At 41.6% G+C, this 53864-nt stretch carries 48 protein-coding genes and 1 pseudogene; 28 read left to right on the top strand and 21 right to left on the bottom strand.

Features of this window, described 5'->3' with window-relative positions; all coding sequences use genetic code 11:
* On the top strand, positions 1 to 238 hold a 238-nt coding region (locus K8F54_RS05520; protein WP_290788193.1), incomplete at its 5' end, for a hypothetical protein.
* A 67-nt stretch (positions 239 to 305) separates the two neighbouring features.
* On the opposite strand, the gene K8F54_RS05515 is transcribed toward K8F54_RS05520, so the two are convergent.
* Positions 306 to 920, bottom strand: coding sequence for a deoxynucleoside kinase (locus tag K8F54_RS05515; protein ID WP_290788189.1), 615 nt, complete (start codon positions 918 to 920; stop codon positions 306 to 308).
* Between the two features lie 5 nt (positions 921 to 925).
* Positions 926 to 1702 (bottom strand): hypothetical protein, encoded by a 777-nt coding sequence (locus K8F54_RS05510; protein WP_290788186.1) that lies wholly within the window; start codon positions 1700 to 1702, stop codon positions 926 to 928.
* A gap of 103 nt (positions 1703 to 1805) precedes the next feature.
* Between K8F54_RS05510 and K8F54_RS05505 the strand changes: the two genes are divergently transcribed.
* From K8F54_RS05505 to K8F54_RS05490, 4 genes are all read left to right on the top strand, one after another.
* On the top strand, positions 1806 to 2648 hold the full coding sequence (locus K8F54_RS05505; protein WP_290788183.1) for a GLPGLI family protein: 843 nt from the start codon (positions 1806 to 1808) through the stop codon (positions 2646 to 2648).
* Between the two features lie 99 nt (positions 2649 to 2747).
* A complete protein-coding gene (locus K8F54_RS05500; protein ID WP_290788180.1) occupies positions 2748 to 3626 on the top strand; it encodes a GLPGLI family protein in 879 nt (292 codons plus the stop codon).
* A 21-nt stretch (positions 3627 to 3647) separates the two neighbouring features.
* Complete coding sequence (locus K8F54_RS05495; RefSeq protein WP_290788177.1) at positions 3648 to 6386, top strand: carboxypeptidase regulatory-like domain-containing protein; 2739 nt, start codon at positions 3648 to 3650, stop codon at positions 6384 to 6386.
* A gap of 31 nt (positions 6387 to 6417) precedes the next feature.
* The gene (locus K8F54_RS05490; RefSeq protein WP_290788174.1) at positions 6418 to 7032 is read left to right on the top strand and encodes a DUF4230 domain-containing protein; all 615 of its coding nucleotides are present in this window, start codon (positions 6418 to 6420) and stop codon (positions 7030 to 7032) included.
* On the opposite strand, the gene K8F54_RS05485 is transcribed toward K8F54_RS05490, so the two are convergent.
* The gene (locus K8F54_RS05485; protein ID WP_290788172.1) at positions 7027 to 7332 is read right to left on the bottom strand and encodes a rhodanese-like domain-containing protein; all 306 of its coding nucleotides are present in this window, start codon (positions 7330 to 7332) and stop codon (positions 7027 to 7029) included. The genes K8F54_RS05490 and K8F54_RS05485 overlap by 6 nt on opposite strands.
* Before the next feature lie 2 nt (positions 7333 to 7334).
* Complete coding sequence (locus tag K8F54_RS05480) at positions 7335 to 9104, bottom strand: aromatic amino acid hydroxylase (RefSeq protein ID WP_290788169.1); 1770 nt, start codon at positions 9102 to 9104, stop codon at positions 7335 to 7337.
* 144 nt (positions 9105 to 9248) lie between these two features.
* Here K8F54_RS05480 and K8F54_RS05475 point away from each other — a divergent pair, with 144 nt between their 5' ends.
* From K8F54_RS05475 to K8F54_RS05390, 18 genes are all read left to right on the top strand, one after another.
* Entirely contained in the window at positions 9249 to 9827 is a 579-nt protein-coding gene (locus K8F54_RS05475) for a TetR/AcrR family transcriptional regulator (RefSeq protein ID WP_290788167.1), read from the top strand.
* A 53-nt stretch (positions 9828 to 9880) separates the two neighbouring features.
* A complete protein-coding gene (locus K8F54_RS05470; RefSeq protein WP_290788164.1) occupies positions 9881 to 10954 on the top strand; it encodes a 2Fe-2S iron-sulfur cluster-binding protein in 1074 nt (357 codons plus the stop codon).
* Positions 10955 to 10966: 12 nt separating this feature from the next.
* Positions 10967 to 11923: a 1,2-phenylacetyl-CoA epoxidase subunit PaaA gene (gene paaA, locus K8F54_RS05465; RefSeq protein ID WP_290788161.1), complete on the top strand. Its 957-nt coding sequence runs from the start codon at positions 10967 to 10969 to the stop codon at positions 11921 to 11923.
* Positions 11924 to 11933: 10 nt separating this feature from the next.
* Positions 11934 to 12218: a 1,2-phenylacetyl-CoA epoxidase subunit PaaB gene (gene paaB, locus K8F54_RS05460; RefSeq protein WP_290788158.1), complete on the top strand. Its 285-nt coding sequence runs from the start codon at positions 11934 to 11936 to the stop codon at positions 12216 to 12218.
* A gap of 1 nt (position 12219) precedes the next feature.
* The gene (gene paaC, locus K8F54_RS05455) at positions 12220 to 12975 is read left to right on the top strand and encodes a 1,2-phenylacetyl-CoA epoxidase subunit PaaC (protein WP_290788156.1); all 756 of its coding nucleotides are present in this window, start codon (positions 12220 to 12222) and stop codon (positions 12973 to 12975) included.
* Between the two features lies 1 nt (position 12976).
* A complete protein-coding gene (gene paaD, locus K8F54_RS05450) occupies positions 12977 to 13480 on the top strand; it encodes a 1,2-phenylacetyl-CoA epoxidase subunit PaaD (RefSeq protein WP_290788154.1) in 504 nt (167 codons plus the stop codon).
* The gene (locus K8F54_RS05445) at positions 13477 to 13842 is read left to right on the top strand and encodes a VOC family protein (RefSeq protein WP_290788151.1); all 366 of its coding nucleotides are present in this window, start codon (positions 13477 to 13479) and stop codon (positions 13840 to 13842) included. The genes paaD and K8F54_RS05445 overlap by 4 nt, the downstream gene beginning before the upstream one ends.
* A gap of 57 nt (positions 13843 to 13899) precedes the next feature.
* The gene (locus K8F54_RS05440; protein WP_290788148.1) at positions 13900 to 14685 is read left to right on the top strand and encodes an enoyl-CoA hydratase-related protein; all 786 of its coding nucleotides are present in this window, start codon (positions 13900 to 13902) and stop codon (positions 14683 to 14685) included.
* Positions 14686 to 15849, top strand: a complete 1164-nt coding sequence (locus tag K8F54_RS05435) for a 3-hydroxyacyl-CoA dehydrogenase NAD-binding domain-containing protein (protein WP_290788146.1) — start codon at positions 14686 to 14688, stop codon at positions 15847 to 15849.
* A gap of 40 nt (positions 15850 to 15889) precedes the next feature.
* Complete coding sequence (locus tag K8F54_RS05430) at positions 15890 to 16297, top strand: hotdog fold thioesterase (protein ID WP_290788144.1); 408 nt, start codon at positions 15890 to 15892, stop codon at positions 16295 to 16297.
* Between the two features lie 69 nt (positions 16298 to 16366).
* Positions 16367 to 17578, top strand: a complete 1212-nt coding sequence (pcaF, locus tag K8F54_RS05425) for a 3-oxoadipyl-CoA thiolase (RefSeq protein ID WP_290788142.1) — start codon at positions 16367 to 16369, stop codon at positions 17576 to 17578.
* Between the two features lie 2 nt (positions 17579 to 17580).
* Positions 17581 to 18183 (top strand): short chain dehydrogenase, encoded by a 603-nt coding sequence (locus K8F54_RS05420; RefSeq protein WP_290788139.1) that lies wholly within the window; start codon positions 17581 to 17583, stop codon positions 18181 to 18183.
* A gap of 2 nt (positions 18184 to 18185) precedes the next feature.
* On the top strand, positions 18186 to 20696 hold the full coding sequence (gene paaZ / locus K8F54_RS05415; protein ID WP_290788137.1) for a phenylacetic acid degradation bifunctional protein PaaZ: 2511 nt from the start codon (positions 18186 to 18188) through the stop codon (positions 20694 to 20696).
* A 10-nt stretch (positions 20697 to 20706) separates the two neighbouring features.
* A complete protein-coding gene (locus K8F54_RS05410) occupies positions 20707 to 21459 on the top strand; it encodes an enoyl-CoA hydratase/isomerase family protein (protein ID WP_290788136.1) in 753 nt (250 codons plus the stop codon).
* Complete coding sequence (locus tag K8F54_RS05405; protein ID WP_290788134.1) at positions 21459 to 22055, top strand: transferase hexapeptide repeat family protein; 597 nt, start codon at positions 21459 to 21461, stop codon at positions 22053 to 22055. Before K8F54_RS05410 ends, K8F54_RS05405 begins: the two co-directional genes overlap by 1 nt.
* 2 nt (positions 22056 to 22057) lie before the next feature.
* Positions 22058 to 23332, top strand: coding sequence for a dihydrolipoamide acetyltransferase family protein (locus K8F54_RS05400; protein WP_290788131.1), 1275 nt, complete (start codon positions 22058 to 22060; stop codon positions 23330 to 23332).
* A 1-nt stretch (position 23333) separates the two neighbouring features.
* Entirely contained in the window at positions 23334 to 25391 is a 2058-nt protein-coding gene (locus K8F54_RS05395; protein ID WP_290788128.1) for an alpha-ketoacid dehydrogenase subunit alpha/beta, read from the top strand.
* Positions 25392 to 25430: 39 nt separating this feature from the next.
* Entirely contained in the window at positions 25431 to 27041 is a 1611-nt protein-coding gene (locus tag K8F54_RS05390; RefSeq protein ID WP_290788125.1) for a T9SS type A sorting domain-containing protein, read from the top strand.
* A gap of 76 nt (positions 27042 to 27117) precedes the next feature.
* Here the strand turns inward: K8F54_RS05390 and K8F54_RS05385 are convergent, their stop codons facing one another.
* From K8F54_RS05385 to K8F54_RS05370, 4 genes are all read right to left on the bottom strand, one after another.
* Positions 27118 to 28185, bottom strand: coding sequence for a T9SS type A sorting domain-containing protein (locus K8F54_RS05385; protein WP_290788122.1), 1068 nt, complete (start codon positions 28183 to 28185; stop codon positions 27118 to 27120).
* 281 nt (positions 28186 to 28466) lie between these two features.
* A complete protein-coding gene (locus K8F54_RS05380; protein WP_290788119.1) occupies positions 28467 to 29003 on the bottom strand; it encodes a DUF4136 domain-containing protein in 537 nt (178 codons plus the stop codon).
* Positions 29004 to 29013: 10 nt separating this feature from the next.
* Positions 29014 to 30993 (bottom strand): urocanate hydratase, encoded by a 1980-nt coding sequence (locus K8F54_RS05375; protein ID WP_290788117.1) that lies wholly within the window; start codon positions 30991 to 30993, stop codon positions 29014 to 29016.
* Between the two features lie 73 nt (positions 30994 to 31066).
* A complete protein-coding gene (locus K8F54_RS05370; protein ID WP_290788115.1) occupies positions 31067 to 31240 on the bottom strand; it encodes a DUF5522 domain-containing protein in 174 nt (57 codons plus the stop codon).
* A 33-nt stretch (positions 31241 to 31273) separates the two neighbouring features.
* Between K8F54_RS05370 and K8F54_RS05365 the strand changes: the two genes are divergently transcribed.
* Complete coding sequence (locus K8F54_RS05365; RefSeq protein WP_290788112.1) at positions 31274 to 31600, top strand: hypothetical protein; 327 nt, start codon at positions 31274 to 31276, stop codon at positions 31598 to 31600.
* A 33-nt stretch (positions 31601 to 31633) separates the two neighbouring features.
* Here K8F54_RS05365 and K8F54_RS05360 read toward each other — a convergent pair whose 3' ends face one another.
* The 6 genes from K8F54_RS05360 to K8F54_RS05335 form a co-directional block, all read right to left on the bottom strand.
* Positions 31634 to 33610 (bottom strand): hypothetical protein, encoded by a 1977-nt coding sequence (locus K8F54_RS05360; protein ID WP_290788108.1) that lies wholly within the window; start codon positions 33608 to 33610, stop codon positions 31634 to 31636.
* A gap of 213 nt (positions 33611 to 33823) precedes the next feature.
* Positions 33824 to 37030 (bottom strand): choice-of-anchor B family protein, encoded by a 3207-nt coding sequence (locus tag K8F54_RS05355; RefSeq protein ID WP_290788105.1) that lies wholly within the window; start codon positions 37028 to 37030, stop codon positions 33824 to 33826.
* 33 nt (positions 37031 to 37063) lie between these two features.
* On the bottom strand, positions 37064 to 37951 hold the full coding sequence (locus K8F54_RS05350) for a hypothetical protein (protein ID WP_290788103.1): 888 nt from the start codon (positions 37949 to 37951) through the stop codon (positions 37064 to 37066).
* Positions 37952 to 37974: 23 nt separating this feature from the next.
* The gene (locus K8F54_RS05345) at positions 37975 to 38829 is read right to left on the bottom strand and encodes a hypothetical protein (RefSeq protein ID WP_290788101.1); all 855 of its coding nucleotides are present in this window, start codon (positions 38827 to 38829) and stop codon (positions 37975 to 37977) included.
* 14 nt (positions 38830 to 38843) lie between these two features.
* Positions 38844 to 39677 (bottom strand): hypothetical protein, encoded by an 834-nt coding sequence (locus K8F54_RS05340; protein ID WP_290788098.1) that lies wholly within the window; start codon positions 39675 to 39677, stop codon positions 38844 to 38846.
* Positions 39678 to 39850: 173 nt separating this feature from the next.
* Positions 39851 to 42016 (bottom strand): hypothetical protein, encoded by a 2166-nt coding sequence (locus K8F54_RS05335; RefSeq protein ID WP_290788096.1) that lies wholly within the window; start codon positions 42014 to 42016, stop codon positions 39851 to 39853.
* Between the two features lie 366 nt (positions 42017 to 42382).
* Between K8F54_RS05335 and K8F54_RS05330 the strand changes: the two genes are divergently transcribed.
* The 3 genes from K8F54_RS05330 to hemL are packed head-to-tail and all read left to right on the top strand — an operon-like array spanning position 42383 to position 45365.
* Positions 42383 to 43225, top strand: coding sequence for a pyridoxal-phosphate dependent enzyme (locus tag K8F54_RS05330; RefSeq protein ID WP_290788196.1), 843 nt, complete (start codon positions 42383 to 42385; stop codon positions 43223 to 43225).
* Position 43226: 1 nt separating this feature from the next.
* Positions 43227 to 44066: a glucosaminidase domain-containing protein gene (locus K8F54_RS05325; protein WP_290788093.1), complete on the top strand. Its 840-nt coding sequence runs from the start codon at positions 43227 to 43229 to the stop codon at positions 44064 to 44066.
* A 9-nt stretch (positions 44067 to 44075) separates the two neighbouring features.
* Complete coding sequence (gene hemL, locus K8F54_RS05320; RefSeq protein WP_290788090.1) at positions 44076 to 45365, top strand: glutamate-1-semialdehyde 2,1-aminomutase; 1290 nt, start codon at positions 44076 to 44078, stop codon at positions 45363 to 45365.
* 51 nt (positions 45366 to 45416) lie between these two features.
* On the opposite strand, the gene K8F54_RS05315 is transcribed toward hemL, so the two are convergent.
* From K8F54_RS05315 to K8F54_RS05305, 3 genes are all read right to left on the bottom strand, one after another.
* On the bottom strand, positions 45417 to 45770 hold the full coding sequence (locus tag K8F54_RS05315) for a hypothetical protein (protein WP_290788087.1): 354 nt from the start codon (positions 45768 to 45770) through the stop codon (positions 45417 to 45419).
* Positions 45771 to 45852: 82 nt separating this feature from the next.
* Positions 45853 to 46305 (bottom strand): hypothetical protein, encoded by a 453-nt coding sequence (locus tag K8F54_RS05310; RefSeq protein WP_290788084.1) that lies wholly within the window; start codon positions 46303 to 46305, stop codon positions 45853 to 45855.
* A gap of 140 nt (positions 46306 to 46445) precedes the next feature.
* Entirely contained in the window at positions 46446 to 47711 is a 1266-nt protein-coding gene (locus K8F54_RS05305; protein WP_290788081.1) for a fibronectin type III domain-containing protein, read from the bottom strand.
* A gap of 265 nt (positions 47712 to 47976) precedes the next feature.
* Between K8F54_RS05305 and K8F54_RS05300 the strand changes: the two genes are divergently transcribed.
* Positions 47977 to 49281: a hypothetical protein gene (locus tag K8F54_RS05300; protein WP_290788078.1), complete on the top strand. Its 1305-nt coding sequence runs from the start codon at positions 47977 to 47979 to the stop codon at positions 49279 to 49281.
* 96 nt (positions 49282 to 49377) lie between these two features.
* Here the strand turns inward: K8F54_RS05300 and K8F54_RS05295 are convergent, their stop codons facing one another.
* The 4 genes and pseudogenes from K8F54_RS05295 to K8F54_RS05280 all read right to left on the bottom strand — a co-directional run.
* Positions 49378 to 50712 carry a S41 family peptidase gene (locus tag K8F54_RS05295; RefSeq protein ID WP_290788076.1) on the bottom strand — a complete coding sequence of 445 codons (1335 nt, stop codon included), beginning with the start codon at positions 50710 to 50712 and terminating at the stop codon, positions 49378 to 49380.
* A gap of 7 nt (positions 50713 to 50719) precedes the next feature.
* Positions 50720 to 51157: a MarR family transcriptional regulator gene (locus K8F54_RS05290; RefSeq protein ID WP_290788073.1), complete on the bottom strand. Its 438-nt coding sequence runs from the start codon at positions 51155 to 51157 to the stop codon at positions 50720 to 50722.
* 114 nt (positions 51158 to 51271) lie between these two features.
* The gene (locus tag K8F54_RS05285; RefSeq protein ID WP_290788070.1) at positions 51272 to 53437 is read right to left on the bottom strand and encodes a T9SS type A sorting domain-containing protein; all 2166 of its coding nucleotides are present in this window, start codon (positions 53435 to 53437) and stop codon (positions 51272 to 51274) included.
* Between the two features lie 139 nt (positions 53438 to 53576).
* Positions 53577 to 53864 (bottom strand): annotated as a pseudogene (locus K8F54_RS05280) (lysine--tRNA ligase); the annotation flags it as partial.

The raw sequence follows: 53864 nt of genomic DNA, 5'->3' as shown, positions 1-53864 counted from the left end.
TGCTGCTGAAGTGTCAAAAGAAGTAAAGGTGGAAATGTCGGTGGATGGAGATGTCACGACCGCCCATGTTATCATTGCTACTACTAAAGATGGTGAGACCACCACCGAAACAAAGACCTTAACGGGTACCGAAGCTGAAGTTCAGGCCCAATTGGATGCCTTGAAGGAGGCCGGCGTCACCATAAAGGGTAAAAAAGTGATTAAAGAAGTGGTAGAGGAAGTGGAGAAGAAAAACTAAACCACATAGTTAAATATTAAAAAGCCCGGACGATTGTTCGGGCTTTTGTTTTGTCATTATTTTGATTTTAGAACAACCCGTGCAGTTCGGCATCGATCTTTGTGATCACCTGACCCAAATGTTCGGGCTCGTCTACAAAGTTGAGGTTGTCCACATCGAGGATAATTAAATTCCCTTTATCGTATTCATGAATCCAGGCTTCGTAGCGTTCGTTGAGTCTGCTTAGGTAATCAATACTGATAGAATTTTCATATTCACGACCCCGTTTGTGAATTTGATTCACCAAATTGGGAATGGAACTCCGCAAGTATATCAATAAATCGGGGCCTTCGGTCACACTTTCCATAAGATCGAAGAGCGAACGATAATTTTCAAAGTCGCGATTGGTCATCAGACCCATTGCATGTAGGTTGGGTGCAAAAATATAGGCGTCCTCATAAATAGTGCGATCCTGAATAATATCCTTTCCGCTTTCGCGTATATCCAGTATTTGTCTAAAACGACTGTTTAAGAAATACACCTGAAGATTAAAAGACCAACGCTCCATCTGATTGTAAAAATCGTCCAAATAGGGGTTGTCTTCCACATCTTCAAAATGTGCTTTCCATTTATAGTGTTTTGACAGTAAACGAGTTAAAGTGGTTTTTCCGGATCCAATGTTTCCTGCAATCGCAACGTGCATAAATCTTACTGCTTAGGTTGTGTTAGTCTATATGTGAGAATATTAATCCCGTCATAAATATACAGTAAATCTTGCGTAAGCTGCAAGTCTTTTGGTGTGTTTTCGGAGATCGGAATTTTTATGGGTTTAAAGGAATTTTCAGAAAAATAAAATAATTCATTTGCTTTTAAGGCGATCACATTTTCATTCTGCTGAACTATTTTTTCGAAACCCATTGCATCGACTTCAGCAAGTAAACTTCCGTAGACATTGAAAGTTCGCAATTTTCGTTCGGTAAGAACAAAACAGTAATTGAAATTACTTGCCTGCGACACTAATTTTCCGGCAAAGGGTTGAGAAACGGTGGTTCGACGTTGACTTCGGTAATCGTATAATTCCAACTGATTTGTATCGACATTAAAGATCCAAAGCTTGTTATTGCCGGCATTGGTAGCCGTACTTATATTTACAAAATCGGGTAAATTGTTAAAGTTGATGCGTTCAATTTCGGTTAGTTTGTTATCAACAAAAACAACAGTGTTCACATCTTCGTAAAACAATACAATTTTTAGCGGATTAATAATATCAACCGATGAGATCCTGCCCAATTGATAGTCGTTAAACACAAAGCTCCCTTCAGAACCTTGTTTGTGCAGCACATTGGTTTTTATAAAGTATTTATTGTTATAACTGTCCACACCAATAAACACATCGGCCTTCAACGGTATCGATTCGACAGGTTTCAGATCCTGTCCGAAGGATGTTTGCGCAATACAGAAAAATAAAAAATAAAAGGCCCTCATACGAAGTACAAGGTACGAAATGACTTCAAATAAATAGAAGTTTGTATTTTGTAATACACAAACAATTTTGTCGTCTTTTTACAAAATCAAAATTATATTAGGTATGAAACGAAAATACTTCCTTCCCTTCCTATTATCTTCCTTTTTTATTTTTCAGAGTCAAGCTCAGGAAGTTAAAGGAATAGCCACCTACAAATCACAACGTAAGGTGGACATTGAATTGGACAGTACCCAGATGAACGACGAGATGCGTGCTCAAGTACTCGCTATGCTGAAAAAAAATTTCGAAAAAGAATATACACTCGATTTTACTAAAGATGAATCCATTTACAAAGAAGTTGAAAATTTGGACAAACCAAGTGTTTCAACCGGAGGAATGGAGTTTGTAGTGGCAACAGCCGGTGGAAGCGATATCTTATATAAAAACACCAAGGAAAACAAGTTTGTAAATCAAAATGATCTCTTCGGAAAGCAATTCTTAATCGAAGATGCTTTGGAAAACTTAGATTGGCAATTGGAAAAAGAAACAAAAAATATAGGCGAATACACCTGTTTTAAAGCAATTGCTAAGCGAATGGTACCTGTGATGAGAGTGATAGAAAGTTCAGGGGATGAAGAGGGGGTATTAGAAGAGCCTCAAGAGGAAGAAATCACCCTAACCGCATGGTACACCCCACAAATTCCGGTGAAACACGGTCCAAGTGAATACGGAGGACTTCCGGGTCTCATTCTGGAAGTGAGTGATGGAAGAGAAACGATCCTGTGTAGTAAAATAGTACTCAACCCAAAAAATGATGTAAATGTTACCGCTCCTTCCAAGGGCAAGAAAGTGAGTCAAGCCGAGTTCGATGAAATCATGGAAAAAAAGATGAAGGAGATGGATGAGCGTTTCAAGAATAATCGTAGAGGGGATGGCAATAATGTGGAAATACGAATTGGGGGATAAATAACTCGACAATCGGTTAAACCATCTTTCTTGAGAATAGTCAAAAGATATTGTAACAAAACACTTATTTTGTGACTTACTATACCTAAAACAATCCTAATGAAACGTATAAGCCTACTATTATTTACCATTATTCCATTTCTAACTTTTGCACAAAACTTTAGCGGACAAGCATTTTATGAATCGAAGACCACGGTAGATATGGATAACTTCGGAAATCGTGAAATGAGCGAGGACATGAAGAAGCAGATCGCCGAACGAATGAAGAGTATGCTCGAGAAGACGTATATACTTACTTTTAATAAGAACGAGTCTATTTACAAGGAAGATGAAAAGCTTGAGACGGGAGCAGGAGCAGGAGGATTTCGAATGATGATGGGAAGTTTTACCGCAGGGCCGCAGTATAAGAATATAGCACAGAACCTGCTGTTGGAAGAGCGTGAATTCTTCGGAAAACAATTTCTTATTAATGATACGCTTACCAAATTAGATTGGAAACTCGAAAAAGAATCCAAACAAATTGGTCAGTATGTGGCTTTCAGAGCCACAGCGATCAAAACCATTGATCCCAACGATATGAGCATGGCGCGTCGAAGAAATAGAGATCGCGACACCGAAAAGAAGGAAGCTGAAACAGTAAAAGATACTGCGAAAACCGATGATCCTTTCGATGAGATTGAAGTGCCAAAGGAGGTGCTAGTGACCGCATGGTTTACACCTCAAATTCCGGTATCGAACGGGCCGGGTGAATATGCCGGACTACCGGGTTTAATCCTTGAATTAAACGTAGATCGTACTACGATCCTTTGTTCTAAAATAGTGATGAATCCGAAGGAGGCGGAAGCGATTCAACCTTTGAAAAAAGGAAAAGAAGTAACTCGCGAAGAATTCAATAAGATAGTAAAGGATAAAACCGATGAAATGCGCGAGAATTTTAGAGGTGGAGGAAGAAGAGGAGGCATGCGTTTCGGCGGATAAATTATTTCAGAAAAACCAACTATGACAAAATTGATTTGGGCAGTCCTGCTGCTTTTTACCGTATCCGTTTCTGCACAGAGCGTGAAAGTACGGGGATTTATAAAAGACAGTATCGGCCAACCCTTAGAATTTGCCAATGTGATTGCAACGGTTCAGTCCAGCGGTGAAATCGAATCCTACGGTATTACCAATTCTGAAGGCCGCTACCAATTAGACCTTCCTTTTAATGCCACCTATCTCTTAAAAGCTAGTTTTTTAGGCTACGATACCAAAGAACAAACCGTTGCTGTTGCTGAGAATTCAGAAAATATCCAACTTGACTTTATACTGAACGAACTAGCCAATCAATTGGACGGTGTTGAACTTGTTTATGAAATGCCCGTTACCGTCAAAGGCGATACCATTGTGTATAATGCCGATTCGTTTACCACCGGCGATGAACGAAAATTAGGGGATGTTATGAAAAAACTCCCGGGGGTTGAAGTGAACGACGAAGGTGAGATCGAGGTGGAAGGCAAGGCAGTAAGCAAGGTCATGGTTGAAGGAAAGGACTTTTTTGATGGCGATTCGAAATTGGCTACCAAAAATATTCCCGCCGATGCGGTGGACAAGGTAGAAGTACTTCGAAATTACAATGAAGTAGATCAGATGCGCGGTTTGGGGAACGATCAGGACAACATAGCCATTAATATAAAACTTAAAGAGGGAAAAAAGAACTTTTGGTTTGGAGAGGTGACTGCCGGTGCCGGAATTGCAGACGATGAAGGCAAATATCTGGTCCATCCCAAACTCTTCTATTACAGTCCGAAGTACAGTATAAATCTAATCACCGATTTCAACAATATTGGCGAAGTGCCATTTACCTTCCGGGATTATTTTAATTTTACCGGTGGATTCCGAAACTTCAATCGGGGAGGCGGTACCAATTTTAATATAAGTGAAAGTGATCTGGGCTTTGCCGTAGCGCAAAACAATCGCGCCAACGAAATAGATACAAAATTTTTGGCCGGCAACTTTAGCTGGGCCGCAACTTCTAAATTGGACCTCAGCGGATTTGCAATTCTCTCGGACAACACCACCAATATGGTGACCAATTCAATTCGCCAGTATATTGTTTCGGGAGCTACTGAAAACACCAATACCATAAACGATCAGCGAAGCAAATTAGGTATGTTAAAATTGAGCAGCACCTATAAGCCCAATTCCAGCTTTCAATTAGACTACGATGCCCTTTTAAAAACCTCGGACCAATCAGAAGATGATAGTACGATATCCATTGTTGAAGACAAATCCAACAATATTTCCGAAACCATAGAAAACAAACCCTATTCTATCAATCAGAACGCCAATATTTACTTTACCCTAAACGACAATAACATCTTTGCCGCTCAAGTGCAACATTTGTATCAGGACGAGGACCCGTTTTACCGAGCCATTCAGGATTCGATACCGTTTCGTGGGATCTTTACACAATTTGATCCGCAAAACCCCGGATCTGAAATCTTTGACCCATTGACGGAAGCATCTAGATATAACATAAATCAGGATAAAAACGTAAGGACCGGCAAACTGGATGCCAAGGTGGATTATTATTACGTCATCAATAATAAAAGCAATATAAATCTCACCTTGGGAAGTACCTTAAGCAGTCAGAAATTTAAATCGGGCATCTTTCAAATTCTCGACAACGGAAGCGAGAATATTTTTTCGGAAACCGATTTCAATAACGATGTGGAATTCAATTTTACCGATGTATTTTTTGGCTTGCATTACAAGGCGAAGGTTGGGAAATTCATTTTTACCCCAGGACTTAGCTTGCACAATTATAATGTAAAGAATGATCAGTTGGGATTGTCTAGTTCTCAGAATGATTGGATGCTGCTGCCCGATCTCAATGTTATTTTGGAATTGAAGAAAAGTGAAAACCTTCGGTTTAACTATGCTATTTCTTCAGAATACACCGATGTTAATGATTATGCCCAATCGTATGTGTTTAATAATTACAACAATCTCTTCCGTGGAAATCGCTTTTTAGAGAATGCACTTTCGCATACCTATAATTTGACCTATTTCAGCTTTAATATGTTCAACTATACCAATATAAGTGGCTCGTTGAATTACTCGCGTCGATTGAACGGTTTCAAAAGGAATACGGCCATTCAGGGGATTAGTCAGGTGAGCTCGCTGTTCAATAGCGACAGCAATTTTCCCGATGAGACCTTTTCGGCCTTTGCCCGCTTCAGCAAAACGATCAAAAAGCTTCAGTTTGGTCTAAATGCAAATGTAAGTTTGAATAAATCGAACAATATTGTCAACGATGAAATTCGCGAAAGTCAGAGCCTAACCCAGGCATATCGAGGCAGTGTGCGAAGTAATTTCAGAAAATGGCCCAATTTTGAAGTCGGCTATCGTTTAAGTTTGAACGACTATGACAACGGTGGGTTGCAACAAACATTTTTTACGCACAGACCCTATGCGAATTTGGATATGCGATTTCTAAAGGATTTCAACCTCACGGCCGAGTGGGATTATTACGTATATAATGACGAAGCCAAGACGGTTGAAAACAAATATTCCTTTGTAAATGCGAATCTGTATTATCAAAAAGGAGATAGCCCTTGGGAATTTCAAATACAAGCTTCCAATATCCTAGATACCGGTTTTATCGATACCGATAGCTTTAATGAACAATACAACACAACCAGCCAATATCTGGTGTTACCGCGAATCGTCATGTTTATAGTAAAATACGATTTGTAGTTTTTTAGTATCTTTCTGAAAACTTCACCCTATGCGTAATATAGTCTTCGGAATAGTGATCGCGGTTTTTATCGTCTTCGGATTGCGCTATTGTGAGCACAATAAAGAGGAACGTGAAAGATTGCAGGCAAATACCGCGTTAATTCAAAAACAGCTTGAAAATGTTGGAAAACTAATCGTTACCGAAGGTAATTACGCCAAAGTCTTTACCTATGAAGATTCCAAATCGCTATATGCGGGCTTGTTCTCTTCCAATAAGAAGGCCTTGATCGTTGTAAACGCCAAGGCAAGTATTTCGTACGATCTAAGCGAGATTAAAACGACGGTCGACGAGGCGAACAAAACAGTTACAATTACACATATACCAGAACCCGAATTGTCCATCAATCCGAATATACAGTACTACGATATTCAACAGGACTATTTTAACCCGTTCGAAGCTTCCGATTACAACAAAATAAAAACCCAAATCGACACCAAACTCAAGGCAGAGATTGAAGCATCGGAGCTAGTGTCAAATGCACAGAACAGGCTTATTTCCGAATTGCAAAAAATCTATATACTTACCAATTCCATGGGCTGGATCTTGCAGTATCATGAGGAGGTCATTTCGGCAGAAGACGATTTGAAAAATATCGAGTTATAACTTCTTACTCAGGCTAAACCAGCCCCCTCCATTCATTGCCTCAATACCATTGCGCTTTAAAATTCCCGAGGCACTTCCGCTTCGAATACCACTGGCACAACACAGTATCACCGGCTTGTCCCATTTTTTAATTTCCGAAATTTTCGAGGAGATTGAAGGCAGTGGAATATTCTTTGAACCCGGAATAGCACCCCCATTGTATTCGCCTTTTGAGCGTACATCTACAATGATGGCACCTCTGGATACCATGTCTGTAATTTTCTTGTTTTTATTTCCGAAGAGTGCACTGAATATTCCCATAATTACCGTGTTTGAAATTTAACCTGTTTCTCTATTAAAGCCAATCCGTCGTCAATCAAATGTGAAACTTTCGGCCTTTGTATTTTTAAATTTGTAAGATGCTGTAAAATTGCTTCTGAAGTTGTCAATTCGTATATCTCCAAAGCCAATAGCCAATCCTCAGCGTGGTTAAGTCGCAGCGTATTTGCGATTTCTTCTAATTGATCACGCTCTTTGTTAGTGCGTTCAAGCGTGGGATTTCCTGCGCGTATTTCTCTCACCTTTTGATACATCGAATTCAATGCCGATTCCTTTGCTGAAAGTGCTTTGCGAATGGTTTCCGTACTGCGTATATGAGGTGCCAGATCAAAAGAAAGATAATCGGCCGCTCCTGCAAAGGCCGAAACGATCTCCTTTCCAACCGCCATATCAAAATCGCCCATCTCCCGACTAAAAAGCAGCTCATCCTTATATCGAACCGTACAATCGGTGAATTGGATTAACATCAATTTGCCACCCAAATTCCGCATCCCGGTTACGTTCAATCCTTCAACAGTAATACCACTTTCAAATTCGAATGCAATGGGTTTGCCGTCATAGAAATTATAGGCCTGTAGATCGCGTGGCCCCATGTTCTCGATCGCTAAATTAATGCCTTTTAATTTTCCCAAGGGCGATCGGAAACCATTGGAATGTCTGCTAACACCATGCCCAATCACCTCCTTTTCACGATAGGACAGCGCGGTTTCACCTTCGGTTTCAAAATAAACCACTTCGTTGTCCTCATTCTGTATCATTCGTGTGAACTGGCCACTCACTTGCAAACCGGTACTCAATTCGATAGTGCCTAATTGTTTTGATTCGATCAATTTTTTTAAACCACGCCAGCCGCCTTTCCGAACGGCCATCGTATTGGCAAATTCCTCCAACACCTCCTGTAAATAGGCAAAGTCGGGTGTAACATAGAGCTGAGGTTGCGGCTTGGTAATGTCAAAATCCCGATAGGCAGCCTCAATGGAATAGGGGATTTTTTTTACCGCATCTTTCATACACCAGGCGCTTTCACCAATGGAAGAAAGTAATCCGGCACCGTATATTTTTGGATTGGCTAATGTACCTACCATCCCATATTCCACGGTCCACCAATGCAAATTTCGTATCAATGATATTTCTGAAGGTGCCACTTTCTTTTTCTGGAGCTCCAATACACGTGCCTCAGCTGCGTCTATCAAAGCTTGGGAGATGCCCTCAGCTTCCTTCAATATAGACAATTCTCTCACCGCCTCATACATTTCGATATCGTGCGCACTAGAGATGGCTTTAGCACCTATTTCCCCAAAACGACGTAAGTATTCGGCATAATCCGGGCTAGCGATAATAGGAGCATGCCCCGCACCTTCGTGAATGATATCGGGTGCCGGGGTGTACTCTATATTTTCTAACTGCCGGATATCACTCGCAATGACCAATACTTTGTAAGCTTGAAACTCCATAAAGGCATTCGGCGGAATAAAGCCGTCCACGGCAACGGCCGCCCAGCCAATTTCCTTCAGTATGCGATTCATACCATACATAGAAGGAATGGTATCTATGGAGATACCCGTCTTCCGAAGTCCTTCCACATAACTTTCATGCGCCACCTTGCTCAAATAATCCACATTCTTTCGCATCACATAGCGCCACACCGCCTGATTGACAGGTGTGTACTGCTCGTAATTCTGTGGTTTTATGTATTGCTGTAAATGCGGCGGTAACCTATCCAGCAATTCATTGGTTTCAATCTGCAATTCCATAAGAGTTCAAAAATAATCAATTTTTGGGCGTTCCCCACCGTTTTTGTTTCTGACAAAAACAGTGGGTCGGGCTTTTCGCACTACGCGGTAGTTCGCTACAATCCCTAACGCAGAATCTGAACAGAATGATTATCTTGCAGTAGCATGAAAGCACTTTCCCGAAAAGAAGAAATTATCAGTACGGCATCACACCTTTTTAAGGAAAAGGGGTACAATGCCGTGACCATGCGCGACATAGCTGAAGCCATGGGGATGAAAGCAGCTTCTTTGTACAATCATATTAGTAGCAAACAAGAAATACTCGCGACTCTAATTTTGGAAGTAGCCAATGAGTTTACCCGAGGAATGAATGCCGTGATTTCTGATGTCAGTTCACCCCTGGAAAAAATACAAACCATCATCGAGATGCACATCGACATCACCGTGAATTATTCCGAGGGCCTTGCCGCCCTAAACAACGATTGGATGCACCTTGAAAATGACCATTTGAAAGCCTTTGTCAAGATGCGTACCGATTACGAGGAAAATTTCAGAACTATTATTAAACAGGGCATTGATTCGGGAGAAATTCATGCACGTCATCCCGAGGTTATTTTGTTTTCTATTCTCTCTACGTTGCGAACCTTGTACGTATGGTATCAGAAGCGTGGAAAGCTGGATGTAAATGTGCTAAAAAAGGACATGGTAGCCGTATTCCTCAACGGAATTGTTAACAAACATTAACTTGCAATTCTAGCTAACAAACGTTAGTTTTGTCAATCAAATTTTAAAAAAAAGTGGCGAAGTTTCACACCTTAAAAGTAAAGGACATCTATAAGGAAACCGACGATTGTTCGGTGGTAACCTTAGATGTGCCTAGCAATCTCACTTCCGAATTTAAATTCCGTCAAGGGCAACACCTAACGCTCAAGGCCGATATCGATGGCGAAGACACAAGACGTTCGTACAGCCTGTGTTCTAGTCCCTTAGACAACGAATGGCGGGTTGCCGTAAAACAGATTCCGGAAGGTAAGTTTTCAAGCTATGTCAACGCATCCTTAAAAGCCGGAGATCTTATCGAGGTGATGGCGCCAAGTGGTACTTTCGGAGTTGCATCAAAATCCGAAAAGGCAAAAAATTATTTGTTTTTCGCGGCCGGGAGCGGCATTACCCCCATACTTTCCATGATCAAGACACATTTGGCTTTGGAACCCGGTGCAACTTGTAAGTTGTTTTATGTGAATAAAACAGCAAAATCAATTATCTTTAAGGAAGAATTGGAGCAACTTCGCAACACCTACTTCGGAAGGTTGGAAATCTATTATTTCCTCACCAAGGAACGACGCGATATCGAGTTGTTCAACGGGCGTTTCGATGACGAAAAAATGAAGGTGCTTACCAAGACCTTTATCGACATACCGGATACCAGTGAGGTATTTCTATGTGGCCCCGAAGATATGGTGCAGTTTGTAAGTACGTATCTGGTTGAGGCGGGATTGCCCAAGGAGTTGGTTCACTTCGAATTGTTTGTTACAGGCCTTTCGGAAGAAGATAAGGCACGTGCCGAACGATTGGCACAGCAGAATGTGGAAGGCGTTGAAATTACAATCGTGGATGGAGGCAAGGAATTCCAATTCACCATGACCAAAGACTATGACAATATACTCGACGCTGCCCTTGGAGCCGGAGCCGATTTACCCTTTGCCTGTAAAGGCGGGGTGTGTAGCACCTGTAAATGTCAGGTTGTTGAGGGTTCGGTTGAGATGAAAATAAATTACGCATTAGAAGAAAAAGAAGTAGCACAGAATTTTGTGTTGAGCTGCCAATCGGTGCCTACTTCAGAAAAGGTAAAAGTGGATTTTGATGTTTAAAAAAGTGACATTATGAGCGAAAAAGAAATAAAAAATCTGGAAGCGATCTTCGAAGCACGAATTGCCAGAGATGAAAAGATAGAGCCCAAAGACTGGATGCCTGAAAAGTATCGTCAAACACATATTCGTCAGATTTCCCAGCACGCTCACTCGGAAGTAGTGGGTATGCTGCCCGAAGGAAACTGGATTACCAGAGCCCCATCGCTGAGACGAAAGGCGGCTTTGTTGGCAAAAGTTCAGGATGAGGCCGGACACGGTTTGTATCTGTACTCGGCTTGTGAAACCTTGGGAATTTCTCGAGACGAATTATACGAACAACTACATTCCGGAAAGGCAAAATATTCGTCCATTTTTAATTACCCAACAGTCACTTGGGCCGATATGGGTGCCATTGGCTGGTTGGTTGATGGCGCTGCTATTATCAACCAAGTCCCACTTTGTAATACATCTTTTGGTCCCTATGCAAGAGCCATGGTACGTGTGTGTAAGGAGGAAAGCTTTCACCAACGACAGGGATATGAAATAATGCTCACCTTATGCAAGGGCACTCCCGAACAGAAAGCGATGGCTCAGGATGCCTTAAACCGATGGTGGTGGCCGAGTTTGATGATGTTAGGACCCACCGATGCGGCTTCGGTTCATACCGAACAATCCATGAAGTGGAAGCTCAAACGAAAAACAAACGACGAATTGCGGCAGCAGTTTATCGATCAAACGGTTCCGCAGGCAGATTTGCTAGGCTTGACCATCCCGGATCCCGATTTAAAATTCAATGAGAAAACCGGTCATTACGATTTTGGCGCAATCGACTGGGACGAATTCTGGCAGGTAGTAAAAGGGCATGGACCCTGTAATAAAGAGCGTATGAATGCTCGGGTGAGCGCATGGGAGAATGGAGCATGGGTGCGCGATGCCGCCATGGCGTATGCCGAAAAACAAGAAAATAAAAAAGTAGCGAAAGCAAGTTAAATAAGGAGATATGAAAAAGAATTGGCCCTTATGGGAAGTATTCGTTAGAAGTAAAAACGGACTCGAACACCGGCATTTTGGAAGTCTTCATGCCGCCGATGCCGACATGGCATTGGAAAATGCTCGCGATGTTTATACACGCCGAAACGAAGGCGTGAGTATTTGGGTCGTGGAGAGCAAATATATCACTGCTTCAAATCCTGCCGATAATGGAGAATTGTTCGAGCCGGCACAGGACAAGATATATCGACACCCTACGTTTTACGATCTGCCGGACGAAGTGAAACATATGTAATATGAAGAACGAAAATCTATATAACTATATTCTTGGTATAGCCGATAACTCCTTAATTCTTGGTCAGAGGCTTGGCGAATTATGTGGCCATGGCCCTAATTTGGAGACCGATATTGCCATGACAAATATCAATCTGGACCTAATTGGACAGGCGAGAAGCTATTACCAATATGCAGGGAAACTGACAGGTCAAGACAAATCTGAAGATGATATTGCCTTTTTACGATTGGAACGGGAGTACAGAAATGTATTATTGGTGGAACAACCCAATACGCATTTTGGGTATGTGATGGTGCGACAATTTCTATTTGATATGTTTCACTTTATGTTGATGGAAAAGCTTCAGCATAGTAAAGATGAAACGCTGGTGGCCATTGCCAATAAAGGAATTAAGGAGGTGAGTTATCACAAACGCTTTTCTTCAGATTGGATCAAAAGACTGGGGGACGGGACAGCGGAAAGCAATGCTAAAATTCAGGAAGCAATTAATGACCTTTGGCGCTTTACGGATGAATTCTTTCAGTTGACCGAAGCAGATAAGGCAATGGTAGAAGTAGGAATTGGCGTAGATGTGTCCAAATTAAAAGAAGACTATTATAAGAAAGTTTCCGAAGTACTGGAGGAAGCCACCTTGCAAACGCCCGAGAATAAGTATTTTACTAAGGGAGGAAAAGAAGGACTGCATACAGAGCATATGGGCTATATTCTGGCCGAGCTGCAGTATATGCAGAGAACCTTCCCAAATATGACCTGGTAATATGACAAGTCTACTCGAACCGAATATTGATATAGCTTTGATTCCAATACTGGAAACAGTGGCGGATCCCGAAATTCCTGTACTAACGGTTCTGGATTTAGGGGTTATTCGAGAAGCGGTAGAAGAAAACGGACTCGTATCCATAAAATTAACACCCACCTATTCGGGTTGCCCTGCCATGGACGTGATAGGAGACGATCTCAAAGCTGCCTTCGCCAAAAACGGCATGAAAGCCGAAGTAACATTGATTCTATCTCCCGCTTGGTCGACCGATTGGATGAGTGAAGCCGGGAAGCGAAAGATGGAAGCCTACGGTATTGCAGCACCTCTGGAGGAATCGGCAGATAAAGCGGTCCTTTTAGGAAATGCCAAATTGGTCAAGTGTACCAATTGCGGAAGTACAAACACACATTTGGTAAGTCAGTTTGGATCGACAGCATGCAAGGCGCTTTTTAAGTGTGATGATTGCCAGGAACCGTTCGACTATTTTAAATGTTTGAAATGATGTTGGGTTTACGAACTACCATATACATTGTACCAAGTCTTTCCGAAGCAAAGAAATGGTACACCAAGGCGTTTGAGGTTGATCCCTATTTTGATGAACTCTTTTATGTAGGTTTTTCAATAAAAGGATACGAATTGGGTTTAATGCCGGAAGAGGGGGCATCGATTCCCAGAGGGGAAAATGTATTGTCGTATTGGGGTGTGGATGATATTAAAAAAGAATACAAACGCCTCATCAAATTAGGTGCTACACAACACGAAGCACCAAAAAATGTGGGTGGGGAACTCATGGTAGCTTCGGTCAAAGATCCGTGGAATAATGTAGTAGGGTTGATTTATAACCCCTATTTTAAAATTAAATAAGCTCGCTTGCCTTCGGAATAAAATTCGAAGATGCGCGAGGAAGTCAAAATAACAGGTATGAGCGAAAATTCAATTGAACTTAAAATTGAAAATAATACGGCGTGGATAACGCTCAACAGACCGGAGGTGTTTAATAGTTTTAACCGTGAGATGGCGTTGCGTCTTCAAAAGCAATTAGACCATTGTGAAGCAGATGCTGCAATTCGAGCTGTTGTCATCACCGGAAGCGGAAGAGCTTTTTGTGCAGGTCAGGATCTGAAAGAAGTCACCACTCCCGAACTCAACCCGGGATTCAAAAAAATTCTGGAGGAACATTACAATCCCATTATCCAACGGATTCGAACTATAGAAAAACCAATTATTGCCGCCGTTAATGGTGTGGCAGCCGGTGCAGGTGCGAATATAGCCCTGGCCTGTGATGTGGTGGTCGCTTCAGAAAATGCGAGCTTTATTCAGGCATTTAGTAAGATAGGCTTGATACCGGATAGTGCCGGAACGTTCTTTTTACCTAGGTTAATTGGTTTTCAGAAAGCATCGGCCTTAATGATGCTGGGCGATAAAGTTTCTGCTGAAGAGGCCGAAAAGCTAGGAATGATTTATAAAGTATACGCTGCTGAAGATTTTAATGCTGAAGTAACTGTTTTAGCCGAAACTTTAGCACAAATGCCAACCAAAGCCTTGGGGATGACGAAGCGATTGCTTAACCAATCCATGACCAACAATTTGCAATCGCAATTGGAAATGGAATCCAAATTACAAATTGAAGCTGCGCAAAGTGACGATTATACCGAAGGAGTGGCTGCCTTTGTTGAAAAGAGAAAACCCAATTTTAAAGGAAAGTAAATGATTGAAAAAGTTGGAATAATTGGAGCGGGAACCATGGGAAGCGGTATTGCACAGGTGGCAGCGACTGCCGGTTGTGTGGTAAAAATATTTGACACCCAAAAAGACGCTCTGGATAAGGCCAAATTGAGCTTGGAGAAAATTTTGAGTCGGTTGGTTGAAAAAGGACGAATTGATACAGACGAAAAAAATCGGATTCAAACGAACATTCGGTATGTGAGTACCTTGAAGGATTTGGCAGATTCCAATTTGACCATTGAAGCCATCGTGGAGAATCTGGATATAAAAAAGAAGGTGTTTCAAGAATTGGAAAGCTACGTTTCAAAGGAATGTATCATTGCATCCAACACTTCCTCTTTATCGATAGCATCCATCGCTTCTTCTTTGCAAAAACCGGAACGCTGTGTTGGGATACACTTCTTCAATCCGGCGCCGTTGATGCAATTAGTAGAAGTGATTCCGGCGATACAGACTTCAGAAACAACATTAGAAACTTCAGTAAAAACCATAAAGGATTGGGGAAAAGTGGTGGCCATTGCCAAAGACACCCCCGGTTTTATTGTCAATCGCGTGGCGCGTCCATTCTACGGAGAAGCACTTCGCATTTATGAGGAAGGCATCGCAAATTTTGCTACCATCGATTGGGCTATAAAGTCCAAAGGCGGATTTAAAATGGGCCCTTTCGAATTGATGGATTTTATTGGAAATGATGTAAATTATACGGTGACCGAAACAGTCTTTGGAGCTTTTTATTTTGATCCGAGATATAAGCCTTCCTTTACCCAAAAACGTTTTGCCGAAGCAGGGTATTTAGGAAGAAAAAGCGGAAAGGGATATTATAATTATGCTGAAGACGCTACAAACTCGGTTGCAAAAGAGAATGATGCATTAGGGAAGCAAATTTTTGAACGGTTGCTTGTAATGCTCATCAACGAAGCAGCCGATGCCTTGTTTTGGAATATTGCTTCGGCCGAAGATATCGACAATGCGATGACCAAAGGGGTAAATTACCCGAAAGGATTGTTGGCTTGGGCAGACGAAAAGGGTATCGATTGGTGTGTTGCAACAATGGATACATTGTATGATGAATATCATGAAGACCGATATCGATGTTCACCATTGCTTAGAAAGATGAAAAGTAAAAAGGAAAAGTTTTTCAATTAAATATAAGAATGAACCCTGAGCTGAGTCGAAGGGTCTTAAAATGGAAGGAGCTAAAATCCCATATAAAATGCTATCTCTAGATGCGTACAGTCAGTGGCTTGGCATTGAGATTTTGGAATGTGAAGTAGGCAGGTGTAAAGTAGGGATGACCGTACGGCCCGAAATGTTGAATAGTATGAATAAGGCGCATGGAGGAATTAGTTATTCTTTGGCCGATACTGCCTTTGGTTTTACCGCAAACACCCACGGTAAATACGCTGTTTCTATTGAAACCTCTATTAATCATATTTCAGCCTTAGATGCGGGAGATTATATAACCGCTGAAGCAACCTTAGATGAACAACGCACCAAGGTGGGATTTAATATAGTGGAAGTAAAACGAGGTGAAGAACTTGTGGCTCTTTTTAAAGGAGTTGTATATCGAACCACAAAAGATTGGACAGAGTAAATATAAAACCGAAAAATATAAAATGATAAAGTGAAACTGACTTTAGACTTTTACCCTAAAATATAAACTTTGAAAAACGCATATATAATTGACGGAGTACGAACTCCCATTGGAAGCTATCAAGGAACACTAAGTGCTGTTCGTACAGACGATTTGGGTGCCTTGGTTATTGCTGAAATTGCAAAAAGGAACACGAACATTCCAAAAGAGGCCTATGACGATGTGATCATGGGATGTGCTAATCAGGCGGGAGAAGACAATAGAAACGTAGCGCGTATGTCGCTGCTGCTGGCAGGACTGCCTTTCACCGTACCCGGTGAAACAGTCAATAGACTGTGCAGCAGCGGACTTTCAGCAATCATTCACGCCAACAGGGCTATTAAAGCCGGTGATGGCGATGTGTTTATTGCGGGAGGTGTAGAGAACATGACCAGAGGGCCTTATGTAATTGCCAAACCTTCTACTGGTTTCGGGACCGATGCCAAAATGTACGATTCCAGTTTTGGCTGGCGATTCGTAAATCAGAAGATGCACGAACTATATGGCACCGACGGTATGGGAAATACGGCCGAGAATCTGGTGGAAAAACATAATATCACTCGTGAAGATCAGGATGCCTTCGCGTATAACAGTCAGATGAAGGCCACCAAAGCCCAACAAAACGGACGTTTGGCGAAGGAGATCGTTCCTGTGGAAATTCCGCAGCGAAAAAAGGATCCCATCATTTTTAAAGACGATGAATTCATTAAACCTACGACTACGAAGGAGATATTGGCCAAATTACGACCTGCCTTTAAAAAGGATGGAAGTGTCACTGCGGGGAATAGTTCGGGATTAAACGACGGAGCAGCAGCCACTATCATTGCCTCGGAAGAAGCCGTGAAAAAATATGGTCTGAAACCTTTGGCGAAGATTGTTTCTTCTGCTGTAGTAGGAGTGGAGCCAAAAATCATGGGGATAGGACCTGTGGAGGCTAGTAACAAGGCCTTGAAGAAGGCAGGTTTGACTATGGCCGACATGGATGTAATTGAGCTGAACGAAGCCTTTGCTTCGCAAGCATTGGCCTGTATACGCGAATGGGGATTAAAAGACGATGATCCACGTATCAATCCGAACGGAGGCGCAATCGCTATTGGTCATCCCTTAGGTGTCACAGGTGCCAGGACAGCGTATTCGGCAGCCTTGGAACTTAAAGAATCAGGCAAGCGCTATGCCCTAATCACCATGTGTGTGGGCGTAGGACAAGGCTATGCGGCGGTAATTGAAAACGTGAATTTATAAAAATGAAGATCTTAATTATTGGAGGAAACGGAACCATTGGAAAAACCATTACCAAACGTTTATCTGAAAAGCACGAAGTGATTGTAGCCGGAAGAAATTCGGGTGATGTTACGGTGGATATCGCTGCTTCGGAAAGTATTAGCGCAATGTTTCAGAAGGTGGGCAAGATAGATGCCATTGTGAATGTTGCGGGCGATGCCAAATGGGATAAATTTGACAAGCTTTCAGAAGAAGATTTCTATATTGGAATACGGAGCAAGATGATGGGACAGGTGAATTTGGTGCGTTTAGGAAGAAAATATTTAAATTCGGGAGGGTCGATTACGCTTACCACGGGAATTCTGGCCGATGAGCCGGTAGATATGACGACCAGCGCTGCGATGGTGAACGGCGCTATTCAGAGTTTTGTGAAGGCGGTTGCCCTCGAACTGGAAAATGGTATTCGAATTAATGTAGTATCGGCCGATCTGGTGGAAGACGCCTACGAAAAATATAAGGATTACTTTCCCGGAAATACGCCCGTAGCCATGCGAAAAGTGGTGGATGGCTATGTAAAAAGTGTGGAAGGAAGGATCAATGGAGAAATCATAAGAATAAGAGCTTAATTATGAACAAACTACAAAATTACGTTACAGGACAATGGCTTGAAGGTACTGGTGAAGGTGTACCTATGCTCGATGCGGTAACAGGCGAGGTCGTTGCACTTTCAGATACCAAAGGACTCGATTTTGGAGAAATTCTTCAATACGGTCGAGACAAAGGAGAAGCCCTGCGCAACATGACCTTTCAGGAAAGGGGTTTGATGCTAAAAAAATTGGCCTTATACCTTACAAAACGGAAGGAGCAGTTTTACGAATTGAGCTATCGTACCGGGGCGACTCGTATTGATAGCTGGATCGATATTGAAGGAGGCTTCGGAAATTTATTTGCCAATGCATCCCTTCGGAAATTGTTTCCAAATCAGTCCTATCACGTCGAAGGGGATCCTATAGACCTCTCTCGTGGGGGTCGGTTTATGGCGCATCATATCATGGTACCCAAAAAAGGAGTTGCCATTCACATCAATGCCTTTAATTTTCCGGTCTGGGGTATGCTCGAAAAATGTGCGGTCAACTGGATGGCAGGTGTGCCGGCGGTTGTAAAGCCTGCTACCAATACATCTTTTTTAACCGAAGCTGTAGTACGTGAGATCATTGCCTCCAAAATACTGCCGGAGGGAGCGCTACAACTTATTTCAGGTTCAGCCAGAACTATCTTGGATACGGTCGAATCGCAGGATGTGGTTACGTTTACCGGTTCTGCGACTACGGGAAGAATGCTGAAAACACATACCAGAATTATAGAAGAATCGGTTCCATTTAATATGGAGGCCGATTCGCTAAATGCTTCTGTACTTGGTGAAGATGCCGTTCCGGGAACCCCCGAATTCGATTTATTTATCAAGGAAGTGAGAAACGAAATGACCGTAAAGGGCGGACAAAAATGTACGGCTATACGACGTATTATCGTTCCGGAAAAACTCGTAGAAGATGTGCAGATTGCGCTCGGAAATGCATTGGATAAAGTCACCATCGGTGACCCTCGCTTAAAAGAAGTGCGTATGGGAGCCTTGGTGAGTATGGATCAGGTGGATGAAGTTCGTGATCGGGTGAAAGAAATAGCCAAATCGGCTCAGATTGTCTATGGAAAACTAGACAAGGTGGATGTGGTTGGAGCCGATTCAAAAAAAGGAGCTTTTATGAGTCCGATTTTACTTCGGGCAGACCATCCTTTCGATAATTGTGCGGCCCACGACACCGAAGCCTTTGGTCCGGTGAGCACTATTATGCCGTATAAAAATCTTTCAGAAGCGATTCAGTTAGCGCAGATGGGGAAGGGCTCTTTGGTGAGTTCGATCGTGACCAACGATAATACAATTGCCAAAGAATATACAGTGAATGCGGCTTCGCATCACGGTCGTATTCTTATATTAAACCGAGAAAGCGCCAAGCAAAGTACCGGCCATGGTTCGCCATTACCTGCCCTAGTGCACGGTGGACCCGGACGCGCCGGCGGCGGCGAGGAGATGGGCGGCCTACGCGGTGTTAAACATTATCTACAACGCTGTGCTATTCAAGGCTCTCCCACCACCTTGACCAAGGTGACCGGAATCTATCAGCCAAAGGCGGATTATGCTGAAGCGGAAAAACATCCATTTGCCTATCATTGGGAGGATATTCAACCCGGGATGTCGCTTAAAACACATAAACGCACCTTTACCGATGCCGACATTGTGAATTTTGCCAACCTTACTTGGGATCATTTCTATGCCCATACAGACATCACTTCGCTGGAAGGAAGTATATTCGAAAAGCGTACGGCCCATGGGTATTTTATCCTTGCAGCTGCGGCAGGTTTGTTCGTTTATCCGAACAAGGGGCCGGTAGCGGCCAACTACGGTTTGGAGGAATGTAGGTTCCTGCGTCCTATTTATCACAACGATACCCTGTATGTGCGATTAACCTGTAAGCAAAAGATCGATCGGGATACAGTTGCAAAAGAACTGCCCAGCGGTATTGTAAAATGGTATGTGGAAGTCTTTGATGCCGAACCTGCCGACGATCAGGACGACTTGGTGGCCGTGGCTACTATTTTGACCATGGTGCAGAAGAAGCAGACGGTTTTTACCGAAATGACTTCAGAAAAAATAGAGGCGTGTCTGCAAAAATTAACTGAAAAGTCAAAACCACAATGGGGTACCATGACGGCGCAACATATGGTAGAGCATTTGGAATATACCTATCGCATTTCGGCAGGACAAATTCAGGATTTTGAAATTACTACTCCTGAAAAATATTTGGATAAAGTTCAAGCGACCTTATACAATTATGAGCCTATGCCGCGGGAATATGACTTCCCTTTGGCGGAGAAGGCCAAAATGACCGAGTTGAAGCATCCCAATCTGGAAACAGCAAAACAAAAGATGCTGGAAGCTAGAACTGAATACTTGCAGTTTTATAAGGAAAACCCGGACGCCATAACGAAAAACGCCGTGTTCGGAAATTTAGGAAAGTTTGATTGTTATTTGTTGGAACGAAAACATTTGAACCATCATTTCAGTCAGTTTGGATTACTATAAAAAATAAAAAATGACCCAACCCTACGTAACACAAGACATACAAAACGGAATCTCAACGATCGAGTTCTTCCATCCGGCACACAATAGCCTTCCGGGTGATATCCTTGCCAAATTGGTCGATGAAATCAATCAGGCAGGTACCAATGATGAGGTCAAGGTAATCGTACTAAAAAGCGGGGGTGAACGCACTTTTTGCGCAGGCGCTAGCTTTAAAGAATTGATTAATATCAATGATGCCGAAACCGGTCGTGTATTCTTCAGTGGTTTTGCCAATGTGATCAACGCCATGCGAAAATGCCCAAAATTTATCATTGGTCGCATTCAAGGAAAGACGGTGGGAGGAGGCGTAGGAGTGGCTTCGGCAACCGATTATTGTATGGCATCCAAATTTGCTTCTATTAAGCTTAGTGAATTGAATGTGGGGATAGGCCCTTTTGTGGTGGGCCCTGCGGTGGAACGAAAATTAGGACTTACCGGAATGTCGCAGATCGCTATTGATGCCGACACCTTTTACGATGCCGAATGGGCGCGTCAAAAAGGCTTGTATGCCGAAGTATACGATTCGACCGAGGCATTGGACGAAGCGGTGCAAGCATTTGCCGAAAATCTTTGTACCTACAATCCGGAGGCGATGAAGGAGATGAAGAAAGTAATGTGGGCAGGTACTGAAGACTGGGATCATTTGTTGGCCGAACGAGCTGCCATAAGCGGAAGGTTGGTGCTTTCAGAATTTACCAAAGAAATCTTGAAACGATTTAAATAATGATCTACTCCTTTAAAGGACATATACCGGTTGTTCACGAATCCAGTTTTGTGCATCCCTTGGCGGCTGTTACCGGAAACGTGATCATTGGGAGAAATTGTTATATAGGCCCCGGAGCTGCTATTCGAGGGGATTGGGGTGAAATTATATTGGAAGATGGCGTCAATGTTCAAGAAAATTGTACGGTACATATGTTTCCGGGGAAATCGATTGTATTGAAGGAAGGTGCTCATATAGGACATGGAGCGGTGATTCATGGTGCCAATCTGGGTCGAAATTGCTTGATAGGGATGAACAGCGTGATCATGGATGCTGCCGAAATAGGTGACGAATGCATCGTTGGTGCCATGAGTTTTGTAAAGGCTGAAACGATTTTTCCGAGGCGGAAACTGATCGTTGGAAATCCGGCAAAGGTGATCAAGGAGGTTTCAGAAGAAATGATCGAATGGAAAACGGCAGGTACAACATTGTATCAGCAATTGCCGAAGGATTGTCATGAGAGTTTGAAAGAAGTAACTCCGTTGCGATCGGTTCCGAAGAATAGACCGGTACAAGAAGATTTTTATAAAACATTGCAAGAATTAAAGCGAAAATAGAAATGCCTGAAACTGAATTTAGAATGCCCAAAATGGGGGAGAGTATTACCGAAGGAACCATCATCAATTGGTTGGTTCAGGAAGGTGAAAATTTTGAGGAAGGTGATATTTTATGCGAAGTAGCCACCGATAAGGTGGATAATGAAGTGCCGGCACCGGCTTCGGGAAAAATGCTTCAGCATAAGTTTGGATCAAAAGACGTTGTCCCGGTAGGCGAAGTTATTGCGCTTTTGGAACTCTCCGAAGCGGGAAAATCGATTTCTTCAGAAGAGAAACCTGCAGCAAAAATTACCGAAGCTACAATTGCTAAGAAATCAAACAGTAAATCGGCCGCCACTTCATTCAAGGTGAATGAAAATGTGTTTATAAGTCCGCTGATAGATAGTATTGCGCGCAAACATCATGTGAGTTATGAGGAGTTGGCGCGGATTCCGGGTACAGGAAAAGACAGCCGTTTGCGCAAAAGCGATCTACTCAATTATATTGCCGAAGGACGTCCGCTTCAGTTTGCACAGCCGGTAGTGGAAGGCTCTGGTTTTAAAATCCCCGATCTGAAATTCGACAAGGGAACAGGAAAGGTTGTTGAAATGGATCGGATGCGACAGATGATTGCCGATCATATGGTGTTTAGTAAACATACCTCTCCGCATGTGACTGCGTACGTGGAGGCGGACCTCACAAATATGGTGGCTTGGCGAAATGATAATAAGGTGGCATTTCAGAAAAAACACAACGAAAAACTCACCTTTACACCACTTTTTATTGAGTGTGTGGCAAAGGCGATTAAGGCATATCCAATGATCAATTCGTCACTTGAGGGGACCTCAATCATTGTTAAAGAAGATATTCATATTGGGATGGCTACTGCTTTGCCAAGTGGAAATCTTATTGTGCCGGTAGTAAAAAATGCGGACAGGCAAAGCCTGCCCGAACTAGCTGCTTCGACAAACGAATTGGTTGGAAAAGCACGTGATAATAAGCTGAAAGGAGACGAAACCAAAGGAAGTACGTTTACCATAAGCAATGTGGGCACCTTTGGAAGTTTGATGGGGACACCCATTATAAATCAGCCGGAAGCCGCGATACTTGCCACAGGAATTATCAAGAAACGGGCAGAGGTGATGGAAAAACCCGAGGGAGATACCATTGAAATTAGATCTATGATGTACCTTTCGTTGTCGTTTGACCATCGTATAGTGGATGGATATTTGGCAGGATCATTTTTAAGAAGAATTGCTGACGAAATGGAGCAATTTGATGTGAACAGGAAGTTTTAAAATGAGCAAAATAAATAAGGAAATACTCAAAAAAGCATTTACAAAGTTGGTCACCGCCAAGGCGATGACCGAGTTGTACGAGGAAAATTTTAAGTTGGTTTCAAAATATGTACATGCCACTTCCCGTGGACATGAGGTTATTCAAATAGCACTTGGATTGCAGCTGCTTCCTCAGGATTACGCCTTTCCATACTATAGAGATGACGCCATGCTACTTTCCATTGGTATGGAGCCGTACGACTTGATGCTACAGATTTTGGCAAAGAGAGACGATCCATTTTCTGGAGGGAGAACCTATTACTGCCACCCTAGTTTACGGGATGAGGATAAACCAAAAATTCCACACCAGAGCAGTGCTACCGGAATGCAGGCCATTCCGGCTACCGGTGTGGCTATGGGATTTTGGTATAAAGAGACGGAAAATTTACACAACCCAAAGGAAGAGCAACCTTTTGTAGTCTGCTCGTTGGGCGATGCTTCGGTAACGGAGGGAGAAATTGCGGAAGCCTTTCAGATGGCGGCATTGAAACAACTGCCTATTTTGTATTTGGTTCAGGATAACGGCTGGGACATAAGTGCCAATGAAGCCGAAACACGCGCGCAGAATGCGTTTGAATATGCGGCCGGTTTTCATGGCTTGGAGGCTATTTCAATAGATGGAACCGATTTTGAGACCTGTTACCAAACACTTCAGAATGTAATTCAAAAAATTAGAACCGAACGCAGACCCTTTTTAGTGCATGCGAAAGTTCCGCTATTGAATCACCATACCTCGGGGGTACGTATGGAATGGTATCGCGATGACTTGGAAGAGGCGCGAAGCCGAGATCCTTTTCCGAAAATGCAGGATCTGTTGTTGAAGAACGGATTTTCTAAGTCGGATTTAGAAGGTATGATTACTTCGGCAAAAAAGGAGGTTGCAAATAGCTTAGCGCGTGCTTTACAAGCTGAAGACCCACAGCCGGAAGATCTTTTTACCCATGATTTCGCACCAACAACGATCACCGAAGAGGTAGGTGAGCGCACACCAGAAGGGGCTGAAAAGGTGGTGATGGTAGATTGCGCCTTGTTTGCTATTGAAGAATTGATGGCAAAACACATTGAGTGCTTGCTATACGGACAGGATGTAGGAGGACGATTAGGAGGCGTATTTCGTGAAGCCGCTACCTTGGCGCAAAAATTTGGAGATAACAGGGTGTTCAATACCCCCATACAAGAAGCTTTTATTGTTGGCTCTACCGTAGGGATGAGTGCTGTGGGCTTAAAGCCTATTGTTGAGGTTCAGTTTGCCGATTATATCTGGCCGGGATTGAATCAGCTTTTTACAGAGGTAAGTAGAAGTTGCTATTTATCCAATGGCAAGTGGCCCGTATCCATGGTCCTTAGGGTTCCCATAGGAGCTTATGGCAGTGGAGGGCCCTACCATTCGTCTTCCGTAGAAAGTGTGGTAACCAACATTCGTGGATTAAAAATCGCCTATCCAAGTAACGGTGCCGATTTGAAAGGTCTTATGAAAGCGGCGTATTACGACCCAAATCCTGTTGTTATTTTTGAACATAAGGGTTTGTATTGGAGTAAAATACCAGGTACCAAAACAGCAACTTCGGTTGAGCCCGCAGAAGACTATATTTTACCCCTTGGTAAGGCATGGTTGTTACAAGAGATTTGGCCGCAGGAAGAGGAGGAAACACTAACTGTTATCACCTACGGCATGGGTGTGCACTGGGCTTGGAATGCTTCAAGAGCGTTAGATATGATCGACAGAATTGAAATTATTGATCTGCGAACCTTACATCCCCTAGATTATGATACTGTCTTTAAGAGTGTTAAGAAATGTGGTAAGTGTTTGGTGGTCACCGAAGAGCCTTCAGAAAATAGTTTTTCAAGAGCATTACAAGGTCGTATCCAAGAAGAGTGCTTTCAGTATTTAGATGCGCCGGTCATGGTAATTGGTTCAGAAAATATGCCTGCGATTCCATTAAATAGCACATTAGAACAGACTATGATTCCTTCGACGGAGAAAGTAAAGCAGAAAATAGTAGCGTTGCTACAGTATTAATAAGCGGCGTATATTTGTAATTCAGCTAAATAAGTAACTATGAGACTACTAGCCACCGTATTGCTATTATTTGTATTCACATTTAATAATGCGCAATGGACCACAGACACTGCCGTAAACACCTTAGTAGCCGATAGTGAAGGTGGCGATATGAAGGCGATAGGCACTTCCGATGGAAAGACCTACGTTGTTTTTTGGAAGGTTGTCGCACCGCCTACCAATTATGAACTGCGAATGCAATTGCTCGATGTAGACGGTACACAATTAATGGGAAGCGATGGTATACTTGTAAGTAATTCTGTGCCTATGAGTACGTTTACAGTGATATGGAATATTACAATAGATGACAGTGACAATCTGTACATAGGTGTTACAGGAACGGGTGGCGGTGATCCGGCTTATGCCTTTAAATTAGACAGCTCAGGAAACCAATTATGGGGCGCCAATGGGATAAATGTTGGTTCTGGAAATATTGTCACCATATTGCCTTTGTCAAATGGTGAAGCAATTGTGTCATGGTACCCGGGAGGGCAGGCTTTGATGCAAAAATACAGCACCGGGGGAACTGCAATTTGGACAAATCCACAACCAGTAGTGAGTGGAGGCAGTAATACAATTCCGGGTGATTTATTTGAACTGTCCGGCGGTGACTTTATGATGATTTTCCATGTTCCTTCTGTGGGTATTAACTCAACCTTGTATGCACAGCGATTTGATAGTGATGGAAATGCAGTTTGGGGAGCAACCACCCAACTTTCAAATCAGGCGACTGCTTTTAACAGATCGTATGGAGGCACACAGGATGGGGATACAGTTTATTATGGATACTTTTCGTCGCCGGGCGTTCGCTTCGATTCATTTTTACAACGAATCAACTCGGATGGAACTTTGCCTTGGGGGATCAATGGATCCGATTTTGACACCAATGAGAGTGATTATGAAATGGATACACGCATTGCATTTACACCGGGTTCTCAGTATATATGGGCCGTTTGTAACTATAGTAATGTGAGTCAGAGTGAAAAAGGAGAATATGTTCAAAAATTCGACAAAACAACGGGTGGGAGACTGCTTTCCAACACGGCCAAAGAGGTCTATTCAATTGGAAGTGAAAAAGTACATGCTGGGGCGTTGCAGCTTAAAGATGATAGTCCCCTTTTTTTGCTGAAAATTGGAATTGACAATGGAGCGACACCTACTACTTTGGATGTGGTTTATCTCGATTCGAATGGTGATTTTGTATGGCCTGAAGAGTCAAGGCCGGTGGCTACCTTTTCAGCAAATAAAAGTAGAATTCACTATACAAAACCGGTAAACAATCAATCTGTAGCTGTATTTATTGAGAATAAGGGTGGAGGAGCACGGATCTATGCACAGAATTTTATGGATGAGATTTTGGCCATCGATGAATTTGATATATCTGCCTCAATATTTTATTCGAATCCAATTACCGATAGACTTCATATTGTGAGTAGGGAAACCATTCGTTCAATGCAAGTTTATACTTTGTTAGGACAAGAGTTATTTTCAGAATCCTCCCATGGGAAGACAGAACTTAATATCGAATCTTCCTCCTGGCAGAATGGTTTGTACGTTGTTCGGTTAACTACAAATAAAGGAGAAAGTATTTTCAAAATTGTAAAACAGTAATATTTGTTGAAATATGGAATTAAAAAGGAGCGCGATAGCGCTCCTTTTTGTTGGTTAGTTAACTCTGAGGGAAAACCTATGATTTTATAAGTTTCACTGTTTTAATAGCATCGCCCACTTGGACTTTTGCAAAATAGCTTCCGGAAGAGTAATTTGAAATGTCAATAGTCATCTTGGTGTTATCACCTTTAATTTGAGCGACTTCTTGCCCTAGAATATTATATATTGAAATATGTGAGATGACATCCTTGGCCTGAATAGTTACAAAATCAGATGCTGGGTTAGGATACATTGAGAAACCTTCTATTTCCACATCTTCAACAGCTAGGGCCGGATCGGCTACATACACATTAAATCTAGCATTTAGTGGCATCGCCGAAACGTCTTCTGTATAGATTGTCCAATTAGCACCATCATACCAAACTCCAATAGGGGTATCCAAAATAATATTAGAAGGATCTCCGCCAGATCCCCAATTGTGTGCCACAATTGGAAATGCATTTGGTTTTCCATTTAAACTCGGGTGATCTATAATTGTATAATTACTAATAGGGGAAGTTACATTGTGAATAAATGTAGTTGCTCCTCCCGTGCCTGCACCAATTAATATTTCGAAAGTAGCATTGGCAGGTGCATTTGTAGCGGTTGCCTCATTATAAATATACCATCTGTTTGTGGTTGTATTGTAATAGAATCCATAGTTATTGTCATTGTAAACACTGGCCGGATTATAATAGGTCGAATACACCAAAATAGCATTTGGATTATTATTGATGGAGGCATCATTGATCACGGTTTCGTACGAGGTACCGTCTGCTTGAACACTGATTAAATCTGCACCATTTGGAACATAGATATTATATGCAGAGCCATCAACTATATTCGAAGCATCCTCATTGTATACAGTCCAGCTTGCCCCGTCGTACCAGGTTCCAGACACTTTGTTATTGTATTGTGTGCCGTTTACCTGTAAATTATGGGTTAGAATGAAGTTTGCTCCCGGGTTTCCATTTAACAACGGATGGTCAATGTAAGTAACGTTGAAGCTAGAATTACCCGGATCTGCCTTGTGAGTAAACACTTGGTCTTGTGCGTTAACTGTTAGAAATAACAGTGATAATAAGAAAGTAAAAATTGTTTTCATAATAAATGGTTTTAATTAATAAAAGTCTGAGTTTTGTTTTCTATTACAAAGCTATAATTTAACTAGTTGATAATCAAAGGATAATAACCCATTATTTATGGGGTATTTCCCTGTTCATGATACAGGAAAATAATTATTGAAGTAAAATTAAATGTAAATTGGGGTAGAGCCTATTACATATGTAACATAGTATATAAGGTATGTAACATGCTGAAAATAAGAGGAAATTATACAATAGTCCATAAAAAAACCCTCCATCAAATAACGATGGAGGGTTTAGATTACTTTTTCGTACTACCGGGGGGGTATTCTGTGAGGATTTCGCGAACAATTTCACGAATTCGTTCCTCCTTTTTTTCCATATTACGGGTTACAAGATCGGCCGTTCCCATCCCTTGCCAAACTAACTCGTTGGACTTTGCGTCTATCAGATCGATGTATAAGGTGCCTTCGGTGGTTTTGGATATAGAGTTGCCATAATAGCTTCCATACCACCACGGATTCCAACCCCAGCCATATCCAAAATTCCGTTGGTATACATCTACGCGTTCCTTTTCTTTTGTAAAAATACTGATCAATAGCGTTGGATTTTCCGACTTAGCCATTCCTTTAACCATTAATTCGTTGTCGATGGCACGAAGTATTCGTTTCTTGTCAAGATCCGATATTTTGGCCTTATCAATTCCCGGCTTATAAAAAGCATAGGACGTATAGTTATTGAAATTGGCGTTCTTGTCATAATCTGTAGCAACACGGACGGTGGTACAAGAAGAAAGTACCACCACTAAAACTAAGGGGAGGAAATTAATTATTTTCATAGCGTTTTATTTATTTGAATAAGGTATCATCTACAAAATTCGGAAGCGTTATATTTAAATTTGGGTTGTTTTTCATTGCCCGCTTAATTGCGAAAATTGCCTCTTCATTTCGCGCCCAGCTACGCCGTGCAATTCCGTTGTTTACATCCCAGAAAAGCATTGATTCTAAGCGTCTTTGCGCATCAATACTACCATCAAGAACCATACCAAATCCCCCGTTAATAACCTCTCCCCAACCTACGCCACCGCCGTTGTGAATACTCACCCAAGTCGCTCCACGGAAGCTATCACCTATCACATTTTGGATGGCCATATCGGCAGTAAATCGGCTGCCGTCATAGATATTAGAAGTTTCTCGGAAAGGGGAATCGGTGCCCGAGACATCGTGATGATCCCTGCCCAAAACTACGGGGCCAATATTTCCTTCGGAAATGGCATTATTAAAAGCCGAAGCGATCTGTATTCGCCCATCGCTATCTGCATATAAAATCCTTGCCTGCGACCCTACGACCAACTTATTTTCCTGAGCACCTTTGATCCATTGAATATTATCTGCCATTTGCTGCTGAATTTCTTTTGGAGCATTTTTCATCAATGTTTCTAATACATTACAAGCTATAGCATCAGTTTTTTTCAAATCTCCCGGGTCTCCCGAAGCACATACCCATCTAAATGGTCCAAATCCATAGTCGAAGCACATCGGCCCCATAATATCCTGTACATAGCTTGGGTATCTGAAATCAATTCCGTTTTCAGCCATGATATCTGCCCCGGCCCGGGAAGCTTCGAGTAGGAATGCATTTCCATAGTCAAAAAAGTAAGTCCCTTTGGCAGTGTGTTTGTTGATGGCATCTGCATGACGGCGAAGTGTTTTTTGAACGGCTTCTTTAAATTTTTCAGGGGCATTCGCCATCATCTCATTGGCTGCTTCGTAGCTCATCCCAACAGGGTAATAGCCACCTGCCCAGGGATTGTGAAGTGAAGTTTGGTCACTTCCCAAATCGATATGTATGTCGTCTTTATCGAACTGCTCCCAAACATCTACAATATTTCCATCGTAAGCAATGGATACTGTTTCCTTGGCATTGAGCGCCTCTTTTACACGTCGACTCAATACTTCCAAATCGGAAATCACTTCATCTACCCAGCCTTGTGAATGCCGTGTATGGGTTGCTTTTTTATTGACTTCGGCACAAACGGTTACGCAACCGGCAATGTTTCCGGCCTTTGGTTGTGCGCCACTCATGCCTCCCAGCCCAGAAGTGACAAATAAGCCTCCTTTTGGAGATTTTTTAATTTTTCTGAAACCGTTCAAAACGGTAATCGTTGTTCCGTGTACAATTCCCTGCGGACCAATATACATATAGCTGCCGGCGGTCATCTGTCCGTATTGGGTAACGCCAAGGGCATTGAATTTTTCCCAATCATCCGGTTGCGAATAGTTTGGTATCATCATTCCGTTGGTGACCACTACTCTGGGAGCGTCCTTATGCGATGGAAACAGCCCTAACGGATGTCCTGAATACACTACCAAAGTTTGTTCGTTGGTCATTTCTGAAAGATATTTCATAACCAATCGATATTGCGCCCAATTTTGAAAAACAGCACCATTTCCACCATACGTAATAAGTTCATGCGGATGTTGGGCTACGGCATGATCCAAATTGTTTTGAATCATGAGCATGATGGCCTTTGCCTGTTCACTTTTTCCGGGATACTCAGAAATGGGACGTGCATAGATCTTATGTTCGGGGCGAAACCGATACATATAGATTCTTCCGTAGGTATCTAATTCTTCAGAAAATTCGGGTAGGAGTGTGGCGTGGTGTTTCGGATCGAAATACCGCAAGGCATTGCGCAAGGCTAACTTTTTTTCTTCAGAAGAAAGTATCTCTTTTCGTTTTGGCGCATGATTAATATCAGGATCGTACGGCTTTTTGGCAGGTAATTGATTTGGGATTCCTTGTAGTATTTCTTCAGCAAAGGTCATATTTTTCAGTATTCAGTATTCAGTATTCAGTATTCAGTTTGTAGTGGCATTTGTAAAAATCAATACTAATAACTCACTTTTTTTGAGGATTTGATTTCTTATTGAATCCATATGGGCAATGGCGACAATTGCTTTCACAGCAATAGCCGCGTTTTAAATGGTATTGCTCGGTAAAGCATTTATAACCTTCAGGAGTAAGATAATAATCGCCCTCTTCCAAGTCTATTTTTTTCTTCGGAAATAGCATCCTACAAAAATACCAATTTCTTATATTGTATAGATGATAGTTTTGGTGAATCGTTTATTACTTCGGAAAAGATTTTTGGGTATTACCCTTTGGCCGTTTATTATTCTGAAGGAAAAATTCCTAAAAGAGGATAAGGTTTTTATGAATCACGAACGAATTCACTTTCGGCAGCAAGCCGAATTGTTAGTGTTGCCATTTTACCTTTGGTACGGGATTGAATTTTTGTTGCGGTGGCTTCAGTATAAAGACAGGTATCAAGCCTACCGAAACATTTGTTTTGAGCGAGAAGCCTATGCAAATGAAAAAGACCCCGATTATTTAAAAAAGAGGTCTTTTTGGAGGTTTGTGCGGTTTATTTAAAAGGGTTTTATAATAACCAATATTGTTTTAAAACTAATTTTGGTCATCTGCTTTTAAATTATTTGATTCAGATTTTAATGTTTTTTCAGCTGAAAACTTAGATTTTTCAGAATCCGGCTTAGCTTGTAAAGCATCTAATGAACCTTCTGACACTTCAATTTGTTTAGCCGAAACATTCAATGGGCCGGGTGCTGCTGGAAGTCGAAGACCAACATGTTTTGATGAAACGAGTCCGTTTTGGTCTTTAGTGTCGGCACGGTTGGCAATTATTTGCCAAGAAAAATCGACATTGCTGGTTCCTTTGTTCAGTTCTCTTACTGTAAAACCATCAATCGATTTTTCTGTTACGTAAACGCCATTACAGTCTCCTTCTAAGGTAACAAAAACTTTTAAAGGATGGTTTTCATCGACATAAAGAGATGCTTTTAAGATAGGATCTATATTTATTCTCGCCTGTCCATTGTACAATTTCCCAATACCATAATCCTGAAATACTATTTCTGGAGCTTCGGGAGCGAACATAATTCGTGGCACACCTTTGTCGTCATTGATTATTGTAGAAACACTTCCAGGTCCAATTATTTTATAATCCGTACCTGAACTTCCGTTATTATTGGTATTATGTCTGAGTCCAACATAAGCATAACTTGGGGTGCCGTTGTTTACATTTCCACCACTAAAATATCCGCCATAATAGCTATCGGCTGCCGAAAGAATTGGTGGAAGTGAACCGTTCCCTGTTGCCGCAATATTATCAAATCCTGCAAGAACAGCAGCGGCTCGTGTTCCATTGTTGGTACCATTGGTTGATACGTTGTTATCTGTGTCAAGAATAAATGTCCCACCACTATTGCCTCTATTTACAAGTGTTGCTGTTCCAAGTCCGGCATATCCAAAAACACCGTTTCTCGTCCCAGAACCTGCAACTCCAGACCCAGTAGATGAGGTAACGATCATAGTACTGTTATTCCCAGTTCCAATCATTCCAGTCCCTCCGCCGGCTCTTCCATAACCAAAAATACCATTTGCTCCATTTGCTGCTATACCTGTACCGCTAGTTAAGTAGGTGGCAATTGAATTTGTTCCCGATGCCAATAATCCGGTTCCTGTCGCACTGATATTGGCAGCTCTCATTCCAAGACCTGTGGCATTATTTGAGATTCCATATATACCAGCTCCGGTACCTGTATTTTGTCCATATACGCCATTATTTGCATTTGCAGCATCACCCCGTACTCCATCTCCGCTTCCTTGGTTCCATCCATAAACAGCAATACCGTTAGAGGTATTATAGCCAGCAACGCCAATTCCGTTTCCTGTATTTTCACCATCAACGCCAATTCCGCCTCCAGTACTTAAACCAACAACACCATAGCCCACAGCAGCATTTCCAAATACTCCAGCCCCATTAGTCGTTGCGTTCTCACCATATACAGCTGAACCAGTCCCCGATGTATAGCCATTTATTGCATAGTCATTATTATTGCCTTGAACAGTAAACCTATCCCCAGCGATTGGTGCACCAGTATCATTAATTATTACTTGTCCGTTTGCGAGCAATCGCATACGCTCAGTTCCCACCGTTGCAATAATTAAACTTTGACTTCCGGTAGTACCTAAGTAATTTTGACCAATTCCAGTTCCCGGCACAGTGCCACCGTTTCCTGTAAGGCTCCAATCATTACTTGCAGCACCAGATCCTAATCGTACCCAATTAGTGCCGTCATTGTAATAAAAACCGGGTGTTACATCACCTGCCGTATTTTTGTTGTAAACAATCATCCCTAATACATCCGAACTTAAAGGCGACGGGTTGGTCGTGGCCAAAAGATTCACCCGCGGTAATAATAAGCCTTTAGTAGTGGTTGTGGCATCACCAATTTCCAATAAGGCATTGGCATTCGGATTTGTATTTCCAATACCCACTTGGGATTGTAAGGCTACTGAAAAGAAAAATATGAAAATCAGAGGTAAGAGTTCTCTGAAACGGAGTGAGGTTGATCGTTTCATAACAATTTATTAAGGAGTTTTTACAATCCAAATATATTAGCAAAACTGTTAAAAGACTACAATATATATACTAAAAATGCAAATTTTTCGATGATATGTAATTAATATCGACCATTGAATAAGGGATATGCAATGAAGAGGAAATAAATGGGCGTTTAACGAAAAAAGCCTTCAGTTTTTCTGAAGGCTTTGGTTTATAGTTGGCAGAATTTTTTATTCTTTGATCACCTTTTTTGTGATTGAACCTGCATCTGTATCCACTTTTACAAAATAGATGGCAGTTTCAAGAGATGAAAGATCTAGCTGATACTTGTTTTCATCACTATTCAGGATTTCAACAATTCGCCTTCCTCTAACATCATACACTTCCACATTTTTAATGATGGCATGTGGCGAATATATATTTACGATGTGATTTGTTGGATTAGGAAATACAGCAATGGTCTTTAATACATTGTCGTTAGGCCCTAAAACAACCTCTCCTTCAAACAGCAAGGTAAAACGTTGGTTAAAGGTTCCTTTGCTGCTTCTGAATTCGTATGGTTCATTACTCAAATTGTGAATAGTATTATTTAGATTGTCCACCAAATAAACGGTGTTGTTTTCAATAGCAAGACCTTCCATATTTTCAATTGATATTATAAATGCTACATCGGCATCTATTTGAGAGGCAAAGCCCATCTGGATCTTGATCTCGCTATCAAAGGCTTCTCGTGTCTGAATTCCCAATTGCTTAGAACCATCTTCAAGATGCGAGTATAAGGCGATCGCCGTTGCCAATCTATTACTGTCAAAGCCAGGATCGATTTGTGCGCTTCCAAGTGGGTTGAAAGCAACCAATGTGTTACTCCCAATACCGTATTGTGAATTGCTTACGTTGAGCCAGATACGATCGATCTCATTCTCGTTGGGTCTTCTCAGTGTGGTATTTCCTGAAGTGAGTCGTAAGGTATTGTCAAATGTAATGTTACCTGCTCCAAATGCTTTGATGCCAAATCCTTGTCCGGTGGAGATCACTCCGTTTGGTTCGGTGCTCGTTCCGGGGTCGTTGGCTGCTTTTACACCACCCGATTGATTGTACATAGAGATATCATCCATGCTGAAATTGATAGAACCCGATCCCGGAATCGATGCATTAGGAGGGGTTAAATGTTCCCAGAAATAGATCTCATTAATAAGGGCGTTGTTACCAATAAGGTCATATCCCGAGATAGCCGAAGCATAAGGGTTTGCCAAAACGTTTGGTGTACCATCGGGATTATCCCCCAGTCCATTGAAAACAATAGGTCTGGTGACATCTCCGTTGTTGAGCGTTCCTTGGCTATAGGTAAATGCATATGAGTGGTTGGCGGGATCTGTATAGCCTGATTGTGGTCGTACAATATATCCTTCACCAACATCGATACTTCCTGTATAGGCATTCCAAAATTTACCATTCTTTGTGATATCATCGGCAAAGTTTGTTCCTCCAGCCGGGACATCACCGTGTGGCCAAAAATTAGCCGGTGTATGTTTTAATACCAAAAAGGCACTGTTAAATACATCTGTTCGCGTTTCGGCATCCATGGGACTTCCCATGACCATAAAATCACGTGTCTGCAAAATAGGGGTGTCTAGTTCTACATTGATGGTTGCACCGCCTGCCTTCGTTACCACCGCATCTTTATCGGTTTGAACCACACTTCCGGTATGCTCAACAATCAATGTTCCATTTACGGTTATATCTTTGGTGATATTGATATAGTCGCCGGCAGCAACAGTAAGTGTTTTTCCTGAATCTACTTCACAGGTACAAGCATCGATACTGGAATTTCCAACCTGAGAAGTGTTATAATTGTTCGTAATTTTAGCATTCGAACCTATATCGGGAATTCCATTGGTCCATATTCCGGCGCCGACAAATTCGGTTGTTTCGGCAGCAACTGTAACCGAGGCAACGCAAGAGGACTTATTTCCGTAGTCATCTTCCACTGTAAGGGTAACGTTGAAAACATCGCCTACATTATCACAGCTAAAAGTGGTTTGCCCTGCTGTAATTGTTCGTTTTACAATTCCTTTATTATCTGTTGAACCGCCATCTAAATCGGTAGCGGTAATTGTCACCGATCCGGTAGATCCATCTAAGATTGCTGTAAAAGGTTGGCAAACAGCCACAGGATCCACATTGTCATAATTTGGGTCTTTAACCACAAATAGACCTCCGTCACCATATACATTTTCATCTCCAAAACCAGTTACAATCAGATTTCCGCTTTCTAAGTAAGGGTATACGTTCCATGTACCGTTAAAACTTGCGGTATTATGGGGGACAAATGTGTCGAAAGAACTTACTTCAGTCAAACTAGGAGATCCATCATAAAGGCCATCCACCTTCATAACTCGCATACCTGCGGCATAATTGGCAAGATAGAATCGATTTCCTCGTACATACCCATTGTGATCGATGGCAGGAGTCGCTCCATAGTGTGTATAAACCAGCGTCGGATTATCCAGATCTTGCATGTCGAAGACTAAGGTTCTGGTATTGAAACCAACATTTTCTTCATCGACTTCATCTCCCACAATAAAGAAACGCTTGTCTTCGGTAAACCAGCCTTGGTGTGTGTAGTATTTATTTGAATAAGCGATGGTACTTATTTGTGAAATACTGGACTTATTGGTTACGTCTAAAACCTTTACAAAATCTGATCCACTAAAACTTCCAATGAGGAGTTCTCTTCCTTGGTAATCGGGATCCGGGCCATCGTATACAACAACTTGTGCATCGTGGCAATACCCATAGGAAGAACTAATATTTCCAGCAACCGTAGGGTTGGTTTTACTTACATTTAAATTCAATATTCTAGGAGCTCCAGAGTTTGTTCCTGGACATCCTGAAAGATAGGCAAAGCCGGTATCTTCATTGATTATAATGTTGTGGCAAGAACCCACTCCCGCATAGCGCCCATCTCCGTTTTTGTTGAAAACCGTGGGAGAAACTCCGGTAAGTGTTCGAAGTCTTGTTAGGTCAAAAATCTGTACACCATGATTTCCGTTGGAATCACTCACGATGTAGGCATAATTTTGAAACACTTTAACATCTCTCCAAAGACTTGTTCCTGTATAGGTAGGAAGTCGTCCCAAATAGACCGGGCTGGTCACGCCATTGTCTGTAATTCGTACAAAGGCAGTTCCATTGTCCATTCCAACAATCGCATATTCGTCACCGTCGCCATCGGTGTCGGTCCAACCCCAGGAGTCCTGTCCTTCGCCTCCGCCCATGGCAGATGCCGAAATATAACTTACCAGATCGATCCCGTTACACGGGTAATCGTTAGCAGTTCCTGGGTTATTAATGATTCCTCCGCTACAGGGTTGTGCGGCCATTATTGCTACATTTAGTAAGAATAATAAGGTGGGAAGTAGTTTTTTAGCTAGCATATGAGGGCTTTTAATTTTTAACAATATATGAGATTAGTTTTCTTTTAAGAAGGTAAATTCAACAGTACAAGGGCGATCATGACCTACATGACCTTGGCCATTTCCGCTGTCACCATTGTTCAGGAAATAGGTATGTCCGGTGGTAATACAAATACTAAAATTAAAGTTATAGGTAGTTCCACCAACCAATTCTAGGTGATATACCAAAGCCGAATTGTGCAATTTCGTATTATCTTGTTGTGCAGGTGCTGTATTACTATTATGGGTAGCATAGGAGTGTGTATACAACCATCCTTCTGTATAATCGTAAGTGGAACTGGTGGGGTCAATATCAACACCTAAACCCGACATGGTAAAAAAGAAAGCACCTTCTGAGGTCGCTAACGAAATAGCATCTAAGTTGGTAAAATCTATTAATTCTCCGGCGCCGAAATTCGCGCGGACTTCAACCTTATAGGTTCCCGAATACTTGGGCGTGAAAGTTTGGTTTGTCAATCCGGCAATATTCTCATCGTCGTTCGGATTTGGGTTACCATTAGATTCTCGAATCGTGGTTCTCTGACAGCCACCTGTTTGTGAGTATTTCTTATATTCCTCCATTATAAATTGAGGAGCCCATTTTGTACCGTTCCAGGCATATATTCCCGGATATACATTATTAGTGGCATTCATTGTTTGCGTGGTATTATAGACCATAGTGCCTTCAACGATATTTCCGCCGTTTGGATTCACTACAGGAGTCTGTACATTGTTAGCCGTTAAGGCAACTCGAGGGTACACGATACCATAGCTATTACTGCCAATATCTAAGGCACCTCTGGGTGTTACCGTTCCAATTCCAACTTGTGCAAATTGGGTTTGCATTAGGAAAATCCCCAACAAAACTGTACAAAATATATGCTTTATAGTAAAACGTTTCATAATCATCAATTTTAACAATGTGTTTATTCTCCTATATAACTAATTTCTATCGAACATTTTAGGCTCCCGTTCTGGATAATATAGCCTCTACCATCTCCTGCAGGAACAATGCTTATGTCCCCGTTTCCTTCGAATGCAGGTGCATCGGCTTGATTAAATGTAAGCGTGAATGGGTAGGAAGTGCCTGCAACTAACGCTTCTTCAATATCGTAATCTGTTTGATTTATTGAATTGACATAGTTTTTCAATGAACCTCCATCAAATAAGTTATCATCATTACTGCCAGAATAAGAATTTCCTATCCAGGAATGACTGGTACTGTTAAACGTAAAAATAAAGGTCCCTCCTTGCTTTGCAAAATTAGTGTACTGAGGGTTGGTTACGGCTCTGGTTTTACCTCCTCCAAAGTGGACGGTTACCGATATTCTATAAGGTCCGGTATATAAAGGAGTAAAACTATTAGCGCTAAAACTAATTGCTTGATTTCCTAAAACCGGGTTTGTAACATCATTGGAGCCGGTTCGAAGGTCTGCATTTTGCAGAATTAGTTTATTATCCTTCTTTTCTCTTTGAGAGATCCATTTTGAGCCGTTCCAAAAATAAATTCCCGGATATACACTGTTTATTCCATTTATGGTAGTATTGGTATTGTAAATGGTCGTTCCAGCGACAATATTCCCTCCATTTGGGTTGGTAATTACCTGTGTTGTTAAATCGGGCAACGACACAACCGGAAATACAATACCCTTATTAGAAGTGTTCACGTCTAAGGCTCCTTGTGGAGTAGTGGTGTTAATTCCAACTTGTCCTATCATCGCTGTTATCGAAAAGAACAGTAATGATACACTTAAATAGTTATGTAAAGTTATTCGTTTCATATCTTTTCGGTTTTTTAATCTCCTACGTATAAAATTTCTACGGTGCATGGGATATCATATGCAATATATCCTCTTCCCGTGCTGCCATCTCCATTACTAACAAATTCCGGAGCAGCATTTTGATCAAATGAAAGTGTAAAGTTTCTTACGGTTCCTGCATTGAGATACACGTAAAAGATACTTGAAAACTCTTGCCAAATGGCAAAATAGTTGGTGGCACCTACTGAGGGCTCATAGGCTGTAGAATAGGTATGAACAGGAATATCGTAATTAGTACCTCCAAAATTAAGTCGGAAAGTACCGGATTGCCTAGCAATATTTAAGTAACCTTGTGATTGACCACTTCCGGTTTTTTTAGGAACTTTTGCTCCACCTCCGCCATAGTTGACGTTTAAGAGGACCTTATAATAGCCGGTGTATTTGGCGGTAAAGCTCTGATTCGTCAAGCCTGAGACGTTTGCAAAACTTCCAGTAGATACAGTGCGGATCCCTAAAGACGATTCATAAAGCTGGGCTTGCTTTCTTGTAAATTCAATAGCCCACTTACTTCCGTCCCATACATACATGCCTGGTGTGACATCGTTGGTTCCAGTTGATGTGGTATTTGTATTGTAAACAGTAGTCCCAATAGGAATACTACCTGTTTGCGGATTTAATACCGGCGCCTGAACAATAGTGGAAGTCAGACTAACCCTGGGCAATACAAAGCCGGTTGTGCTACTGTTAATGTCTAAAATTCCGTTGGGAGTGGTGGTGTTAATACCTATCTGCGCTGAAACTATAAGCGAAAAAAACAAGCCAATACTACATAGCAGAAAGCGTCGTTTGGGGGCATAAATAGGTCTCATATATTTGAGGATTACTGATTTGGTTACGACAAGTATACGTAAGAAAACCGATAAAAGATTTAATAATTCGACAAAATGCATAAAAAATTAACATATATAGGAAAATACGCACAAAAACAAACTTGTTTCGTGCGTATTTCAGGCAATATGGTAATTAACAGTGCTTTAGGAATCTATTTTCCAGAAGTTTTTGGAATAGATCCGCTTGCTGATGGTGTGAAATTCTTGATTTCTTGAGAATCCATGGTTTCAGATTCGATTGCTTTCGGAGCATCTGGGAATCGTAAACCACTATAGTTTGTGATGCCATCAGAAGAATTTCCTGAAATATCGTCTTTTCTATTGGCAACAATATGCCATGAAAAGGCAACATTAGAATTTCCATTTTGTAATTCTTTTACTAGGAATCCGGTGGCCGATTTGTTAGTTACGTAGACACCATTGCAATCTCCTTCCAATTGAATAAATACTTTTAACGGATGCGACGCATCAACAAGAATATTATTCGAGAAGATTGGGTCTATCGAAATATTGGCCATACCATTAGTAAGTTGTCCGGTTCCATAGTCTTCAAATAAGACTTCTGGGGCTTCGGCTGCAAACATTACTTTTTTCTCATCGCCATTAACACCGTCTACTATGGTTGAAACAGTTCCATTGCCAATAATTTTGTAATTCGTGTTTCCGTAGCGAGCGCCAGCATATGCGTATGAACCACTACTAGATCCGCCGCTATAGAAAAATCCTCCATAGTACATATTATTGCCACCTACCATACTGTTATTCGTGTACCCCGCCAATTGAGCTCGCATATCACGAGCGTCTGCATCTATAGGAGATCCCGAATAATTTGTTTGAAAGCGAGCGGCTTCGCGTTCGCCATTGGATTTTTCTGTCATTACATATAAACCAAGATCTATAGCATTCGCATTTACAGCTACGTCTAATACTTGATTGGAAGAGATAGAAGTCGTACTCCCCGCCACGGCTCTAATTCCCATGTTCGAGTTACTTGTAGCATTCTGATCGGCAACGGCTAAAACCCCGTTTGCCCCGTTGAATCCACCACCCCAGCCAATAATACCACCAATTAGGTAAATGCTTCCAGTGTAGTCTGTGGTTCCAAATATTCCATGGTTGTTAGAGGATGTTCCGTAAACCCCAAGCCCCGTTCCGGTATCACTTCCATAGAGCGAAACTCCATTGCTGGACGTTTGTGCAATTACACCATAGGGTTGGGCATTATTGTTTACGCGTAGTGCAGTATCGGTAAAAGGGTTATTTCCTATACCTATTGTTCCGTCTACGTCTATTTGCATTCGTTGAAGGTTATTGGTTTTAAAGTTTACCGAGGTAGCATCGGTAGTTCCAATAAAATTGGCTGCCAAAGAAGTACCTGCATTTCCTTCCAATGACCAATCCTTTCCTCCTGTACCACCCATGGCAACCCATCGGGATCCGTCCCAATAATAGAATCCGGGTAATACTTCTGTACTTCCGCTACTAGAATTGGCGGTATTATACACTAATAAGCCTGTAGCAGGAGCCGTAACCGGTGCTGCTGAATTGGTCGCAGTCAACGCCACTCTATTGATAAGTAGTCCTTTGTCTGTATCGGCTATTTCTAATTGGGCACTGTTGTTAGGAGTCCCTGTACCCATACCTATATTGTCATTGGCACCGTCAATAAACAAGGTGTTTGCATTATTTATGGTTTCAACTTGAAAATTCACGTCGGCACCCGAATCGTTTATCACCAGAGCGTCATTGGCATTTTCCTGTAAGCTGATAAAATCCAATCCTCCAGCCGCAAAGTTAAGTTGGTCATCGGCGCCTCTATAAATCCCTGTATCCGAATCGATATCCCAAGACAATAATGGGTTCGTAACGGTTCCGGGAGAAAAGGCTCTAAAAAGACCCGAATTCGTAATTTCCAATCGGTCGGTATTATTTGTTCTGAAACGTAAATCTACATTGTCTATAGTTCCTAGAAAATCGGTAGCCGGATTTGTGCCAACGTTTCCGCCTTGTTTCCAGTCCTTACTAATTATGGGAATCCAAAGCGAGCCATTCCAATAGTGGAAACCTACTCCTGTGATGCCATTGGTATTGTAGACCAATAAACCCTCGGTTGCGCCACCTGTTATAGGCGCGATAGTATTTAGATTTGCGATATTAACCCTAGGTACTAATACACCTTTATTGGTGGTACTAATATCCAGAATAGATCCAGGCTGCGGAGTTGTAGTGCCAATTCCAACCTGTGCATACGAAACATTTATACAAAATGAGACAGTTAAAAGAAATGTATAAATTGTTGGGAGTAAAGATTTTCTCATATGATTGGGGATTAAGAAATTTCCTACAATATTATAATATAAAATCGACAAAAAACAATATAAATCGATGAAATACATCAAACTTTAACAAAATTAGTTAAATTATGTTAAAATTAACATAGAATGTTGTTGTAAATTTTCTCGAAATGACTAGAGAATTAATAGATTGAATGATAGATTGTTACATATATTTCAAAATTCCATTAGAATTGTCACTCCATTTTGCGTTATTTTTAAAAATGAGAGCAAAAACAAGTTTTTAAGATGAAAAAGATATCGGCGAGTGAATTTTTCAGAAAAAAAATTATATCTGAGTATCAGGAAATTAATCTTCCCGGTACGCTTTCAGGTAATTATTCTTTGACAATGTTACGAGAGGATCAAATTCATCCACAGGTTTCAGGAAACAAATTCCGTAAGTTAAAGTACAATCTGCTGAAAGCCCAAAACGAAAACTATACAACACTTTTAACATTTGGTGGCGCGTTTTCAAATCATATAGCAGCGGTAGCTGCCTTGGGGAAGGAGGTTGGATTGCAAACCATTGGGATCATTAGGGGTGAAGAGCTTGCTGCCAAAATATTAGAAAATCCTACACTTCATTTTGCACAAGATTGTGGGATGCAATTACAGTTTGTTTCTCGTGAAGCATATAAATGTAAGAATGAGCGCAGTTTTATAAAGAATTTATATGAAAAATTTGGCAATTGCTATCTTCTTCCTGAAGGGGGCACGAATGAATTGGCGGTAAAGGGCTGTGAGGAAATTTTAACCGAAACTGCATCGGACTTCGATTATATCTGTGCTTCGGTAGGAACCGGGGGTACACTTTCGGGCATAGTAAGTGCTTCCTTGCCCCATCAATACGTCCTTGGATTTTCAGCCTTAAAGGGTACTTTTCAAACTTCAGAAGTACAAAAACACACAGATAAAACCAATTACGAGATTATCGATTCGTATTGTTTTGGGGGCTATGCTAAAATAGATCCTATTTTAATTCGTTTTATAAATGAGTTTAAGAAAACAAACGGAATACAGCTGGATCCTGTGTATACGGCAAAAATGATGTTTGGGATTACCGACTTGTTAAAAAGGGGTTTTTTCAAGGAAAATAGCCGTATTTTAGCCGTTCATACCGGGGGACTGCAAGGAATAGCCGGAATGAACCAAAGACTGAAGAAAAAAAATCTACCTCAAATTATAGTGTAATATGCTATACAGAATTACCATCCTACTCCTTATTAGCAGCTTATGCCTTACTGCTTGTAAATCGAAAAAAAGGACCGTTGAACCTCGAAAAAAACCCAGAACAGAAAAGGTGGTTATATCTACAACCACTTCCGAAACTGTTCCCGACGACAAGGAGGCATCAACAACAATTGTGGAAGCGCCGAAGAAAAATGCTACCTATGCAGAGATTGTAGCTCTATATATCTCAAATTATAGCGAGATTGCAAAAGAAGAAATGCTTCAGTATGGAATTCCTGCCAGTATTACCTTGGCACAGGGTATTCTGGAAAGCGGAGCCGGAAATGGAGAGCTAACTCGAAAGGCCAACAATCACTTCGGAATAAAATGTCATACGGAATGGACCGGTGAACGGGTGTATCACGACGATGATGAACTTCAGGAATGTTTCAGAAAATATAAGGATCCAAAGTATTCGTATAGGGATCATTCGCTGTTTTTAACCCAGCGCAGCAGATATCAAAATCTTTTTAAACTGAGGAAAGACGATTACAAAGGTTGGGCGAAAGGGCTTCGAAAGGCCGGCTATGCAACCGATCCCAAATACCCGGATAAATTAATAAGTATCATTGAGCGGTATAATCTAACACAATACGACGACCAAATTTTAGGAAGTAAGGCGAGTCCTATTCGCCCGGACAATTCGAAAATTGGAACACATACCGTTCAAAGAGGTGATACGCTCTATAGCATTGCTCGTAGATTTAATATTACAGTCGATACATTAATGGAGTACAATGGATTGGAATCTGATACCATTTCTATTGGGCAAGTGTTATATTTGCATCCTGTAAAAAATTAATACGCAATCATGATTTATAAAAGAAGTAGCGCTTTATTTTCTGAAGCGCAACGGGTTATTCCGGGAGGTGTTAATTCTCCCGTAAGAGCTTTTAACGCCGTAGGGGGAACGCCAATTTTTGTTGAAAAAGCCAAAGGAGCCTATCTCTATGATGAAGACGGCAATACACTTATCGATTATATAGCTTCTTGGGGTCCTATGATCTTGGGTCATGCTTACGAACCAGTTGTAAATGCGGTCATCGAAAAGGCCCGAAAGGGAACGTCCTTCGGAATGCCTACCGAAATTGAAACAACAATTGCCTCACTTTCGGTTTCCATGGTGCCCAATGTGGATAAGATACGCTTTGTAAATAGTGGTACCGAAGCCTGTATGAGTGCGGTTCGATTGGCTAGGGGATTTACGGGCAAAGACAAGATCATTAAGTTTGCCGGTTGTTATCACGGTCATAGTGATTCCTTTCTAATTCAGGCAGGGAGTGGGGCCGTTACTCATGGCACCCCCAACAGCCCCGGTGTAACTCAGGGGACGGCAAAGGATACGATTTTGGCATCTTATAACAATTTGGAACAGGTAGCACAACTTCTAGAAATTCATAAAAATGAAATTGCCTGTATCATTATAGAGCCTGTAGCAGGTAATATGGGCTGTATTCCGCCGGCTGAAGGATTTTTACAAGGGTTGCGAGACCTTTGCGATTCCAATGGGGTACTGCTAATTTTCGATGAGGTCATGACGGGGTTTAGATTGGCCAAAGGAGGCGTACAAGAGTTTTATAATGTTCGTGCAGATATCGTCACTTTTGGAAAAGTAATAGGAGGAGGCTTGCCGGTAGGTGCTTTCGCAGCTCGGGAGGAGATTATGAATTTTCTCGCACCGGTTGGACCGGTCTATCAGGCGGGGACGCTTAGTGGAAATCCGTTGGCCATGGCCGCAGGATTGGCCATGTTGACACAATTGAATGATAATCCGGGGATTTTTACCTCCTTGGCTTCGAAAACTGAATACCTACATCGGGGATTGGATAAGGTGCTTTCGACAAGTAAGCTACCTTATACCATCAATAGAGTGGGGTCCATGATCTCTATTCATTTTTCGGAAACGCCTGTAACCAATTTCACAACGGCTGCCCATGCCAATAATGAAACCTTTAAACAATTTTTCCACGGCATGTTGAACCAAGGAGTCTATTTGCCTCCAAGTGCTTTTGAGAGTTGGTTTTTAAATGATGCACTAACTTATCAAGATATAGACAATACTGTGGCTGCCTGCGAAAAGGTTGTTCAGGAAATCGCATAAAAAAACCTCCAAAAATTTAATTTTGGAGGTTTTCAATTTTAATAGGCTCAGCTACATTTTTTGTAAACTCAACCATTTCTTATACTGCGCATCGGTCAAGGCTTTTTTCACATTTTCCTTTAAGACGTCATCGTATTTCTTCTTGTTTGCAATTACCGCAGCATCTTTGGGATCCTGTCCATTGACGTATTTTCTGTAATTTGATTCATTGGCTGTATACGCTCTAAACAATGCACGTTGTTGATCCCCGTTCAGTCCTAATTCTGACGTAAGTTTTTCAGCAATGGCTTTGGCTACCACTTCTGGTCTGTCTTGGTCCGTTTGGGTTAAAGTCTGTGCATGCATCGTATTCATTCCTAAGAAAAGTACAAATACAAGAGCTGTCAATTTGAATAAATTTTTCATCGTTTCAAAATTTAATTTAAGGTTACTAATGTAACTATTTTAGAAACAATTTACCAAGAACTAGGCCAAAAAACATTTTTTGCTAATTATTACGAGGTCCGTTTCCTTTATCGGCATGTTTGCGTTTTCCGTGCCCCCTTTTGTTTTGAACACTTTTTTCCCATTTCTGAAATTGTGTTTCGGTCAAAATCGACTTCATTTGCTTTTTCATCTCGATCTGTTCATCCAACATCGCCATTTTCTTTGCGGCCATTTCATCTGCTGTTAGCTCGGCACGCTCTTTTTTGCTTTCGAATCGAGTCTTGCGATTTTTTGCACGTTCCAGTTCTAATTTTTCAATTTGAATTTGTTGTGCTTCGGTAAGATCTAGCTGCAGTGTCATTTGTTTGGTGCGCAATGCGGCAACCTGCTCGGGTGTCATGTCCTTCATCTTCTGATGCATTTCTTTTTTGTTTTGCCTTTTCTCCATTTTAGGATTTTGAGCAACTACACTAAAGCCGAAAAGAAGTACGACGATCATTATTAAGTTTTTCATAGTATTTATTTTTTTAAAGTTCATCAAGGTTTTGACACGTGGAATACCGTTTGGTTTAAACGGTTTGTATTAATAATTTGTTAATCTTCTGAAATAAAAAAAGCTGCCTATTGGCAGCTTGTATCAGTATCTGAAAGATTCTAAAGCGTATCTAAATAGGCAATTAATACGGCTACAGCCTCCTCATGTACAACAGTGCGTCCCAGTTGTGGCATTCTATACGAGGGCAAAGTGCTTTGAATACGCATTTCTATTTCACCTCTATTCGGGTAAATACCTGTGTCGGCATAAGGAGTTTCATATTGAAAATCAATATTAAAATTGGTTACAGCTCCTCCGGGCTGGTGGCAATGTGCACAGTTAATATCAATATAACCACGAGCTCGTTCTTCAAGGGTGTATAAAACATCGTTGGTCCAGTCGGGCAAGACCGAAATACTACTAGCACTTCCTAATCCTTCCAACAAACCATTTGCCTTAAAGTATTCCAGCTGATTCATATTGGTATAGCTAGGTACAAAATTCATGGTACGCAACTTCGGACCAATAGGGATAATAGTGTTCGAATTGCTATGACAGATAATACAGTCCGCTTTCGAAGGAATTTGATAATCCACATTTTGTGTATCGCCATTGCCATCGATATAGCTTATTGGAATTTCACTTCCTGTTTCTCGATAGGTAGCCTCGGTCTGCGACGCATTCCAGACATAGTTACCTACTTGCCAAGCTCCTTCAATTTTTAATAGAAGCCGCGTTTCAATGATCTGCTTTCCCTGACCCGGATCCTGATCGTTTATATAATAAAAAAATGTTTTGGCCATAAGGGTGTTGTCTGGAAATACCGGAAATTGGTCACTGTTATTATACCGCATGGCTTGACCTTCGGGGAAACGGATCAAACGTTGCTTGGCTGCATAATCTGTAAATAGCGTACTGTTCAGTTCGTATAATTGCACGTTTTCGGCGGGCTCTAAATTCACCAGGTCTCCGGTAAATATCCCCATTTCTGAAAGATTGGTAAGAAACTCAAGCGGCGCTTCATCGGTAGAAATTTCAACCGTATTACTTTGAGAAGATTCGTTTCCGGCAGCGTCTATGGCCGTAACGTAAAATTTATAAGGTGTTGAAGGAGTCAAACCGGTTACCATATAAGTTGTGGTAGATCCACCAAGCGGAGTCACATTACCCGAAATTTCTTCATATAGACGATATCCGGTAACCGCTGTATTGTCTGTAGAAGCTGTCCAACTAAGCTCTAGTGAAGTATCCGAAACGTTTGAAGCTATTAAATTTAGTGGAGCGGAAGGACTTTCTGAATCTGTGCCATTACCATTGTCATCACTGCCACATGCGTTGACGAGTACAAGACCTATTACTAGCATTAGTAGGTATAATTTTTTCATGGGTATTTATATTTTGGTCTAAAGTAAAAAATTTGGAAGAAACCATGCGGTTCCTTTCGAAAAAAAAAGAATCCTTCCATAGTATTGCGGTTCCCTCACTGAAACAGCCTACTCCCTAAACGGGCTTTTTTTTAACCTATTGTCTGAATTAGTTTCGATAGAAATTTAAAAATCATATTGTGAAATGCCCAATGCTAATATACAAATCAAAGGAAGATGTTCTTAAGGGCATTCCTTCTTCCTTTTTAACAAATATCAAATAAAGATGAAAACAAAATTGCTTTTAGTTGCGGTACCACTATTTATAGCAGGCGCTTTTTTTTCGGTATTCAATTCCGAAACTGACATGTACAGTGAAACAGCACGTGTGCTGAAACCCATCGACGGTTGTGTATTTATGACCGTTATGGGCGAACAATCTTCTGAAGATTTTAATATTTATAAGAACGATGAAAATTTAAATATGTCGGTCCGTGACGGACTCTCATGGCTTTCGAAAGCACAATTGCCCAATGGTGGCTACGGCGCAGGAAGCCACAGTGCGCAGGATATTCTTGATCCCCATGCGGTAAAAGCAGATCCAGCAACCACTGCCATGGTAGGAATGGCTTTTATGCGTAGCGGAAATACCGTTAAAAAAGGAGTGTATTCAAAAAATCTTAAACAGGCTATCAATTATTTGTTGGAAACGGTAGAGGACACACCCAAAGATAACCCCTATATCACAGAAGTGCGCAATACGCAGATTCAAACAAAATTGGGTCAGAATATTGATGCAGTGCTTACGGCCCAATTCTTTTCCAATTTATTGGATAGAAATTTAGAAGGGGTCGACAAAAAGAGAGTCGCACGTTGTTTGGATATTTGTGTTGCCAAGATTCAACAAGGCACAGACGCCATGGGAAGACAAAATGGTGCGGGATGGGCCGGTGTATTGCAAAGCGGTTTGGCCAATAGCGCATTAGAAGCAGCCGATGCTGTTGGCGCTGAGGTAGATAAAGAAGTATTGGATAGAACCCGTACGTATCAGAAGGATAATTTCGACGAAAAGACAGGAGATGTAAATACGGCCGATGGCGCAGGGGTTATGCTGTATGCCGTTAGCGGGAGTGTGCGTGCCAGTGCCAAAGAAGCGCGTAAGGCTGAAGAAGCCCTGAACAAGGCCAAGAAAGCCGGAAAACTGGACAGAGATGCCCCGGTAACAGTCGACAACCTGATGAAATCCGGGTATTCGGAAGAGGAGGCTATGGAGTACAATGCCTCTTATAATGTGTATAACGCTGCCAAAGCCACTGCTCAGCGACAAGATGTCCTAAACGGATTTGGAAACAATGGGGGAGAGGAATTCCTGAGCTTTTTGCAAACTGGAGAATCCTTGGCCGTTAATAAAGATAAGGACTGGAAAAAATGGTACGATGATATGAGCGGGCGTATTCTGAAAATTCAAAATAACGACGGAAGTTGGAATGGGCACCACTGTATTACAAGCCCTGTGTTTTGTACGGCAACTAGTTTATTGCTGCTTACCGTTGAAAACGACATTGAATACCTGCGTAAGGTAGGCGAGTAATTCCTCATACATTCTCTCCATATGGAGAGGAGGATATAAAAATTTAGGTTGGTGGTAACACCGTTCTTGGTTCGTTTGAATCAAGGGCGGTGTTTTTTACTTACTTCTCACATTTTTATCGGTTCTCCCATCGTTGTACAGACCTTCTAAGGCCACCACCTTGTTGTTTTCTGAAATAAATTTTATTCTGAAATAATCCAAACCATCGAGTATAAACTCATTTTCACTGTATGGAATAAGGTTGTATTTAATTCCTGTTCCTCTTTGGTAGTATAGTTGGCCATTTTCAATGGTAACCACTCTAGGACCGTATGTGCCGACATATTTTTTAAGCGTGCTTTCTTTTAGGGTGATAGGGTTCTTTTCTAATTTCAGCGCAGCAATGGGCCATTTGTAAAAATGAGCGAGTTCGTCATTTTTATATTTCTCTACCAACATTTCCAAAGCATTCATATGCGCTACGGTCAATGCATCTTTAGCGGGAACTGCGATATGTGGGGAAACACCAGTGCCTTCCCAATTTGTATTGGTGATAGGGTTTATCGCTCTTCCGGTGGGAACCCAAACCGTAAAACGATCGGTGGCAGTAATGGTACCTCCGGGATGTGCGCCACCTCCTGTGGTCTCACCCACCAAAGTGGCACGCTCTAAGTTCTTTAAATTATAACTGAATTCCTCTGCTGCCGAAAAGGTACTTCCACTGGTAAGCACATACACAGGCGTGTCTGGGCTGCGTTTCCCTGACACATGCGGTAATGTCCAGGTTTGGGAATTACTATCACTAGGTCGCCAGTAAAAATTATTTAGATGCACAGGCTCCGGACCAAAGAGGTAACTTGTTATTAATTGAATCATTGCCGGGCTTCCTCCTCCGTTATATCTAAGATCGATTATAATGGCATCGGCGTTGCTTAAAAAGTTCATCGCGGCTACAGCGGTTTCCCCAGCATAGGTGACATTTGAAAAGCTTCTCAAATCTAAATAGCCTACGTTTCCGCCGAGCATTTTAACTTCTTGAAATCCAAAATTATTTCGCTTTAAATTTGCAATATATCGGTTTAAGAACGTCACACTGTCTTCGGCAGTGACCGCCTGTTGTTGTTCGGCAATGCCTTGAGGATCAAAACCCACTCTAATGTGTTTGTCATTACTAACAGATTGCAAATCTTGTGTAAGCTGATTGGCAAATTCCTGTGGTTCTACAATTTTGGTATACGCACCGGCGCGTACATTTTCTTTGAGCTTATCGGCCATTTTTTTAGCGACTTCCGGAAAGACATAATTAGCATTTAGCTTACTGCTTACCGAGTCTACAACTTCACTTTTTTCCTTGACCGAAAGTGAATTGTTCTCACTTTGCGCAAATAGTTTGGCAGTTTGAAGCAATAGTAGCGCTATTGCGGTTACGATGTAAATGATTACTCTGTTCATAGGGTTTTTAATTTGTGCAGTTGTTCAATATCTTGTTAAGGATAGTCATCAATTGGAGTTGCTCTTCCGCGGATATACCTTCGAGTGATTGGGCTCGATTATTCAGTATAATGGGGGGCAACTTCAATAGTACCTCCTTACCCTTGGGGGTAATAACAAGATGAAACCTTCTGCGGTCCTGTTCGTTAATGGATCGATTGATATAATTGTTTTTAACCATAATATTTATCATACGCGTCATGGACGCATTGTCTCTAAAGATCAGTTCTGCTATTTCTTTTTGTGACAATTCGGGATATCTGTCTAGAAATAGTAGGATCATCCCTTGATCGATAGTAATATCGGGAATCACTTCAGAAATATTCCTTTGCGAGAATTTACGATACTCTTTAATACTGCGTTCGATGGTATGAAAAACAGTTTCCGATGGTAATGGAATATGCATTTTTTCTTATTTGATGTAAATATAATTGATATATCAAATAAAAAAATTAAAATTTAGTTAAAAAAAAGAGCCGCAGTTAGCGGCTCCTTTAATTCGTTATTTAGTTTGACCCCGTTATTTTTTTACAAATTTCAGTACGTCACTATAGCCGTCAATCTTTAATAAATACGTTCCCATGGATAAACCGGACACATTTATGGCATTTTCGTTGGTGTTTACGGTTTGGTCCATAACTTTTTGACCTAACAGGTTGAAGATAGCCACATTGTATTCCTGAGTAATATTTTGGAGTAAAATAGTGTCATCAGCGGGGTTTGGATAGATCGAAATAGCAACGTTATTTTCGATATCACCAATTCCTAGAACACTACAGCTATCTGGAGCTGTTCCTGCATTCGATTCTGTAAGCGTACAGGCACCGTCATCAGAAAAAGTTGCCGTAAGATTTATAGCGCCGCCATCGGCTGGTAGCACCACACCAACAAAGGTATGTGGTGATGTTAACCCAGCTACTGAAATCGAAGCAGTACCGTCTCCGGTGAGATCGAGTGTGCCAGTTAGCGTTGCATTTTGAAATGTAACCGTAACATCGGCTGTAAAGAAATCATCAGAGGGGTCACCGTTAGTTCCATTATTATCACAAGGCGATAGGTTCGAAGTGGTTATTTCGGAAATATTACAGGCCGAACTACAGTTATAAACAGGTAATACATAGCCTCTAGCTTCAAATCGATCGGTAAAGGCATCTATATCATCACAGCTGTAATTCATATCGATGGCTGCTTGCCGTACAGCAATGGCAGCGTTTTGTTGATTGGTCGAACTATTGGTCATTGCCAAGCCTTCTAAAACGGCAGCATCGGTTTTTTCTCTTCCAATGATCTCCCAAACTTCTAATAGTACGGTCGCCCAGATTTGACCGTCTGTATGGATGGAACCCGTAAGTCCTCCCGGATACATGGCGCCGTAATTTGTTACACGACCTCCCCAAAATGGGTTATGTCCGTCCCAACCAAAAACATAGTAGTACGATGCATCTGCTGGCGTCCAAAAGCCTAAGCTTCTTTTATATGAATTTGCCCAGTAGTCGCCGGTTCCTTCACTTAATCCTTGTACCTGGGAAAGACTTCCATTGGTGACAAAATCATGCAGTCCGTGACCCAGTTCGTGTAAAACGACATCCATGTCTTCCGCATCATCAACGCCACCCTCGCCAAACACTAAGGATCCAGCCGAATAATAGGAGTTATCGGCACCGTTTAAACCGTGCGGGTCATAACGCATTACTCCGCCATTATAAATAGACGTTAATGGAATTCCCAAATCGTCATTTATCCATCGAAAACTTTGATCAATATGATGATAGCAATTTACAGCTTCAAAGCCCTGCTCCTGTCTGTTAAAACTAAAGTCTGAAGATGCCTGTGAAAACAATCCGGTGTTGGGAGCTTCTATGGACGCTATTTCTACATATGGTCCTTCTAACGAATATAAAGCGCCATCAAAGCTGATGTCATATAGTGTAACAGCAGTTCTGGCTGCATCCAGTTGTGCATTTGTCGCATCATTCCCATCTACATAGCTACCGCCATAAAGACTAGTTGTTTTGGTCAAGGGATCCGGATCAAACACCAAGGCAGTTCCATCAACCAGCATAGACGCTCCTGCGTTCTTTGCCATAGGAAATATATTTCCCTTTTCCTTAAATAGTTGTACTTCTGTTACTGCCCCTTTTCCTTTGGTATTCTCGTAGATGGCAATATCTCTTGTGCTAAGCACTTGATTGGTTTTTGCGTCTACAATGGTTTCCCAATGCCCGGTTAAGTTCTCCGAATTGATTGTAACCCGATACACCAATTTAGTTTCGTCAAGCTTATTGTATACGTACAATTTTACTTCTTTTTGAGATATAACTCCTTCAATATTCAGAGCGTTGATTGCAGCATTTAGCGCATCGTTCTCCGAAATATTTGGCGTGGTGTCAATTGTTTCTACAGTCCTGTCAAAGGTACTTGCAGTATAGGTCACCTCATTTTTATTGGATACGTGAATGGCAATAGAGGAATCAAACACCTCCACACCATTAACCGTGTGGTAATATCTGAAAGTCTCTCCCGATTTTCCCGCTCTGCTATGGAGCATATTAAAACTCTGATTGGTCTTCACATCGGTTATGTTGTGGTTTAACCAAGTTTGAGCAACACTTTCTTTGCTGTTTTGTGTAAGCGAGGACTGTGTAAATGCAACAACCACAGCCAGTAGCAATAGATATTTTTTCATTGGAAAATTAGTTTTTTGAAAATTAAAGACCGCTAATATAAAGCTAAAATATTTTCTAAGGCAGATTCATAAATAATTATCACAATAAATTGTGTGTCTATAATCAGAAATGCCTTTAAAAATAAGTGTGAAATACGGCTTATATCACTTCAACCATTAATCCGTCTGCGGTCTTCTCCACTTTGGCGAGTTTGCTCTTGGTAAGATGCTTAATAGTCTTGTCCCACTTTTTATTACTAAGACCGGATTGCGTTTTTAGATCCTCCAAAGAAATGGGAGAGTTCTTTTTTAGAATTTCGAAAAGGTCCTTCTCCTCCTGAGTGAGCGCTATATCAGCGGCGATTCGTCGTTCGGGTCGCATTTGGGGGAAGAACAGTACTTCCTGTATAGAGGCATTATTGGTTAAGAACATAACGAGTCGGTCCAT

Source organism: Altibacter sp. (assembly GCF_019913785.1).
Lineage (GTDB): Bacteria > Bacteroidota > Bacteroidia > Flavobacteriales > Flavobacteriaceae > Altibacter.
Note: the sequence above shows the minus strand (reverse complement) of the source record. Positions and strands in the feature narration are given on the sequence as shown.

What these genes read in the sequence shown, in the direction of transcription:
- K8F54_RS05420 (WP_290788139.1), top strand. Translation starts at nt 17,581, where the DNA reads ATGAAGATCTTAATTATTGGAGGAAACGGAACCATTGGAAAAACCATT.
- K8F54_RS05515 (WP_290788189.1), bottom strand. Translation starts at nt 920, where the DNA reads ATGCACGTTGCGATTGCAGGAAACATTGGATCCGGAAAAACCACTTTA.
- K8F54_RS05375 (WP_290788117.1), bottom strand. Translation starts at nt 30,993, where the DNA reads ATGACCTTTGCTGAAGAAATACTACAAGGAATCCCAAATCAATTACCT.
- K8F54_RS05295 (WP_290788076.1), bottom strand. Translation starts at nt 50,712, where the DNA reads ATGAACAGAGTAATCATTTACATCGTAACCGCAATAGCGCTACTATTG.
- paaA (WP_290788161.1), top strand. Translation starts at nt 10,967, where the DNA reads ATGAGCGAAAAAGAAATAAAAAATCTGGAAGCGATCTTCGAAGCACGA.
- paaZ (WP_290788137.1), top strand. Translation starts at nt 18,186, where the DNA reads ATGAACAAACTACAAAATTACGTTACAGGACAATGGCTTGAAGGTACT.
- K8F54_RS05410 (WP_290788136.1), top strand. Translation starts at nt 20,707, where the DNA reads ATGACCCAACCCTACGTAACACAAGACATACAAAACGGAATCTCAACG.
- K8F54_RS05300 (WP_290788078.1), top strand. Translation starts at nt 47,977, where the DNA reads ATGAAAACAAAATTGCTTTTAGTTGCGGTACCACTATTTATAGCAGGC.
- K8F54_RS05310 (WP_290788084.1), bottom strand. Translation starts at nt 46,305, where the DNA reads ATGAAAAACTTAATAATGATCGTCGTACTTCTTTTCGGCTTTAGTGTA.
- K8F54_RS05330 (WP_290788196.1), top strand. Translation starts at nt 42,383, where the DNA reads ATGTTACGAGAGGATCAAATTCATCCACAGGTTTCAGGAAACAAATTC.
- K8F54_RS05340 (WP_290788098.1), bottom strand. Translation starts at nt 39,677, where the DNA reads ATGAGACCTATTTATGCCCCCAAACGACGCTTTCTGCTATGTAGTATT.
- K8F54_RS05380 (WP_290788119.1), bottom strand. Translation starts at nt 29,003, where the DNA reads ATGAAAATAATTAATTTCCTCCCCTTAGTTTTAGTGGTGGTACTTTCT.
- K8F54_RS05305 (WP_290788081.1), bottom strand. Translation starts at nt 47,711, where the DNA reads ATGAAAAAATTATACCTACTAATGCTAGTAATAGGTCTTGTACTCGTC.
- K8F54_RS05510 (WP_290788186.1), bottom strand. Translation starts at nt 1,702, where the DNA reads ATGAGGGCCTTTTATTTTTTATTTTTCTGTATTGCGCAAACATCCTTC.
- K8F54_RS05355 (WP_290788105.1), bottom strand. Translation starts at nt 37,030, where the DNA reads ATGCTAGCTAAAAAACTACTTCCCACCTTATTATTCTTACTAAATGTA.
- K8F54_RS05440 (WP_290788148.1), top strand. Translation starts at nt 13,900, where the DNA reads ATGAGCGAAAATTCAATTGAACTTAAAATTGAAAATAATACGGCGTGG.
- K8F54_RS05435 (WP_290788146.1), top strand. Translation starts at nt 14,686, where the DNA reads ATGATTGAAAAAGTTGGAATAATTGGAGCGGGAACCATGGGAAGCGGT.
- K8F54_RS05395 (WP_290788128.1), top strand. Translation starts at nt 23,334, where the DNA reads ATGAGCAAAATAAATAAGGAAATACTCAAAAAAGCATTTACAAAGTTG.
- K8F54_RS05480 (WP_290788169.1), bottom strand. Translation starts at nt 9,104, where the DNA reads ATGGAATTGCAGATTGAAACCAATGAATTGCTGGATAGGTTACCGCCG.
- K8F54_RS05400 (WP_290788131.1), top strand. Translation starts at nt 22,058, where the DNA reads ATGCCTGAAACTGAATTTAGAATGCCCAAAATGGGGGAGAGTATTACC.
- K8F54_RS05490 (WP_290788174.1), top strand. Translation starts at nt 6,418, where the DNA reads ATGCGTAATATAGTCTTCGGAATAGTGATCGCGGTTTTTATCGTCTTC.
- K8F54_RS05370 (WP_290788115.1), bottom strand. Translation starts at nt 31,240, where the DNA reads ATGCTATTTCCGAAGAAAAAAATAGACTTGGAAGAGGGCGATTATTAT.
- K8F54_RS05285 (WP_290788070.1), bottom strand. Translation starts at nt 53,437, where the DNA reads ATGAAAAAATATCTATTGCTACTGGCTGTGGTTGTTGCATTTACACAG.
- paaD (WP_290788154.1), top strand. Translation starts at nt 12,977, where the DNA reads ATGACAAGTCTACTCGAACCGAATATTGATATAGCTTTGATTCCAATA.
- K8F54_RS05445 (WP_290788151.1), top strand. Translation starts at nt 13,477, where the DNA reads ATGATGTTGGGTTTACGAACTACCATATACATTGTACCAAGTCTTTCC.
- K8F54_RS05335 (WP_290788096.1), bottom strand. Translation starts at nt 42,016, where the DNA reads ATGAGAAAATCTTTACTCCCAACAATTTATACATTTCTTTTAACTGTC.
- K8F54_RS05505 (WP_290788183.1), top strand. Translation starts at nt 1,806, where the DNA reads ATGAAACGAAAATACTTCCTTCCCTTCCTATTATCTTCCTTTTTTATT.
- K8F54_RS05345 (WP_290788101.1), bottom strand. Translation starts at nt 38,829, where the DNA reads ATGAAACGAATAACTTTACATAACTATTTAAGTGTATCATTACTGTTC.
- K8F54_RS05485 (WP_290788172.1), bottom strand. Translation starts at nt 7,332, where the DNA reads ATGGGAATATTCAGTGCACTCTTCGGAAATAAAAACAAGAAAATTACA.
- K8F54_RS05495 (WP_290788177.1), top strand. Translation starts at nt 3,648, where the DNA reads ATGACAAAATTGATTTGGGCAGTCCTGCTGCTTTTTACCGTATCCGTT.
- K8F54_RS05350 (WP_290788103.1), bottom strand. Translation starts at nt 37,951, where the DNA reads ATGAAACGTTTTACTATAAAGCATATATTTTGTACAGTTTTGTTGGGG.
- K8F54_RS05475 (WP_290788167.1), top strand. Translation starts at nt 9,249, where the DNA reads ATGAAAGCACTTTCCCGAAAAGAAGAAATTATCAGTACGGCATCACAC.
- K8F54_RS05390 (WP_290788125.1), top strand. Translation starts at nt 25,431, where the DNA reads ATGAGACTACTAGCCACCGTATTGCTATTATTTGTATTCACATTTAAT.
- K8F54_RS05325 (WP_290788093.1), top strand. Translation starts at nt 43,227, where the DNA reads ATGCTATACAGAATTACCATCCTACTCCTTATTAGCAGCTTATGCCTT.
- K8F54_RS05365 (WP_290788112.1), top strand. Translation starts at nt 31,274, where the DNA reads ATGATAGTTTTGGTGAATCGTTTATTACTTCGGAAAAGATTTTTGGGT.
- K8F54_RS05385 (WP_290788122.1), bottom strand. Translation starts at nt 28,185, where the DNA reads ATGAAAACAATTTTTACTTTCTTATTATCACTGTTATTTCTAACAGTT.
- paaB (WP_290788158.1), top strand. Translation starts at nt 11,934, where the DNA reads ATGAAAAAGAATTGGCCCTTATGGGAAGTATTCGTTAGAAGTAAAAAC.
- K8F54_RS05290 (WP_290788073.1), bottom strand. Translation starts at nt 51,157, where the DNA reads ATGCATATTCCATTACCATCGGAAACTGTTTTTCATACCATCGAACGC.
- K8F54_RS05405 (WP_290788134.1), top strand. Translation starts at nt 21,459, where the DNA reads ATGATCTACTCCTTTAAAGGACATATACCGGTTGTTCACGAATCCAGT.
- K8F54_RS05500 (WP_290788180.1), top strand. Translation starts at nt 2,748, where the DNA reads ATGAAACGTATAAGCCTACTATTATTTACCATTATTCCATTTCTAACT.
- paaC (WP_290788156.1), top strand. Translation starts at nt 12,220, where the DNA reads ATGAAGAACGAAAATCTATATAACTATATTCTTGGTATAGCCGATAAC.
- K8F54_RS05315 (WP_290788087.1), bottom strand. Translation starts at nt 45,770, where the DNA reads ATGAAAAATTTATTCAAATTGACAGCTCTTGTATTTGTACTTTTCTTA.
- K8F54_RS05430 (WP_290788144.1), top strand. Translation starts at nt 15,890, where the DNA reads ATGGAAGGAGCTAAAATCCCATATAAAATGCTATCTCTAGATGCGTAC.
- K8F54_RS05360 (WP_290788108.1), bottom strand. Translation starts at nt 33,610, where the DNA reads ATGAAACGATCAACCTCACTCCGTTTCAGAGAACTCTTACCTCTGATT.
- hemL (WP_290788090.1), top strand. Translation starts at nt 44,076, where the DNA reads ATGATTTATAAAAGAAGTAGCGCTTTATTTTCTGAAGCGCAACGGGTT.